The organism is Streptosporangium sp. NPDC049376, from assembly GCF_044466505.1.
Lineage (GTDB): Bacteria > Actinomycetota > Actinomycetes > Streptosporangiales > Streptosporangiaceae > Streptosporangium.
This window is the reverse complement of the sequence record NZ_JBITMT010000004.1, coordinates 57,672-114,036: the sequence shown is the minus strand read 5'-3', so window position 1 is coordinate 114,036 and position 56,365 is coordinate 57,672. Positions and strand designations below refer to the sequence as shown.

54 protein-coding genes (2 of these 54 only partly in view) are annotated in these 56,365 nt (G+C 70.6%); 25 read left to right on the top strand and 29 right to left on the bottom strand.

Annotation, left to right across the window (positions count from 1 at the left end; translation table 11 throughout):
- Positions 1–314 carry the beginning of a LysR family transcriptional regulator gene (locus ACIBVQ_RS13450; RefSeq protein ID WP_362917646.1) on the bottom strand. It extends 586 nt beyond the left edge of the window, so only the first 314 of its 900 coding nucleotides appear in the window; its start codon is at positions 312–314; its stop codon lies off the left edge, out of view.
- A gap of 95 nt (positions 315–409) precedes the next feature.
- Between ACIBVQ_RS13450 and ACIBVQ_RS13445 the strand changes: the two genes are divergently transcribed.
- Positions 410–1,753, top strand: coding sequence for an MFS transporter (locus tag ACIBVQ_RS13445; protein WP_399177582.1), 1,344 nt, complete (start codon positions 410–412; stop codon positions 1,751–1,753).
- Here ACIBVQ_RS13445 and ACIBVQ_RS13440 read toward each other — a convergent pair.
- Positions 1,730–2,092: a VOC family protein gene (locus ACIBVQ_RS13440; protein WP_362917642.1), complete on the bottom strand. Its 363-nt coding sequence runs from the start codon at positions 2,090–2,092 to the stop codon at positions 1,730–1,732. The two genes, ACIBVQ_RS13445 and ACIBVQ_RS13440, sit on opposite strands and share 24 nt — an antisense overlap.
- Before the next feature lie 140 nt (positions 2,093–2,232).
- On the opposite strand from ACIBVQ_RS13440, the gene ACIBVQ_RS13435 reads away from it, so the two are divergent.
- The 3 genes from ACIBVQ_RS13435 to fahA are packed head-to-tail and all read left to right on the top strand — an operon-like array spanning position 2,233 to position 5,287.
- Positions 2,233–3,402 (top strand): homogentisate 1,2-dioxygenase, encoded by a 1,170-nt coding sequence (locus tag ACIBVQ_RS13435; protein ID WP_352014251.1) that lies wholly within the window; start codon positions 2,233–2,235, stop codon positions 3,400–3,402.
- Entirely contained in the window at positions 3,399–4,151 is a 753-nt protein-coding gene (locus ACIBVQ_RS13430; protein WP_352014252.1) for a hypothetical protein, read from the top strand. The genes ACIBVQ_RS13435 and ACIBVQ_RS13430 overlap by 4 nt, the downstream gene beginning before the upstream one ends.
- The gene (gene fahA / locus ACIBVQ_RS13425; protein WP_399177579.1) at positions 4,151–5,287 is read left to right on the top strand and encodes a fumarylacetoacetase; all 1,137 of its coding nucleotides are present in this window, start codon (positions 4,151–4,153) and stop codon (positions 5,285–5,287) included. The genes ACIBVQ_RS13430 and fahA overlap by 1 nt, the downstream gene beginning before the upstream one ends.
- 86 nt (positions 5,288–5,373) lie before the next feature.
- On the opposite strand, the gene ACIBVQ_RS13420 is transcribed toward fahA, so the two are convergent.
- Both ACIBVQ_RS13420 and ACIBVQ_RS13415 read right to left on the bottom strand, forming a co-directional pair.
- Positions 5,374–5,682: a hypothetical protein gene (locus ACIBVQ_RS13420; protein ID WP_352014254.1), complete on the bottom strand. Its 309-nt coding sequence runs from the start codon at positions 5,680–5,682 to the stop codon at positions 5,374–5,376.
- A 109-nt stretch (positions 5,683–5,791) separates the two neighbouring features.
- Positions 5,792–7,408, bottom strand: a complete 1,617-nt coding sequence (locus tag ACIBVQ_RS13415) for an ABC-F family ATP-binding cassette domain-containing protein (RefSeq protein WP_399177576.1) — start codon at positions 7,406–7,408, stop codon at positions 5,792–5,794.
- Between the two features lie 83 nt (positions 7,409–7,491).
- Here ACIBVQ_RS13415 and ACIBVQ_RS13410 point away from each other — a divergent pair, with 83 nt between their 5' ends.
- From ACIBVQ_RS13410 to ACIBVQ_RS13385, 6 genes are all read left to right on the top strand, one after another.
- Complete coding sequence (locus ACIBVQ_RS13410) at positions 7,492–8,214, top strand: TetR/AcrR family transcriptional regulator C-terminal domain-containing protein (protein WP_399177574.1); 723 nt, start codon at positions 7,492–7,494, stop codon at positions 8,212–8,214.
- An 83-nt stretch (positions 8,215–8,297) separates the two neighbouring features.
- A complete protein-coding gene (locus ACIBVQ_RS13405) occupies positions 8,298–8,732 on the top strand; it encodes an NfeD family protein (RefSeq protein WP_352014258.1) in 435 nt (144 codons plus the stop codon).
- A 177-nt stretch (positions 8,733–8,909) separates the two neighbouring features.
- Positions 8,910–9,989, top strand: a complete 1,080-nt coding sequence (locus tag ACIBVQ_RS13400; RefSeq protein ID WP_352014259.1) for an SPFH domain-containing protein — start codon at positions 8,910–8,912, stop codon at positions 9,987–9,989.
- A 152-nt stretch (positions 9,990–10,141) separates the two neighbouring features.
- Entirely contained in the window at positions 10,142–11,170 is a 1,029-nt protein-coding gene (gene tdh / locus ACIBVQ_RS13395; RefSeq protein WP_399177572.1) for an L-threonine 3-dehydrogenase, read from the top strand.
- The gene (locus ACIBVQ_RS13390; protein ID WP_399177570.1) at positions 11,170–12,342 is read left to right on the top strand and encodes a glycine C-acetyltransferase; all 1,173 of its coding nucleotides are present in this window, start codon (positions 11,170–11,172) and stop codon (positions 12,340–12,342) included. Before tdh ends, ACIBVQ_RS13390 begins: the two co-directional genes overlap by 1 nt.
- Before the next feature lie 153 nt (positions 12,343–12,495).
- Positions 12,496–13,149: a phosphatase PAP2 family protein gene (locus ACIBVQ_RS13385; RefSeq protein ID WP_399177568.1), complete on the top strand. Its 654-nt coding sequence runs from the start codon at positions 12,496–12,498 to the stop codon at positions 13,147–13,149.
- 114 nt (positions 13,150–13,263) lie between these two features.
- On the opposite strand, the gene ACIBVQ_RS13380 is transcribed toward ACIBVQ_RS13385, so the two are convergent.
- Both ACIBVQ_RS13380 and ACIBVQ_RS13375 read right to left on the bottom strand, forming a co-directional pair.
- Positions 13,264–13,920 carry a response regulator transcription factor gene (locus ACIBVQ_RS13380; protein WP_352014263.1) on the bottom strand — a complete coding sequence of 219 codons (657 nt, stop codon included), beginning with the start codon at positions 13,918–13,920 and terminating at the stop codon, positions 13,264–13,266.
- 158 nt (positions 13,921–14,078) lie between these two features.
- Positions 14,079–15,830 carry a sensor histidine kinase gene (locus ACIBVQ_RS13375; RefSeq protein ID WP_399177566.1) on the bottom strand — a complete coding sequence of 584 codons (1,752 nt, stop codon included), beginning with the start codon at positions 15,828–15,830 and terminating at the stop codon, positions 14,079–14,081.
- A 128-nt stretch (positions 15,831–15,958) separates the two neighbouring features.
- Between ACIBVQ_RS13375 and ACIBVQ_RS13370 the strand changes: the two genes are divergently transcribed.
- Positions 15,959–16,876 carry a LysR family transcriptional regulator gene (locus ACIBVQ_RS13370; protein WP_399177564.1) on the top strand — a complete coding sequence of 306 codons (918 nt, stop codon included), beginning with the start codon at positions 15,959–15,961 and terminating at the stop codon, positions 16,874–16,876.
- Here the strand turns inward: ACIBVQ_RS13370 and ACIBVQ_RS13365 are convergent.
- From ACIBVQ_RS13365 to ACIBVQ_RS13355, 3 genes are all read right to left on the bottom strand, one after another.
- A complete protein-coding gene (locus tag ACIBVQ_RS13365; protein ID WP_399177562.1) occupies positions 16,863–17,516 on the bottom strand; it encodes a hypothetical protein in 654 nt (217 codons plus the stop codon). The genes ACIBVQ_RS13370 and ACIBVQ_RS13365 overlap by 14 nt on opposite strands.
- 238 nt (positions 17,517–17,754) lie before the next feature.
- Entirely contained in the window at positions 17,755–18,732 is a 978-nt protein-coding gene (locus ACIBVQ_RS13360) for a helix-turn-helix domain-containing protein (protein WP_399177560.1), read from the bottom strand.
- A 442-nt stretch (positions 18,733–19,174) separates the two neighbouring features.
- On the bottom strand, positions 19,175–19,654 hold the full coding sequence (locus ACIBVQ_RS13355) for an ATP-binding protein (protein WP_399177558.1): 480 nt from the start codon (positions 19,652–19,654) through the stop codon (positions 19,175–19,177).
- A 227-nt stretch (positions 19,655–19,881) separates the two neighbouring features.
- Here ACIBVQ_RS13355 and ACIBVQ_RS13350 point away from each other — a divergent pair, with 227 nt between their 5' ends.
- Both ACIBVQ_RS13350 and ACIBVQ_RS13345 read left to right on the top strand, forming a co-directional pair.
- Complete coding sequence (locus ACIBVQ_RS13350) at positions 19,882–20,760, top strand: helix-turn-helix transcriptional regulator (RefSeq protein ID WP_352014269.1); 879 nt, start codon at positions 19,882–19,884, stop codon at positions 20,758–20,760.
- Positions 20,748–20,960 carry a DUF397 domain-containing protein gene (locus ACIBVQ_RS13345; RefSeq protein WP_399177556.1) on the top strand — a complete coding sequence of 71 codons (213 nt, stop codon included), beginning with the start codon at positions 20,748–20,750 and terminating at the stop codon, positions 20,958–20,960. The genes ACIBVQ_RS13350 and ACIBVQ_RS13345 overlap by 13 nt, the downstream gene beginning before the upstream one ends.
- Positions 20,961–20,979: 19 nt before the next feature.
- On the opposite strand, the gene ACIBVQ_RS13340 is transcribed toward ACIBVQ_RS13345, so the two are convergent.
- Positions 20,980–21,267, bottom strand: coding sequence for a helix-turn-helix transcriptional regulator (locus ACIBVQ_RS13340; RefSeq protein ID WP_352014271.1), 288 nt, complete (start codon positions 21,265–21,267; stop codon positions 20,980–20,982).
- A gap of 113 nt (positions 21,268–21,380) precedes the next feature.
- Between ACIBVQ_RS13340 and ACIBVQ_RS13335 the strand changes: the two genes are divergently transcribed.
- The 3 genes from ACIBVQ_RS13335 to ACIBVQ_RS13325 are packed head-to-tail and all read left to right on the top strand — an operon-like array spanning position 21,381 to position 22,259.
- On the top strand, positions 21,381–21,566 hold the full coding sequence (locus ACIBVQ_RS13335) for a DUF397 domain-containing protein (protein WP_399177554.1): 186 nt from the start codon (positions 21,381–21,383) through the stop codon (positions 21,564–21,566).
- 37 nt (positions 21,567–21,603) lie between these two features.
- Positions 21,604–21,849: a hypothetical protein gene (locus tag ACIBVQ_RS13330; RefSeq protein ID WP_399177552.1), complete on the top strand. Its 246-nt coding sequence runs from the start codon at positions 21,604–21,606 to the stop codon at positions 21,847–21,849.
- On the top strand, positions 21,846–22,259 hold the full coding sequence (locus ACIBVQ_RS13325; protein ID WP_399177550.1) for a type II toxin-antitoxin system VapC family toxin: 414 nt from the start codon (positions 21,846–21,848) through the stop codon (positions 22,257–22,259). Before ACIBVQ_RS13330 ends, ACIBVQ_RS13325 begins: the two co-directional genes overlap by 4 nt.
- Positions 22,260–22,285: 26 nt before the next feature.
- Here ACIBVQ_RS13325 and ACIBVQ_RS13320 read toward each other — a convergent pair whose 3' ends face one another.
- Complete coding sequence (locus ACIBVQ_RS13320; RefSeq protein ID WP_399177548.1) at positions 22,286–22,894, bottom strand: TetR/AcrR family transcriptional regulator; 609 nt, start codon at positions 22,892–22,894, stop codon at positions 22,286–22,288.
- 122 nt (positions 22,895–23,016) lie between these two features.
- On the opposite strand from ACIBVQ_RS13320, the gene ACIBVQ_RS13315 reads away from it, so the two are divergent.
- The gene (locus ACIBVQ_RS13315) at positions 23,017–23,865 is read left to right on the top strand and encodes an SDR family oxidoreductase (protein ID WP_399177546.1); all 849 of its coding nucleotides are present in this window, start codon (positions 23,017–23,019) and stop codon (positions 23,863–23,865) included.
- A gap of 155 nt (positions 23,866–24,020) precedes the next feature.
- On the opposite strand, the gene ACIBVQ_RS13310 is transcribed toward ACIBVQ_RS13315, so the two are convergent.
- Complete coding sequence (locus ACIBVQ_RS13310; protein WP_399177544.1) at positions 24,021–24,542, bottom strand: hypothetical protein; 522 nt, start codon at positions 24,540–24,542, stop codon at positions 24,021–24,023.
- Between the two features lie 357 nt (positions 24,543–24,899).
- On the opposite strand from ACIBVQ_RS13310, the gene ACIBVQ_RS13305 reads away from it, so the two are divergent.
- Entirely contained in the window at positions 24,900–25,973 is a 1,074-nt protein-coding gene (locus tag ACIBVQ_RS13305) for a hypothetical protein (protein ID WP_399177542.1), read from the top strand.
- Positions 25,974–26,265: 292 nt separating this feature from the next.
- Entirely contained in the window at positions 26,266–27,390 is a 1,125-nt protein-coding gene (locus tag ACIBVQ_RS13300; RefSeq protein WP_399177539.1) for a methyltransferase, read from the top strand.
- Here the strand turns inward: ACIBVQ_RS13300 and ACIBVQ_RS13295 are convergent.
- Positions 27,374–28,282, bottom strand: coding sequence for a hypothetical protein (locus ACIBVQ_RS13295; RefSeq protein ID WP_399177536.1), 909 nt, complete (start codon positions 28,280–28,282; stop codon positions 27,374–27,376). The genes ACIBVQ_RS13300 and ACIBVQ_RS13295 overlap by 17 nt on opposite strands.
- Before the next feature lie 57 nt (positions 28,283–28,339).
- On the bottom strand, positions 28,340–28,861 hold the full coding sequence (locus ACIBVQ_RS13290) for a hemerythrin domain-containing protein (RefSeq protein ID WP_386195816.1): 522 nt from the start codon (positions 28,859–28,861) through the stop codon (positions 28,340–28,342).
- Positions 28,862–29,165: 304 nt separating this feature from the next.
- Here ACIBVQ_RS13290 and ACIBVQ_RS13285 point away from each other — a divergent pair, with 304 nt between their 5' ends.
- Complete coding sequence (locus tag ACIBVQ_RS13285; protein ID WP_362917605.1) at positions 29,166–29,432, top strand: hypothetical protein; 267 nt, start codon at positions 29,166–29,168, stop codon at positions 29,430–29,432.
- A 46-nt stretch (positions 29,433–29,478) separates the two neighbouring features.
- Here ACIBVQ_RS13285 and ACIBVQ_RS13280 read toward each other — a convergent pair whose 3' ends face one another.
- The 7 genes from ACIBVQ_RS13280 to ACIBVQ_RS13250 form a co-directional block, all read right to left on the bottom strand.
- On the bottom strand, positions 29,479–31,137 hold the full coding sequence (locus ACIBVQ_RS13280; protein ID WP_399177533.1) for a GTPase: 1,659 nt from the start codon (positions 31,135–31,137) through the stop codon (positions 29,479–29,481).
- On the bottom strand, positions 31,131–32,978 hold the full coding sequence (locus ACIBVQ_RS13275) for an ABC transporter (protein WP_399177531.1): 1,848 nt from the start codon (positions 32,976–32,978) through the stop codon (positions 31,131–31,133). The genes ACIBVQ_RS13280 and ACIBVQ_RS13275 overlap by 7 nt, the downstream gene beginning before the upstream one ends.
- A 262-nt stretch (positions 32,979–33,240) precedes the next feature.
- Positions 33,241–33,957 carry a response regulator transcription factor gene (locus ACIBVQ_RS13270; protein ID WP_352014282.1) on the bottom strand — a complete coding sequence of 239 codons (717 nt, stop codon included), beginning with the start codon at positions 33,955–33,957 and terminating at the stop codon, positions 33,241–33,243.
- A gap of 53 nt (positions 33,958–34,010) precedes the next feature.
- A complete protein-coding gene (locus tag ACIBVQ_RS13265) occupies positions 34,011–34,601 on the bottom strand; it encodes a hypothetical protein (protein ID WP_399177529.1) in 591 nt (196 codons plus the stop codon).
- Between the two features lie 38 nt (positions 34,602–34,639).
- On the bottom strand, positions 34,640–35,899 hold the full coding sequence (locus ACIBVQ_RS13260; RefSeq protein ID WP_399177527.1) for an ABC transporter permease: 1,260 nt from the start codon (positions 35,897–35,899) through the stop codon (positions 34,640–34,642).
- Positions 35,896–36,648: an ABC transporter ATP-binding protein gene (locus ACIBVQ_RS13255; RefSeq protein WP_352014285.1), complete on the bottom strand. Its 753-nt coding sequence runs from the start codon at positions 36,646–36,648 to the stop codon at positions 35,896–35,898. The genes ACIBVQ_RS13260 and ACIBVQ_RS13255 overlap by 4 nt, the downstream gene beginning before the upstream one ends.
- Positions 36,645–37,790, bottom strand: coding sequence for an efflux RND transporter periplasmic adaptor subunit (locus ACIBVQ_RS13250; protein WP_399177525.1), 1,146 nt, complete (start codon positions 37,788–37,790; stop codon positions 36,645–36,647). Before ACIBVQ_RS13250 ends, ACIBVQ_RS13255 begins: the two co-directional genes overlap by 4 nt.
- Before the next feature lie 178 nt (positions 37,791–37,968).
- Here ACIBVQ_RS13250 and ACIBVQ_RS13245 point away from each other — a divergent pair, with 178 nt between their 5' ends.
- The gene (locus tag ACIBVQ_RS13245; protein WP_399177524.1) at positions 37,969–39,849 is read left to right on the top strand and encodes an efflux RND transporter periplasmic adaptor subunit; all 1,881 of its coding nucleotides are present in this window, start codon (positions 37,969–37,971) and stop codon (positions 39,847–39,849) included.
- A 113-nt stretch (positions 39,850–39,962) separates the two neighbouring features.
- Here the strand turns inward: ACIBVQ_RS13245 and ACIBVQ_RS13240 are convergent, their stop codons facing one another.
- From ACIBVQ_RS13240 to lhgO, 3 genes are read right to left on the bottom strand one after another with little or no spacing between them, the layout of a single operon-like run.
- Positions 39,963–41,351, bottom strand: a complete 1,389-nt coding sequence (locus ACIBVQ_RS13240; protein ID WP_362917589.1) for an ATP-binding protein — start codon at positions 41,349–41,351, stop codon at positions 39,963–39,965.
- Between the two features lie 8 nt (positions 41,352–41,359).
- The gene (locus ACIBVQ_RS13235; RefSeq protein ID WP_352014289.1) at positions 41,360–42,067 is read right to left on the bottom strand and encodes a response regulator transcription factor; all 708 of its coding nucleotides are present in this window, start codon (positions 42,065–42,067) and stop codon (positions 41,360–41,362) included.
- A gap of 34 nt (positions 42,068–42,101) precedes the next feature.
- Positions 42,102–43,292: an L-2-hydroxyglutarate oxidase gene (gene lhgO, locus ACIBVQ_RS13230; RefSeq protein WP_362779249.1), complete on the bottom strand. Its 1,191-nt coding sequence runs from the start codon at positions 43,290–43,292 to the stop codon at positions 42,102–42,104.
- A gap of 298 nt (positions 43,293–43,590) precedes the next feature.
- Here lhgO and ACIBVQ_RS13225 point away from each other — a divergent pair, with 298 nt between their 5' ends.
- The gene (locus ACIBVQ_RS13225) at positions 43,591–44,799 is read left to right on the top strand and encodes a hypothetical protein (RefSeq protein ID WP_399177521.1); all 1,209 of its coding nucleotides are present in this window, start codon (positions 43,591–43,593) and stop codon (positions 44,797–44,799) included.
- A gap of 16 nt (positions 44,800–44,815) precedes the next feature.
- Here ACIBVQ_RS13225 and ACIBVQ_RS13220 read toward each other — a convergent pair whose 3' ends face one another.
- Positions 44,816–48,160 carry an SCO7613 C-terminal domain-containing membrane protein gene (locus ACIBVQ_RS13220; RefSeq protein ID WP_399177519.1) on the bottom strand — a complete coding sequence of 1,115 codons (3,345 nt, stop codon included), beginning with the start codon at positions 48,158–48,160 and terminating at the stop codon, positions 44,816–44,818.
- 67 nt (positions 48,161–48,227) lie between these two features.
- Positions 48,228–49,250, bottom strand: coding sequence for a hypothetical protein (locus tag ACIBVQ_RS13215; protein WP_399177517.1), 1,023 nt, complete (start codon positions 49,248–49,250; stop codon positions 48,228–48,230).
- 115 nt (positions 49,251–49,365) lie between these two features.
- On the opposite strand from ACIBVQ_RS13215, the gene ACIBVQ_RS13210 reads away from it, so the two are divergent.
- Positions 49,366–50,334: an aldo/keto reductase gene (locus ACIBVQ_RS13210; RefSeq protein WP_362779241.1), complete on the top strand. Its 969-nt coding sequence runs from the start codon at positions 49,366–49,368 to the stop codon at positions 50,332–50,334.
- A gap of 420 nt (positions 50,335–50,754) precedes the next feature.
- Positions 50,755–51,033, top strand: a complete 279-nt coding sequence (locus tag ACIBVQ_RS13205) for a hypothetical protein (protein ID WP_352014298.1) — start codon at positions 50,755–50,757, stop codon at positions 51,031–51,033.
- Between the two features lie 141 nt (positions 51,034–51,174).
- On the opposite strand, the gene thpR is transcribed toward ACIBVQ_RS13205, so the two are convergent.
- From thpR to ACIBVQ_RS13190, 3 genes are all read right to left on the bottom strand, one after another.
- Complete coding sequence (gene thpR / locus ACIBVQ_RS13200) at positions 51,175–51,750, bottom strand: RNA 2',3'-cyclic phosphodiesterase (protein ID WP_399177515.1); 576 nt, start codon at positions 51,748–51,750, stop codon at positions 51,175–51,177.
- Entirely contained in the window at positions 51,707–53,071 is a 1,365-nt protein-coding gene (locus ACIBVQ_RS13195) for an MFS transporter (RefSeq protein WP_399177513.1), read from the bottom strand. Before ACIBVQ_RS13195 ends, thpR begins: the two co-directional genes overlap by 44 nt.
- A gap of 143 nt (positions 53,072–53,214) precedes the next feature.
- On the bottom strand, positions 53,215–53,676 hold the full coding sequence (locus ACIBVQ_RS13190) for a MarR family transcriptional regulator (RefSeq protein WP_352014301.1): 462 nt from the start codon (positions 53,674–53,676) through the stop codon (positions 53,215–53,217).
- A gap of 1,345 nt (positions 53,677–55,021) precedes the next feature.
- Here ACIBVQ_RS13190 and ACIBVQ_RS13185 point away from each other — a divergent pair.
- A protein-coding gene (locus ACIBVQ_RS13185; protein WP_399177511.1) for an RHS repeat-associated core domain-containing protein crosses the window boundary here: on the top strand, positions 55,022–56,365 show its 5' end (the start). 8,289 nt of this gene lie beyond the right edge of the window; only the first 1,344 of its 9,633 coding nucleotides appear in the window; its start codon is at positions 55,022–55,024; its stop codon lies off the right edge, out of view.

The following is a 56,365-nucleotide window of genomic DNA, read 5'->3' as shown; positions in this document are numbered from 1 at the left end:
ATCGCGGGCACGTGGGTCGCGGCGATGGTCTCCAGCGCGCCCAGACGCAGCTCCCGCCCGCCTCCGGCGACGTCGAGTCTGGCCTGTTCGGCCTGGTCGAGGAGTCGCCGCGCCCACGACCGCATGCGCTCACCGGCCGGGGTCAGGCCCATCCCCCTGGGGCCGCGTTCGAACAGCGCCACTCCCAGGGACCTCTCCAGCACGCGGATCTGCGCCGAGACTGAGGAGGGCGCGTTGCCGAGCGCGTTGGCGGCGTCGGTGACGGTCCCGTGCCTGGCGACCGCCTCGAAGACCTGTAACTGGCGAAGCTCCATGTCGGGCGAACCCCCGGCGAGCGTTCGGATATTCCGAACGGAGCCTGCGTTCTCTCCGGTGGAGCCGTACGGCCCGGCCCACGACAGTGACCCGCATGACCATCGGTTCCACCAGGCGTTCCCTGGCGTTGTTCGGCATCTCCCTCGGCTACTTCACGGTCCTGCTCGACATGACCGTGCTCTCGGTGGCCGAACCTGATCTGGCACGCTCGCTCGGCGGCTCGGTCGCGGGCCTGCAGTGGGCCGTGTCGGGCTACACCGTCGTGTTCGGCGCCCTGTTGCTGTCCGCGGGGGCGATCAGCGACAGGTTCGGCGCGCACCGGGTCTTCCGGGCGGGCGTCGCCTTCTTCGGGGTCGGCTCGCTGCTGAGCGCGCTGTCACCCGACCTGTGGACGCTGGTGGCGGCGCGGGCGCTGCTCGGCGCCGCGGCGGCGGCCTGCGTGCCCGCCTCCATGGCGATGATCAGCACGCTCTACCCGGTTCCCGCAGAACGCGCCAGGGCACTGTCGGTGTGGGCGGCCGTCAGCGGGGCCGCGCTTGCCGCCGGGCCGATCGCCGGAGGGCTGCTGGTCGGCCTGTCCGGCTGGCGGGCCGTGTTCCTGATCAACGTCCCGCTGGCGGCGGCCGTACTGGCGCTGACGGCGGGGCGCGCGGTGCGCTGCCCGCGCGGCGACCGCGGGATCGGCTGGCCCGCCCAACTCGCGGTCTGCGTGGCCCTCGGGCTGGGCACCGACGCGCTCATCGCGCTCGGCTCGGGCGAGCCGGTCCACGCGCTGGGGTCCGGTGCCGCCGCCGTCGCCGCCGGGGTGGCCTTCGTGGCGCTTGAGAGGCGCGGCACCGAGCCGGTCCTGGCGCCCGCCGTACTGCGGGCCCCCGGTATGACGCCCGCGCTGCTGGCCGGTGCTGCGGTCAACTTCACGATGGCCGGGGTGTTGTTCGTGCTGCCGTTGCTCTTCCAGCGGACCCTGGAGCTGTCCCCGCTCGAAACCGGGGTGGCCTTCCTGCCGATGACGCTGCCGTTCGCCGTCAACCCGCTGGTCACCGGCAGGATCGTCGCCAGGTCGGGGCCGCGCGGGCCGGTGACCGCAGGCCTGGCCCTGCTGACCGCAGGCGGTGTGATCTTCGCGGTCGCGGTCACGACCGGGTCGGCCTACCCGCTCCTGGTCGCCGGTCTGCTCTGCACCGGTTTCGGGGTCTCCTTCGCGCTGCCCGCGCTGGTCACCACGGTCGTCGCGGCGGCCCCCACCGGTATGGCAGGCACCGCGGGCGGCCTGCTCAACGCGGCCAGGCAGGTCGGCGCCACCCTCGGTGTCGCCGTGATGGGCGCCCTGCTCACCCCGGCCCCCGCCGGCACGGCCCGCGCCCTCCTGGTGCCCGCCCTGCTCTGCGCGGTCGCCGCGCTCACCCTCGGGCGTTCACGGACGCCCGTCCTCAGGTGAGAGGAACTCCAGGCGGTTGCCGTGCGGGTCGGCGCTGTGGAAGCGGCGCATCCCCGGGAAGTCGTCGGCGAAGTCGACCGGGTAACCGGCCTCGCCCAGGCGCCGGGCCCAGTGGTCGAGGTCCTCGACCATGAGGCCGGGGTGCGCCTTGCGGGCCGGGCGGAAGTCGGCCTCGACGCCCAGGTGGAGTTCGATGCCGTGCCCCCTGAACCAGCATCCGCCACGGGCCGCGAGGAGAGGAGGCTTGGGGATCTCGGTCAGGCCGAGCACCCCCTCGTAGAAGTCGCGGGACAGTTGCTCGCTCCCGGGAGGACAGGCGAGCTGCACGTGGTGAATCATCACAACCCCTAAGTATCTCGATATCAAGATACTTCACCTCGACACGGGAGTCCATGTTTGACATCGGCTCACTCGTTGACGGAAGGTTGTACGTATAAAGGACAACAATGTCCGATAAACGGACGAGCTTGGAGAAGCGGATGCCGTACTACCGCGTCGTGGGTGAGATTCCCCGCAAGCGACACGTGCAGTTCCGGCGGCCCGACGGCGGGCTGTACGCCGAGGAGCTGATGGGTGAGGAGGGCTTCTCCAGCGACTCCTCACTTCTCTACCACCGGTACCTGCCCACGGCGATCATCAAGGCGGAGGCGGTCGAGGCCTCCCCCTCCGCCACGCTCACCCCCAACCTTCCGCTCTCCCCCAGGCACTTCCGCACCCAGGACCTCCCGACCGGCGGTGACCTGGTCTCCGGGCGCGGCCTGCTGGCGGGCAACGCCGACGTCCGCATGTCGTACGCCGCGACCGAGGCCCCCAGCGAGCTGTACCGCAACTCCATGGGCGACGAGTGCGTCTACATCGCCTCAGGACGGGTCACGTTCGAGTCCACCTACGGCGCGCTCGAAGCCGGGGAGGGCGACTACGTCGTCGTGCCGACCGGGACGATCCACCGCTGGGTCCCCCAGGGTCGCGTCACGGCCTTCGTCATCGAGGCCGCCGGGCACATCAGGCCGCCCAAGCGCTACCTGTCGAAGTACGGCCAGTTCCTCGAACACGCCCCCTACTCCGAGCGCGACCTGCGCACCCCGCAGGAGCCGATGCTCGCCGAGGGCGAGGAGGTCCCGGTGCTGGTCCGCACGCGCGGCGGGCTGACCCGGCTCGTCTACCGCAACCACCCCTTCGACGTGGTCGGCTGGGACGGCTGCCTGTACCCCTACGCCTTCAACATCAGCGACTTCGAACCCGTCGTGAAGCGCACCCACGCCCCGCCGCCGGTGCACCAGACCTTCGAGGGACCGAACTTCGTGGTCTGCTCGTTCTGCCCCCGGCCCCTCGACTTCCACCCCGAGGCCATCCCGATCCCCTACAACCACCACAACGTGGACTCCGACGAGCTGATGTTCTACGCGGGCGGCGACTACACCGCGCGCAAGGGCTCGGGCATCGACGTCGGCTCGATCTCGCTGCACCCCGCCGGGTTCACCCACGGCCCCCAGCCCGGCGCCGTCGAGGCCTCCGTCGAGGCCGTACGGCAGGGCCACACGCAGACGAGCGAACTGGCCGTGATGGTGGACACCTTCCGGCCCCTCGACCTCGGCTCGACCGGCCTGTCCGTCGAGGACCCCGCCTACGCCTGGACGTGGGCCCGGTGACGCTCTTCGACGCCCTGGTCGACGACGCCGGGCTCTTCCCGCCGACCGCGCTGCCCATGGCCAGGGCCCTGGCCAGGCACCGGGCGGACCTCGCGGCGGGCAGCCCGGTGCTGACCCACCGTTTCCTGTGCGCGGCCAGCCGGATCGGCGAGCTGCGCGAGCACCTGGACCACCCGATCAGGCTCGGTCTCGTCCTGGACACCCCCGACCTGCCGCCGCTCGACGGTCTCGACGTCGAGCTGGTCGAGGTCCCCGGGAGGGTTGTGGACCTCGGTGACCTCAAGGCCCGGCTGTTCGTCGAGGTCACCCCGGCCCAGCTGCCCTTCGACCCGCCACAGGGGGTGGGGCTCAAGGTCAGGTGTGGCGGGACGGTCGCCACCGCCTTCCCCTCCGCCCAGGATCTGGGCGCGTTCATCTCCCACTGCGTCGAACGCGGCATCCCGTTCAAGGCCACGGCCGGACTGCACAACGCGGTGCGCCACTTCGACCCGGCGCTCGGCGTCGACCGGCACGGCTTCCTCAACCTGGTCCTGGCGGTCTGCGCCGCCGTCGACGGCCGTGACCCGGCCGCCGTGCTGGGCTCGACGGACGTGGGCGAGCTGGTACGGCTGGCCCGCGAGGTCTCCGAGGACGTCGCGACCCGCGCCAGGCAGCTGCTGGTCTCCTACGGTTCGTGCAGCACGAGCACGCCGATCGAGGACCTGCGAGCCTTGGGGCTCATCGAGAACGCAGTAGAGGAGAACGTGTGATGTCCTGGGGTGTCGAACACCTGCCCTACGGGGTCTTCTCCCGGCACGAGGGGGAGACCCCGCGCGTCGGAGTGCGCTACGGCGAGCACGTCGTGGATCTCGCCGGAGTCCTGCACGACGAGGTGTTCGCCACCGGCTCGCTCAACGCCTTCATGGCCAGGGGCTCGGCCGCGTGGCGGGACACCAGGACGGTGCTCCAGAACAAGCTGCGCACCGACCCCGGCGCCGTCGAGACGCACCTGGTCCCGCTCGACCAGGTCAGGCTGCACCTGCCGTTCGAGGTGGCCGACTACGTCGACTTCTACTGCTCCCTCGAACACGCCTCCAACCTGGGCCGGATGTTCCGGCCGAACGAGGAGCCGCTGAAGCCGAACTGGCGCCACCTGCCCGTCGGCTACCACGGCAGGGCGGGAACCGTCGTCGTCTCCGGCACCCCGGTCGTCAGGCCGTCGGGACAGCGTGGCGCGGGGGTGTTCGGGCCGTCGGCGAAGCTGGACATCGAGGCGGAGCTGGGGTTCGTCGTCGGCACGCCGACCGCCCTCGGCGAGCGGTCGGGCCGGTTCGCCGACCACGTCTTCGGGGTGACGCTGGTCAACGACTGGAGCGCCAGGGACATCCAGGCCTGGGAGTACGTCCCGCTCGGCCCCTTCCTCGGCAAGTCCTTCGCCACCTCGATCTCCCCGTGGATCACGCCGCTGGACGCGCTGTCGGAGGCGCGGACCCCCGGTGCCGCGCAGGATCCCGAGCCCCTTGACTACCTGCGCAGGGACGAGCCGTGGGGGCTGGACCTGACGCTGGAGGTCACGCTGAACGGGGAGGTCGTCTCGCGACCGCCGTACCGGGGGATGTACTGGACGCCCGACCAGATGCTCGCCCACATGACGGTCAACGGCGCGAGCCTGCGCACCGGCGACCTGTACGCCAGCGGCACGGTTTCCGGCGCCGACCCCGACCAGCGGGGATCGCTGATCGAGCTGACCTGGAACGGCACGGAACCGCTCAAGCTGCCCGACGGCTCGTCGAAGACCTTCCTTGAGGACGGCGACACGGTCACGATCACCGCGACGGCCCCCGGCCCCGGCGGCACCGTGATCACCCTCGGCGAGGTCTCCGGCACCGTCCTGCCCGCCCGCTGAGTCGCTCCTGGTTCGAGGGACGGGTCAGCGGATCCGTCCCTCGAACCACACCGGCTCCGACGAGCACGGCACGGGCATCAGCCGGGTCAGTGTACGAACTTCACGCTCTCGAACCGGGTGTCCGTCGAGCTTCCCGGGGAGAGTTCCTTGATGACCCTGCCGTGGCAGCTGTTTCCCTCGTACAGCAGCGCGTCACGGTTGGTCTTGTTGGTGGCCCCGGCGGAGTAACCGACGCCGTAGCAGAGGTTGTCCTTCGGCGTGAGCAAGGAGTTCGGGAGTCCGGCGGAGGTGTACTCGAAGGTTCCGGACGCGGCGGAGGCCAGGCCCGGGGTGGCCAGGACGAGTGCGGCACAGGCGGCAAGAGCGCCCAGAGTAGTGGACATTGCACGTCGCAAGCTGATCACTCCTTGTTGTTGACTGGCAACAAAGAGTAATTGAAGGGGGGTCGAGAAACCAGGAGCCTCCACTTCCGGAGGCCCGGCCGAGCCGTCCGAGGGGCCGGGTTCAGCGGACCCGTCCCTCGTCCCACACCGGCTCCGCCGACTCGCGGACCCGCCCGTCCGCGCCGAAGACCAGGTAGCGGTCGAAGTCGTCGGCGAACCAGCGGTCGTGGGTGACGGCCAGCACGGTCCCGTCGAAGGCGTCGAGCCCCTCCTGGAGCGCCTCGGCACTGGCCAGGTCGAGGTTGTCGGTCGGCTCGTCGAGCAGCAGCAGGGTCGCCCCCGACAGTTCGAGCAGCAGGATCTGCAGCCTGGCCTGCTGCCCGCCGGAGAGCGTCTCGAACGGCCTGGCACCCGCCGGGGCCAGTTCGTAGCGGGCGAGGGCGGCCATGGCCTCGTTCAGGGTCAGCGCGTGCCCGGTGGTGATCAGTTCCGCGGGCGTACGGCCGTAGAGGTCGGGACGGACGTCGGTCTGGGTGAAATGCCCGGGAACGACCCGCGCCCCCAGCCGCACCGTCCCCGTGTGGCGCACGGAGGGGGTCGCCCCGTCCGCCGCCTGGGCCAGGAGCCTGAGGAAGTGGGACTTGCCCGAGCCGTTCGAACCCAGGACGGCCACGCGCTCGCCGTACCAGATCTCGGTGTCGAAGGACCGCATCAGGCCGGTCAGTTCGAGGTTCTCGCACAGGACCGCCCGTTTGCCGGTGCGTCCGCCCCGCAGTCTCATCCGGATGTTCTGCGCCCTGGGCGCCGCCTCCGGTGGCCCCGCCTCCTCGAACCTGACGAGCCGCGTGCGGGCGGCCCGGTAGGCGGAGGCGAGCGCGTCGTTGGCGGTCGCGCCCTGCCGCAGGGTGTGCACGGTGTGCCTGAGCCTGGTGTGCTCCTCGTCCCAGCGGCGGCGCAGTTCGTCGAGCCGCTCGACCCGGGCGGAACGCCCCTGGGCGTAGGTGGCGAACCCGCCGCCGTGCACCCAGACCCGGCGCGACTCGACGGTGACGACCCGGTCGGTGACGGTGGCCAGCAGCCGCCGGTCGTGCGAGACGAGCAGGACGGTCTTGGCGGTCTCCAGCAGGCGCCGTTCCAGCCACTGCTTGGCCGGGACGTCCAGGTAGTTGTCCGGCTCGTCGAGCAGCAGGACCTGGTCGGGACCGCGCAGCAGCGCCTCAAGGACGAGCCTTTTCTGCTCGCCGCCCGACAGGGTGTTCACCGGCCGGTCGCGAAGCTCCTCGTACGGCACGCCGACGGCCTCCGTCGCGCAGGTGTCCCAGACGACCTCCATGTCGTAGCCGCCCGCGTCGCCGTAGTCGGCGAGCGCCTGCGCGTAGCCGAGCTGGGCGGACTCGTCGTCCCTCGCGGCCAGCACGGCCTCGGCGTCCCGCAGGGTGGCGACGGCCGTACGGATCGGGTCGGGGGCGACGGACAGCAGGAGGTCGCCCACCGTCCTGTCGTCCCCGACCCCACCGATGAACTGCCGCATCACCCCCAGGCCACCCGAGTGGACCACCCGCCCGGAGTCGGGCCGCAGGTCACCGGCGACCAGCTTCAACAGCGTGGTCTTCCCCGCCCCGTTGGGGCCGACGAGCCCGGCCTTGACGCCCTCACCGACCCGGAAGGACACCTCGTCGAGCAACACCCGCCCATCCGGCAACCGATACCCGACCCGCTCAATCTCGACATGCCCCACGGTCCCTCCCCTCCCCGCTGGACCAACGATCGAGTCACTGGACCATTGATCCAGTGGTCGATCACCATACTAGACTTGGTCGTGTGGACGACGAAGAGGTGAGGGCATCCCGTACGGCTCGGCAGGGGGCCGGGGAGGTGTGGTTCCGGCCGGCGCGGGCCAGGAGGGAGGCTCCTCCGCTCAGCAGGGAGCGCATCGTGGCCGAGGCGGTCGCGCTGCTGGACGAGGAGGGGGCGGAGCGGCTGACCATGCGGCGGCTCGCCGAGCGCCTCGGCACCGGCTCGACCACGCTGTACTGGCACGTCAAGACCAAGGACGACGTGCTCGACCTCGCCCTCGACGCGATCTTCGGCGACGTCGGGCTGCCCTCGGGCGGCGGGGCGGACCGGTGGCGCGCGGACGTCACGGCCCTGATCGGCGGGTGGCGTGCCGCGCTGCTACGCCATCCCTGGTCGGCGGCCCTGCTCGGCCGCCCCCTCATGGGGCCGAACGTCCTGGACCGCGCCGAGTTCCTGCACGCCACACTGGTCGCCGCGGGCTTCACCGAACCCCACCTGTCCGCCGCGGCGTACGGCCTGTCCAACTACGTCATCGGCTCGGCGCTGATGCAGGCCACCTGGCTCGCGCGGGACGAGAGGGCGGCGCGGGAGGCGGCCGAGGAGCACCTGCGGACGCGTCGTGAGCGTTACCCCACCCTCGCCGAGTACGGCCCGCCGATCGGCAAGGACTGGGACACGGCCTTCACCATCGGACTTGACTTTCTGCTCGACGGCATCGAGACGCGGCGAAACACCCCCGCAGAATGACTACCGGGTTTCAAATATCGGCATACCGTAGGGAAGGGAACCTCCTGGACATCCGAGCCGTTCATTATTAAGGAGGGCCGGAGATGGATTACTGGGTCATCTGGTTGATTCTCGCGGTGGCGCTCGGCGTCGCTGAGATCTTCACGCTGACCACCGCCCTCGGGCTGCTCGGCGGCGCCGCGCTGATCACCTCCGTCACCGCCGCCCTCGGCCTGCCGCTTCCCCTTCAGTTCCTGGTGTTCGCGGTCACCACGGTGGCGGGAATGGTCGTGGTACGGCCCATCGCCAGACGCCACCTCAAACCGCCGCCCGCCGACAGACGGTTCGGCGTCCAGGCCCTGGTCGGCAAGTCCGCCTACGCCCTGAGCGAGGTGACCGGCAGGGACGGCCGGGTCAGGATCGGCGGCGAGGAATGGTCCGCCAGAGCGTACGACGAGACGCTGGTGATCCCGGCGGGAGCCGTCGTCGACGTCATCGAGATCGAGGGCGCCACAGCGCTCGTCTATCCCCGGGATTGACATCCTCCCCGCCACGAAGCGGGGGACTCCACGAAAAGGAGGTCACATTGAGGTTCACGGTTCTCAGGCCCGCCCGACGGCGAGCCTCCCCGCGCGACAACGGCATGCCCTGCCGTTCCAGCCTCCCTTCCCGCCCCGAAGGACGAGACCTCCAACTCGTAGACGACAGGTGACCACATGGACCCACTGCTGATCGCCGGACTGCTCGTCGTGCTGTTCGCCGTGTTCACGGTGTTGCGCGCGGTGCGCATCGTCCCCCAGTCCCGGGCACGCAACGTGGAGCGGCTCGGCCGCTACCAGACCACGCTCAAGCCCGGCCTGAACTTCGTGATCCCCTACATCGACCGCGTCTACCCGATGATCGACCTGCGTGAGCAGGTGGTCTCCTTCCGCCCGCAGCCGGTGATCACCGAGGACAACCTCGTCGTCGAGATCGACACCGTGCTGTACTTCCAGGTGACCGACCCGAGGGCGGCCGCCTACGAGATCGCCGACTACATCCAGGCCGTCGAGCAGCTCACGGTCACCACCCTGCGCAACGTCGTCGGCTCACTCGACCTGGAGATGACGCTCACCTCCCGCGACACGATCAACAGCCAGTTGCGCGGCGTGCTGGACGAGGCGACCGGCAAGTGGGGCATCCGGGTGAACCGGGTCGAGATCAAGGCGATCGACCCGCCCAAGACCATCAAGGAGGCGATGGAGAAGCAGATGCGCGCCGAACGGGACAAGCGCGCCGCGATCCTCACCGCCGAGGGCCAGCGCCAGTCCCAGATCCTCACCGCCGAGGGTGACAAGCAGAGCGCGATCCTGCGCGCCGAGGGTGAGCGCAGCGCCGCGATCCTCAAGGCCCAGGGCCAGTCCCAGGCGATCGACGAGGTCTTCCAGGCCGTCCACCGCAACGACCCCGACCCCAAGCTGCTGGCCTACCAGTACCTCCAGGTGCTGCCCGAGCTGGCCAAGGGCCAGGGCAACACGTTCTGGGTGATTCCCAGCGAGGTCACCTCCGCGCTCCAGGGTGTGTCGAAGGCCTTCACCGAGTCGCTGCCCCGGTCGAGCGCGACCAGGGAGACCCCCGCGATCGACGAGGCCGCCAAGGAGGCGACCGAGAGGGAGACCGCCCAGGCCGAGCAGGCCGCCGCGGAGGCGGTCGCCGAGGCCGCGGAGAGCGACATCGGCCCCCGCCAGATCGGCCCCGGCGCGCCTGCGATGCCCGACCCCCTGGAGACGAGGAACCGGGACAGAGCCGAACGCTAGATCTCTGGAAGATCCCCTCGGCCGCGGAGGAAAAGCCCAGCTCGGCACAAGCATGAAGCAATGCTGTGGGACGGGTTAAGAAAACCGCGATGGACACCTCAAGAACCGGCCCGGCACAGTGCGTAGGGTCGGAAGCTGAGGGGGGATCTTCTATGAAAGCGCTGGTCAAGGAGAGGGCGGAGCCCGGACTTCGGCTGGCCGATGTGCCCGAGCCGGTCATGGGCGCGGGTGAGGTGCTGATCAGGGTGCTGCGCACCGGCATCTGCGGCACCGACCTGCACATCCGTGATTTCGACGCCTGGGCAAGGCACACCCTGCGGCCCCCGCTGATCGTCGGGCACGAGTTCTGCGGCGAGGTCGTCGAGGTGGCGCCCGGCGTCGAGGACGTCGCGGTCGGCGACCTGGTCAGCGGGGAGGGGCACCTGGTCTGCGGCAAGTGCCGTAACTGCATGGCCGGGCGGCGGCACCTGTGCCGCAACACGGTCGGCCTCGGGGTCAACCGTGACGGCGCCTTCGCCGAGTACCTGACGCTTCCCGCGTCCAACGTCTGGGTGCACAGGACCCCGGTCGACCCGGATGTGGCGGCGATCTTCGATCCGTTCGGCAACGCCGTACACACCGCGTTGACCTTCCCGATGGTCGGCGAGGACGTGCTGATCACCGGGGCCGGGCCGATCGGGCTGATGGCCGCCGCGGTCGCCACGCACATCGGGGCCCGCAACGTGGTCGTCACCGACGTCAGCCCCGAACGGCTGGAGCTGGCGGGCAAGCTGGGGGTGAACCTGGCGCTGAACGTGGCGGAACGTTCCATCGCGGACGGCATGCACGAACTGGGCCTGCGCGAGGGCTTCGACGTCGGCATGGAGATGTCCGGGAACCCGAGGGCGCTCCGTGACATGATCGCCAACATGACGCACGGCGGCAGGATCGCCATGCTCGGCCTGCCCGCCGAGGAGTTCGCGGTCGACTTCTCGACCGTCGTCACCTCGATGCTCACCATCAAGGGCATCTACGGCAGAGAGATGTACGAGACGTGGTACTCCATGTCGGTTCTCCTGGAGAAGGGGCTTGACCTGTCCCCCGTCATCACCGACCGCTTCTCCCACCGCGACTTCGACGCGGCCTTCGACACCGCGGCGAGTGGCAAGACCGGAAAAGTCATCATGGATTGGACCGCCTGATGTTCGACAACGTCCGCGCCGACCTGCGTGACACCCTCGACGAGATCGCCGCCGCCGGGCTGCTCAAGCCCGAGCGGGTCATCACCACCCCCCAGCGGGCGGACATCGCCGTCGCCGGAGGCGGCGAGGTGCTGAACTTCTGCGCCAACAACTACCTCGGCCTGGCCGACCACCCCGAAGTGGTCAACGCGGCCAGGGAGGCACTCGACCGCTGGGGCTTCGGCATGGCCTCGGTGCGTTTCATCTGCGGCACCCAGGAGGTGCACAAGCAGCTTGAGGCACGGCTGGCCGACTTTCTCGGCCAGGAGGACACGGTCCTGTACAGCTCCTGTTTCGACGCCAACGGCGGGGTCTTCGAGACGCTGCTCGACGAACGGGACGCGGTGATCTCCGACGCGCTCAACCACGCGAGCATCATCGACGGCATCCGGCTGAGCAAGGCCCGCCGCCTGCGCTACGCCAACCGTGACATGGCCGACCTCGAAGCCAGGCTCAAGGAGGCCTCGGACTCCCGGCGCAGGCTGGTCGTCACCGACGGTGTGTTCTCCATGGACGGCTACGTCGCGCCGCTGCGTGAGATCTGTGAGCTGGCCGAGCGGTACGAGGCCATGGTGATGGTCGACGACTCGCACGCGGTCGGCTTCGTCGGCGTCGGCGGCCGGGGCACCCCCGAGCTGCACGGCGTCATGGACCGCGTGGACATCATCACCGGCACCCTCGGCAAGGCGCTCGGCGGCGCCAGCGGCGGCTACGTCTCGGCGCGCAGGGAGATCTGCGAGCTGCTGCGCCAGCGGTCCCGCCCCTACCTGTTCTCCAACTCGCTCGCCCCGGCCATCGCCGCCGCCTCGTTGCGCGTCCTCGACCTGATCAGCACCTCCGACGACGCCCGGGTACGGCTGCGCGCCAACACCGAGCGGTTCCGTACCCGGATGACCGAGGCCGGGTTCGACCTGCTGCCCGGCGACCACCCCATCGTCCCGGTCATGATCGGCGACGCGGCCGAGGCGGGCGCCATGGCCGAGCGGCTGCTCGAACAGGGCGTCTACGTGATCGGCTTCTCCTACCCCGTCGTACCGCACGGCAAGGCCCGCATCCGGGTCCAGTTGTCCGCGGCCCACTCGCTCGACGAAGTGGACCGTGCCGTGGAGGCGTTCGTCGCGGCCAGGAGGTGACCTCTCCCGGCCCTGACGGTTGACCGACGGTTGCCGCAAGTTCCTGACGGTTGACGAAAGTCAACGCACACCGGCGACGATCGGCGGCTGTGTGCCATATCCCCTGATTCCTACCTTCGTAAGGTCGTTGACCAGGGGATATGCGGAGGGGCCATGGATGACGGACTGTATCGGGACGTCGTGGAACTCGCGGCGAGAACGCCGGAGTGGTTTCGGGGGCTGGCGGAGACGGGCACCGACGGGATGCTCGTGGTGTTCGCCGTGCTGTACCTGTGGGCGTGGTGGCGGGCCAGGAGAGGCTCCGCCGGGATGATGGCGCTGGCGTTGCTCGGCCCGGTGGGTACGGTGGCCGCCTACGTGGTCAGCGAGGTCGTCAAGGTGGTGCTGCGGGAGGATCGGCCGTGCCGGGCGCTGCGTGGGGTGTCCACGATCGTGCCGTGCCCGCCGTACGGGGACTGGTCCCTGCCGAGCAACCACGCGACGCTCGCGGCCGGAGCGGCGGCCGGGCTGGTGCTCGCCTGGCGGGCGCTGGCGCCGTACGTGGTGGTGCTGGCGCTGCTGGGCGGGGCGTCACGGGTTTTCGTCGGCGCGCACCATCCGCATGACGTGGTGGTGGGGCTGCTGCTCGGCGGGGTGCTGGCGCCGGTCGTGGTGCTCGCGCTCAGCGGTCCCGCGACCGCGCTGGTCGAACGGCTGCGCGGACTGGCGGCGCTGCGCCCGCTGCTGCTCGCCCCCGGCGGTCTCACACCTGAGGCTCACTCCGGCCCGGGTCGCTCTCACTCGCGGGCCGCCCGCCGTACCGGATGACCACACCCGAGGCCCACTTCCCGCTGGGGTCGCCATCACCCAGCCGGTGGTCACGCTTCCGGCCCGGGTCGCCCACACCCGGCCGGATGATCACGCTTCTGACCTGGGTCGCTCTCACTCGCGGCGCACCAGCCGGGCGTCGTGGGCGACGACCGCGGCCTGGACTCGGTTGCGCACGCCCAGGCGGCCCAGGATCGTGCTGGTGTAGGTCTTGACGCTGCCCTCGGCCAGGTGGAGACGGCGGGCGATCTCCGCGTTGGACAGCCCGGCGCCGATCAGCGCGAGCACCTCCCGTTCACGGTTGGTCAGCACCGCGACCCGGTCACGGGCCTGCGCCGTCCTGGACAGGTCGTCACCGGTCAGCTCCCTGATGACCCGGGCCGCCACGCTGGGTGAGAGGTAGGCGCCGCCCCCGGCCACCGCCCGGACCCCAAGCAGGAACTCCCTCGGGTCTCCGGTCTTGAGCAGGAATCCGGTGGCGCCGTCGGCGAGGGCGCGGGAGACGTAGGAGTCCTTGCTGAACGTGGTCATGATCAGCACCGCCGTCGCGGGTGCCACGGCACGCAGTTCGGCGGTGGCGGCCAGGCCGTCCAGGCGCGGCATGCGGATGTCGACCAGCGCCACGTCCGGCCGGTGGGCACGCACCGCCTCGACCAGCTCCCGCCCGTCGGCGGCCTCGGCGACCACCTCGATCTCCGGATCGGCCGACAGGATCATTCGCACCCCGGCGCGGACCACCGCCTCGTCGTCGGCCAGCACCACTCGCACCACCGTCGTCCCCCTCTCATCCGGCCCTGCCGAACTCCCGTACGAGAACCTGTGGGCCTCTTCACCTCACATGGCCCCGCGGAACCCCCGTTCGAGCCCACGGACATCACACGTGTCCCCGCAGGACCCTCACGCGGCCCTGCGGAACCCTCGCGCGGCTTCTACGGGCTCCGGTTCGCGGGCAGGAAATCCTTGCTCGCCAGGCGCCCGCCCGCGAAACACAGCCGGAACAGCTCACGGTGCGAAGCGTCGAAGGGGTTGGCGTGGGTGCCGTAGTAACGGCAGTCCGTCCCCCGTGGCCTGGCCGGTTCGCCGGGCACCGGCCCGTCGATGCGGGAACGACCGGGCAGCACCCGCGCCACGGTCGTCTGGTCCTGGCCGGGACGCAGTCGCTGGAAATCTTCGGGGGTCAGCACCGAGGACGCGGCGTCGTAGATCATGAAGGCCACCACCACCAGGGTGACCACCGTGACGGCGGTGACGGCGGTGGCGACCGCGGTGACGCGCGTGCGGCGTGCCCTGAGCCGTGCCCTGGCCAGATGGGTCGCCGAGACCGAGACCGGCCCCGGCTCGGCGATCTGTCCCGGTGCGTGGGGCAGGCGCGCGCTCAGCTCGAACCCCTCGCCGGGTTCCCCGGCCGGTTCGATGCCCGCTCCCTCTCCGGGCTCCCGGCCGGCCCCTCTCCCGAGCCCCGCGCCCCTTGCCGGCTCCCCGAACCTCCCGAACCCTTCGCTCTTCGGCCCCGCCCGCAGGGAGCCGCCGCACAGCCGGACCCGCTCCCTGAGCCCTTCGAGCCCGTGTCCACCGGACGCGCGGTCCTGGGGGCGGCGTGCCGGACCCGTGGTCACCGTGACCACGGTCTCCGTGGCCAGGTGCTCGACCGTCACGATGACCGGGGCACCGGGGGCGTGCTTGGCGGAGTTGGTCAGGCCCTCCTGCACCACCCGCCGCAACGCCCGCTCGGCCATGGCCGACGGGAGAGAGCCGCCGGAGAGAGGGCCGTCTGAAGGAGGGCCGTCTGGAGGAGGGCCGTCTGGAGGAGGGCCGTCTGGAGGAGGGCCGTCCGGGCGGGAGCCGTTGGGGAGGGGGCCGTCACCCACGGTCCTCAGCTCGACCCGCATGCCCGCGGCCCGAGCCCGCTCGACCAGCTCGGGGACGCCCTCCTCCTGGGCGGTCCCGGTGTCGTGGTGCAGCATGTCCACGATCTCCTGCAGCCGCTCCGAGGCGGCCGTGACCGCCCTGCGCGCTTCGCCCGCCGCCAGCCGGTAGCGCTCGTCGAGGCCGGGAGCCACCTCAAGCCCACCGATCCGCAGCGCGACCAGCCCGAGTTCGTGCCCGAGCAGGTCGTGCATGTCACCGGCGATGCGGGTGCGCTCGCGGGCCCTGGCCTGCTCGGCGATGAGCCGCTGGGCGCGTTCGAGCTCCTCGGCCCGTTCCCAGCCCTCCCTCGCCAACAGTAGGTACTGCCTGCGGGCGCGTCCCGCCAGCCACGGCACGACCGCGCCCAGCACGGCGCCCGAGACCGCGACGAACCCGGCTCCCGCGTCGCTGACCAGCGGTGTCACCGTCCCCGCCAGGACCAGCAGCCCGCCGAGCGCGGCCACCGCCTGACCGGCCCTGTCCATCCGGACCCCGGCGAGGTAGGCGAACACCGCCATCGCCGCCAGCACCGTGAACGGGTTGCCGCGTGTCGCCTCGACCAGCCACAGCCCCGACCCCAGCAGCATCGCCGCCAGCGGCCGGGCACGGCCGAGCGCCGCCCCGGCGCCGATCACCGCCAGGCAGGTGAACGCCCCCCACCACGCGAGGGGATGGGCCGTCCTTGAGGTGAACCCGGCCAGCAGCACCGGCACGGCCAACGACGCCCACAGCAGCACCGCCGTGAGCGTCTTTCCCCCTGTCCCCGTAGCCATCCCGGCAACGTTATCCACCCCCGGAGGGTGCTCCCATCGCCGAAAGTCAACCTGTGGATAACCTCCATCGGGCCGGAAACAACCCCTGTTTGTACCCGTCTGTAAATAATTCCGGCGAAAATGGGCAGGTGATAGACACGCGACGGCTCAGGACCCTGCGTGCGGTGGCCGACCACCGGACGGTCACCGCCGCTGCCGCCGCGCTGCACCTCACCCCCTCGGCCGTCTCCCAGCAGCTCATCGCCCTCGAACACGAGGTCGGCCACCGGCTGCTGGAACGCGACGGCCGGGGCGTACGACTGACCGCCGTCGGCCGCATCCTGCTGGGTCACGCCAACGAGGTGCTCGCCCAGCTGGAGCGGGCGGACGCCGACATCGCCGCCTACACCGCGGGCACGGCCGGGGAGGTGACGGTGGCCTCCTTCGCCACCGCCATCGGCCTGCTCGTCGCCCCGGCCGTCGGCAGGCTCAAGGACAAGGAGCCCGGCATCCGGGTGCGCGTCTTGGACGCGGAGGGGGACCAGAGCCTCACCATGGTCCTGGACGGCGCGGTCGATCTCGCGGTCGCGGTCGAGTACCGGGGTGCCCCGGCGGAGACCGACCGCAGGCTCTCACGCATCCCGCTCTACTCGGAGCCGTTCGACGTGGTCCTGCCCCGCGAGCACCCGCTGGCGGGGCGGGAGGTGACGGTGGCCGACCTGCACGGCGAGACCTGGATCGGCCCCTACCCCGGCAACCCCTGCCACGACGTGATCGCGCTGGCCTGTGAGCACGCGGGTTTCACCCCCGAGTTCGCGCACTCCTCGGACGATTTCAGCGCCGTCGTGGCGCTGGCCGCCGCCGGGGCGGGGGTGGCGATGGTGCCACGCCTGGCGCTGCGCGGCCCCGACCTGTCGGGGGTGGCGGTCCGCCCGGTCTCGGGCCCCGAACGCCGTGTCTTCGCCGCCGTACGGCGAGGCGCGGAGCACCACCCCCTGCTCGTCCCCCTTCTGGACGCCCTACGGGACGTCGCGACTGAGCCGGGTCACCCCGCTAGCAGTTCCTGACGCTGTGCACAGGGGTCCAGTCGCCGCTGCTGTCCCTGCTGTGGGCCGGCGGGGTGGTGTAGATGAGCTTGCCGCTCTTGTTGTACATCCGCGCTCTCGTGCCCTTCGTCTGGTTGTTGTCCCAGGACCCGTTGCCGACGAGGGAGATGGGGTATCTGCCGCAGCTGTACATGTCGATCGTGGTGCCCCTGAAACCGGGCTCCCGCCAGGCGCAGAAGTGCCCGTAGGCCGCCTTGCCGCCGGCGCAACCACTGGCGGAGACGAGCCCGGCCTCGGGGGACAGGTCACGGGGAGCGTCCTCGTCGGGGAGGGCGATGAACACGTCCGCCTTCCCGTCGACGACGACCTTGTTGAGAGCCACCTGCCTGCCTCCCAGCGTGGACAGGTAGAGGTTCGCGCTGTTCTGCAGTGTGGTGATCTGTTCCTCGGTCAGCCCCGCGGCCCTGCCCTGCTCGGCGAAGGCCGCCTGCGCCTCGGGCGGGGTCACACTCTTGGAGTCTCCGGAAGGAGTCACGTTCGCGGGATCGTCGGGCGAGGTCGTGGCCCCTGCCCCCTGGGCGGTGAGGAACAGAGCCAGCGCGGCGCCCGACAGCACGGCCAGGGGCCGCGCCGTACGCCTTGCCGATGTGATGGCACGCATGGACAGTCGTCCTTTCGTTGGTGGAGAGGTTGCGACGCCTTCCGCGGAAGGTCCCCGGCCGTCTTCCTAGGCGCTCTTCACGACCGCGTTCGGGGATCTCACCGATGCGGGTGTGGCGTGACACGGGAGGCAGAAGACCGTTGGGCCGGTCGTCCGTGGTGCCCGCCGCAGGACAAGAGTGAACCGCGCGTGCTTCTGACGGCATTGCGTCTACGCGCCAGGTCGTTATCCGTAAGTGTCAGGCCCGTGCGCGACCGGAGATGTGCAGGCGCCGGTACGCCTGGGGGGTGATGCCGTAGGCGGTGCGGAAGGCGCGGGTGAAATGAGCGGCGTCGGTGAGTCCCCACCGGGCCGCGACCGCGTGGGCCGGTCTGCCTTCGAGCTGGGGGTTGGCCAGGTCACGGCGGCAGTGGTCCAGCCGTAGAGCGCGGATCCAGGCGGCGACCGTGCGTTCCTCGGTCAGGAAGAGCCGGTGCAGGGCCCGGACGGAGATGTTGTGCGCCGCGGCGATGGTCTCCGGCGAGAGCGCGGGATCGGCCAGCCTCCGATGGATGAAGGCGTGTATCCGCGCCAGCAGCACGCGTTGCCTGGTGTCGGGAGGGGGCGTCGTGCCCTTCTCCCCGGCGAGCAGCATCGTCAGCAGATCGAGCGCGGTCACACCGAGACGGGTGACCTCCCCGGGCTGGAACCGGTCGGCGTCGGTGACGAGACGGCCGAGGAATCCCAGGAGTAACGCGCCAACTCCCTCCCTGCTGGAGAAGACCCAGGGGGTGCACCGTTCGGACATGGTTTCGGGCAGGTGAAGCATCGTGCGGGGGACCATGGCGAAGATGCCCTGGATCGTGCCCTCGTCGTCGCCCGTCGTCAGTACGGAGTACGGGTTCCAACTGTTGTAGACCACGATGTTCGACGGGCCCATGGCGACGTGCTCACGGCCCTGCACCACCGCGCCGTGGCCACGGAGGGGAATCGCTACCTGGAGCAGTTCCGGTTCGGACTGCCGGATGTGCTTCATAGTGCGATGCGTCCATATATCCGAGCAACTGACCTTGGAGATGTGGACGGCACCGAAATCCATGCTGCGCATCTCCCCGTGGAAGTCGGCGGGAGACTCGCTGACGACCTCCAGCGGCAGCAGCGTCTGGGAGACCAGATGCCGCCAGTATTCGAACCGCTCGGCGGGCGCGACACCATCAGTGTGAATCACAGTGCGCACTGTCGTCCTCCTTATGAGGTCACTGATTTTCCTACCGTTCGTGTCCGTGCTGACCGGAACCGGAGGCCGCTCACCGCGGCCCTACAACCCCCTTTTTTCAGGATATTTCGTCATTCGTGAATTAACGCGAGGCTTGCACAAAACGTCATTATCATTCCGACCGAAACACCCTCTCGGCCGACCGGGACCGTACGGGCGATCGAACCAATTCTCCATTCACACCCATTCACCGCGTCCCGGCTCTCCGGCCCTCGGCACACGCCCGTTTCCTTTCCACAGGCGGTTCGCCGTCCGGTTTCGGAAGGCGAACACCGGACGACGGGTACGGCGAAGGCGGCGCGTGTGAAGGCGGTCGGAGAACGGGGGAACCGCCAAGCCGGAATTCCGTTCCGGCCGGGAATGCCGTCGCACTCCAGGAGATACCGCGACCGCCGCACTCGGGCTAGGAGGGAAAGACGGGCCCGCCCACCTCGGGAAGGCCGAGGGATTTCGGCGGGTCGAAAAAGTCCCCAAGCCCGGGAAAAGGGCCCCGTGGGATCGCGGGGATCTCGCACCAGACCGTACGGCCCCGCTCAAGGGAGCGGCAGCCCCAGGTCCCGCCGGAGAGCAGTCCGACGAGGACCAGGCCGCGTCCCCTCTCCGACAGGAGGGAGCTCTCCGGCGACGCCATGGGACAGCCCTGGTCCACGACCTCGATCCGCAGCAGGTCACCCAGCGCGAGCAGTCGCAGCGTCAGCGAGCCGTCCCCCGGCGCGCCGCCCGCGTGCAGCACGGCGTCGGTGACCAGTTCCGACACGGCGAGCCGGACGTTCTCGTAGGCGGGATGGTCCGTCCCCAGCCATTCACGGACTTCGTCGCGCGCCCGTGAAGCGGACTCTGGGTGATCGGGAAAACTGGTTTCGCTGTTTTTCTCCGGTCTCATGGGACGCCTTCCCCAGCCGAATTGGGCTGGATTTCCGTTTCACTCGGTTCGTTGACCAAGGCGCCGTCCTGCTCCAGGGCGGCACTCATACGGTCGCAAAGCCATGAGCCGAGGGGGTCATAAAGCCGTGCGCATTGCCTTCACAGTTCCGCGAACGCCTGCCGAACCTTCTAAATCCACCTACACAATGGCCTGGTACCGATCCGCGAAGCCGAGAGGAGCTGCAGATGGTCGTCCCCCCGGAACAGGAGCAGGAACAGGAGTCGGCAGCAGAACCGACAGACCCCATCGATCCCCACATTTCCCCGCGAATTAGATTCGGGACAGAACTTCGCAAATTCCGCCTCGCCGCGGGGTTCAGCCAGCGAGAACTCGGCAACGTCATCCATCTGTCGGTCAGCCAGCTCAGCATGATCGAGAACGGCCACCGCGCACCGACCCTGGCCCTGGCCAGGAGGGTGGACAAGGCCCTCAACATCGGCACGACCCTCGCCGGCCTGCTCGACCGGCTGAACCGGGCCGAGGCCCAGCTCCCCCGCTGGTTCCGGCCCTGGCTGGAGTTCGAGCGCGAAGCCGAGACCCTGCGCATCTGGGAGGCCCTGATCGTACCCGGCCTGCTGCAGACCGAGGACTACGCGCGGGCCATCCTGAGCCGCAAGCCCGGCGCCACCACCGAGCAGGTCGAGGACAAGGTGACGGCCAGGATGGAGCGGCAGGAGATCCTGAAGCGACGGATGCCGCCGATGCTGTGGATCGTGTTGGACGAGGGCGTGCTGTACCGCCCCATCGCCGACCCCGAGGTGATGCGGGGGCAGTGCGAGCGACTGCTTGAGGCCGGGGAGCAACTGCGCGTATCCCTACAGATCCTTCCCTACACCGCGCGGAACGTGCTTGGCTTGCTGGGAAGCTTCACCCTGGCGGACCTGCCGAGGGAGACCTGTCCAGTGGCCTACATCGACTCGCAGAGCCTGGACGACCGTGTCACCGACCGGGCGACCGACATGAAGAACCTGGCGTTCCGCTACGAGGCGATCCGCGCCGACGCCCTCCCCCGGCGCGAGTCCCTCAACCTGATCAAGGAGACGATGCGCAGATGGACGACCTGACCAGGCACCTCTCCACCGCCCGTTGGCACAAGTCCAGCCTGTCCGGTGACGACGGGAGCAACTGCGTGGAGGTCGCCGCCCTGCCCGGTGGGCACCACGCCCTCCGCGACACCAAGAACCGCACCGGCCCCGCTCTCATCCTCACCCCGGCCGCATGGACCAACCTCGTCGACGTCCTCAAGGCCGACGCCCTCGGCTGAACCGGCTTTCACTGGCCCCTCAGGCGGCGGGTGCCCGAGGGGCCAGACGAATCTCAAGCTCGGCGTCCAGCGCGCGGGCCAGCCGGTCCAGGATCGGCAGCGTGGGGATGCTCACTCCCGCCTCGAAGCGGGCCACCGCCGTCCGGGTCATCCTGGCCGCGCGGGCCAGGTCGTCCTGACTCCAGCCCCGCTCCTCACGCATCGCGCGGACGACCTTGCCCAGCTCGTAGGCGAGACGCGCCGCCTCGTAGACCTCGGCTGCGTCCGGCTCGTTCATCCGGCGCCCCCTGAGCTCCCGTCGGCTCACGTCGCCTCCCTCTCTCACGGTTCGTTATGACTCCTCGCGTTTACCCAAACACAAAAAGTAAGACTCTTCCATCGATATCGAGGCCCTGCCCATGTCGAGGAGACGACGCGACGATGACCACCTGGCGCATGTCCGGCCCGTCCGGTGACGACGGGAGCGACTGCGTGGAGGCCGCCGCCCTGCCCGGCGGACACCACACCCTCCGCGACACCAAGAACCGCACCGGCCCTATCCTGACTCTCACCCCGGTGGCCTGGACCGATCTCGTCAACGCCGTCAAAACCGGCACTCTCCGCTGAGCCCGTGCGAGAGAGGTCAGGGACGTACACTCGGCTTGTGAGCGCGGCACATGACTACGAAGATCTGCACGCCTTGGTCGACAGGCTCAAGCCTCATCAGGCGCGGCAGTTGCGTGCCGTGGCTCTGCGGCTCGTGGAGTCAGGTGAGACCACGGAGTCAGTTGAGCACGGACCCCCATTGAGACGCCGCCTGTCGTTCGCCGGAACCATGAACTCAGGTGTCGGAGATCTCGCCGAACGCCATGAAGAGATCCTGGCTGAAGGGTTAGATCGTCCGATGTGACGACGCTTCTCGACACCGGCCCGCTGGTAGCCGCCCTCGACGCCGACGACAAGGACCACGTCCGCTGTACCAGGTTCCTCGAAAAGGCGCCTGGACCTCTTCTGGTTCCGATTCCTGTGATCGTCGAAGTCTGCTGGCTGGTCGAGAAGTATCGCGGCTCCCTGGCGGAGGCCGCCTTCCTCGAATCGTTCGGCACCGGCGAACTGAAAGCGCTCCCTCTCGAAAACGAAGATCTCGTCCGTACGGCCCAGCTGGTTCGCACCTACCGGAACCTGCCGCTCGGCGCGGTCGACGCCTCAGTGATCGCTCTAACCGAGCGTTTACGTCTACCGGAGGTCGTCACGCTAGACCGCCGCCACTTCAGCGTCGTACGCCCTCGGCATGTTGATGCTCTACGCCTGTTGCCCTGAGCGATTTTCTGCCGAGCAAGGCCCACTCAGCCCCGGGGGCGTAGGCCGTTCAGGGCGGTTTCCACGAGGTTGTCGGCGTATTCGGGGGTCAGTGGGCCCGTGCGCTGGAGCCAGCGGTTGAGCAGGGGGCCCCAGAGCACGTCCACGGCCAGGTCGAGGTCGAGGTCCCCGGCCAGTTGCCCGGCTCGCTGGGCGATCGCGAGCCTTCGCTTCTTGATCTCCCTCATCGGCTCGTCGAGTCGTTCGCGGTAGACGGCGGCCAGGCCGGGATCGTGCGCGATCTCGGTGGTGAGCGCGCGCATCGGCTCGTCGTAGCGCGGATCGCTCAGCTCCACGACCGTGGCGCGCATGACCGTCTTGAGGTCGGTCTCCAGGTCACCGGTGTCGGGCAGCGCGGCCTCGCCTTCCTCCCCCTCGCTGAGCGCGAGGAAGGCGTCGAAGAGCACCGCCCCCTTCGACGGCCACCAGCGGTAGATCGTCTGCTTGCCGACCCCGGCCCGCGCGGCGATGCCCTCGATGCTCAGCTTGGCGTATCCGACCTCGCCGACCAGGTCGAAGGCCGCGGTGAGGATGGCCCGGCGGGAGGCGTCGCTGCGCCGGGAGGAGTTGGGCGTGCTCTGACGTCGCGTGGTCACGCGCCCAACCTAGCAAAACACAAGACGAGACGGACCGTCTTGACATACCCACACGATCCCCCTATGGTTGCCGACATCAAGCGAGACGAACCGTCTCGGTTCACTTAAAGAGGAGTTCCCGTATGCGCACCTCCCCACGTACCTGGTTCATCACCGGCGCGAGCCGGGGCCTGGGCCGCGCCTTCGCCCTGGCCGCCCTGGAACGCGGCGACCGGGTCGCCGCCGTCTCCCGCACCGTCACCCCGCACGACTTCGGCGACCGGTACGGCGACCGCCTGCTGACGTTGTCCCTGGACGTGACCGACCGGGAGGCCGTGTTCGCCGCCGTGGCCGGCGCCGTCGAGCACTTCGGCCACCTCGACATCGTCGTCAACAACGCCGGCACCCTGTCCATGGGCATGGTCGAGGAGTTCACCGAGGCCGAGGCCCGCGCCCAGTTGGAGGTCAACCTCTTCGGGGCGATGTGGGTCTGCCAGGCCGTACTGCCCCATCTCCGGGAGCGGGGGGCCGGGCACATCCTGCAGGTCTCCAGCATCGCCGCCCTCGGCGGCTTCCCGAGCACCGGGATGTACAGCGCGAGCAAGTTCGCGCTCGAAGGCATGAGTGAGGCGCTGGCCATGGAGGTCACGGGCTTCGGCGTCAACGTCACCATCGTCGAACCCGGCGGTTACTGGACCGACCTGTACACCAACCCGGCCATGACCACCCCCGCGGAGCCGTACGGCCCGCTCCGCGCCGAGCTGGAGAAGCAGTGGGCGGAGGGTTCGATCGACAGCGAGCCGCAGTTGGCCGCGGAGGCGGTGCTGAAGCTGGTCGACAGCGCGGAACCGCCGCTGCGGTTGCTGCTCGGGAGCATGGTCTACGACCTGGCCTTCGACGTCTGCCGACGGCGGATGGAGACGTGGGAGAGCTGGGAGGAGGTCAGCCGGGCGGCCGAGCACGCCGTACCGGCGCCGGGACTCTCCGGGTGACCGGGGCCGGGAAACCGGAATCCGGCGGGCGGATAATCTCTCACTCAGCGTTGTGCTTTTCAGGGATTATCCGTCCGGACAGACCGCGGCGAGCGGACGGCGGCAGCAAGGAGAAACGCCGGCGCGACCATTCCGAGCGGCCGGAAAGAGGAGCGTCAGAACGCCAGGTCCCAGACGCTCCATCCGGGCGCGCATTCCATTTCCCGGTACGTCGACCTGCCCACGTCCGGGGGCGTCAGGGTGTAGGCGAAGCAGTACCGCAGGTGGCCGCCATGGTCCACCTGCGTGTCGTAGTACTTGTGAATGCGGACCGAGACCTCGGTGCGACCGGCACGGACGTCGAACGCCGTGATCTCGGCGGCGTGTTCCTTCATGACGTCCTGGAAGGCGCTTTCCGGGGCCGTCGCCGGCAAGGCGGTGAAACCCCGGAAAAACTCGGCCGCCGCTTCCCGCACCTGGCGTTGGGCCATGTGGAGATTCTCCATCGCCTGATGCGTGTTGCCGGAGACGATCCAGCCGTACCCGGCCAGGAGGACCAGGGCGACCACGCCGATGACGGCCATGCCGACGTAGTCGTCGAGTGAGTGACGTTCCTCATCAGGTTTCACGGCGGCTCGACCCCCCGCCTCCAATATGACGGACGGGCCGCGGCGGCACCATCGCGCCGCCGTGACCATGCACGGCCCTCACGTGACGGTATATGTCGCCAGGCGGGACAATCCCCCGGATATGGGGCGAATTATCGGAAAAGGCCCATCGCCTGCATCTGGAGCACCCGACCGAGGCCCCCGGAAAACCACGCCACGACCCTGGCAAGACAGGCCATCAGAGGAGGAAAAGCGCTCACTGTTCTGCGAGGCTTGCCGGTGTTACGCTGCGAGAGTCCCGGTCATCCATAATTAGCGGGTCCGTATTCGCCTCTTCGGTCCGCTTTCGCCAGCGTGGATTTCCCTGGGGTCCGGGGCCGACCCCATCCTTCCCGTCTGGACCATTCGGATTCCCGGCAACGGGTCACCCCCACTTTGGAGCGTTACATGCCGAGCGGCTGCATCTTCATGACCCCAGGGGTTCTGCGCGACCTCAAGACCGAGGCGACCTACGACATCCCGGCCGACCTCAGGAACCACCCCGTGGGGAGTCTGGTGACCTACACCCTCGCCGGCCCCAGGACCGTCGGCTCCATCGCCCAGGGCCTGGTCGGCATGACCATCGCCGGGAACGCCGTCGACGACGAGGCCGGAAGGCTCATCCCGCTGAGCCCCGCGTTACGGGACGCCTACCCCGAGCGCACCCGCGTCCGGTTCTACGGCACCCCCGACGAGGTGAACAGGGTGACCGCCCTCGGACTCGTCATCGGCACCCCGGCACGCCGGACCGACCTCGTGGACCTGACGGAGAGCGCCCCCGCCGACCTGTCCGACCTGGGCATCTCGATCGAGCAGGACGCCGAGGACAAGTCCGACTTCCCGGCCAGGCAGCTCTACTACTACGTCGGCCCCGAGCGGGCGTGGACCACGCGCATCCACACCTGCACCGCGCTGGCCATGTGGAGCCGTACGGCGGGCATCTCCTACCTGTCCCACGCCGATTCGAGCACGCCCCCGGAGCGGATCGCCGAGCGCGTCACGGAGTTCTTCACGGACGTGATCAAGGCTGGGGCCGTTCTCAGCACGCCCGGCGAGCTGAGCGTCGTCCTGTTCACCGCCGAGGACACGCTGACCGGCAGGGGCAGCTCGGTCCAGAGCGTCCTGGGCGCGCTCGACCACCTCGGCGCGGCGCACACCAGGGTCTTCTACGAGCACGCCAGGTGCCACATCGCCGGCCCCAGCGACACCGTCGTGGTCTCGGCGGGCGCCGCCCCCCGGGTGCTCCTCAGCTACGCCGACCACGTGGAGCACCTGCTGACCCGCTACACCATCAAGGGTGAGCGCAACGTCCGGGACATCCTCGTCGAGGTGCTGAAGACCGCCCAGGCGAACCACGAGTTCGAGCCCAAGGCCTATCTCGCGGCGAAGAAGGCGAGGTCACAGGGCGACGACCAGCTCCACCGGCTCCTCGTCGCCCTGGCCGGCCTCACCGAGGAGGACGCCGCCAAGCGCTGGGGGTGACCTGCTCGCGTGTGGAGGTGGGGGCCGGAACCGCCTGGCTCCGGCCCCATGCTCCCCGGCGGAGTGCCCACAGGCCGGTCTGTCATACCTTGTTGTTCCCGTCCCCACGAGGAGGTCGATCGTGTCCTTCCCACCGCCCGGCATGGTGCTCGGTGACGTCCCGTCGCGCGCTTCCTCGCGGGAGGCCGTCACCCGCTGAGCCGAGAACCCGCCGTCACCAGGCGGGAGACCGTCCACACCGCGACGAGGCGCTCTTCATGACCATCACTGGTTCGATCATGAGGAGCCCCGAGTGCTCACGATTCACTGGACCGAGGGCGGCGCGCCCCGGTCCGCTCTCTGGCGTTCCGAGAACGGCTCGCCACCGCCCGCCCGCGTGCTGGTCGCCGACGACCGGCTCACCGCCGACGCCGCGTACCGGCTGGCCCGCCAGGGCGTAGGACTGCTGTGGCGCGGCGACTTCCACAACGCCCGACAGCTCATGCGCGCCATGGCGCGACGTGTGGAACGGGCGCCGTCCGAGGCGGCTGTCTCCCCGGCGTCCCCGGCGCGGGCCTTCCACCTGCACCGTCAGGCCCGTTCCCGGCGTGCCGTCGTCCTGGGCAGGCTGCTGGTGCCACTCGACCACGAGCACGCCGTACCCCTGCGGCGTGCCCCGGACGTACGGCGGGCCTGCACTCAGGTGTACGGCCCCGCGCGAGGGCCCTCGGTGGTCTCGCTGCCCGAGTTGCTCGGCGTCGTCGGCGCCTGCGAGTGGCGCGGCAGGGGGGTCGAGGTGCCCGCGCTCGGCGGGCGGATCCACCCGCACTACGGCGTCTTCTCCCCGGTCAGAGGGGAGTACGCCGACCTGGTCGCCCGCGCGCCGCTCCCGTCGCGGTCACTGGCGTTCGACGTCGGCACCGGGACCGGCGTGCTCGCCGCGATCCTCGCCCGCCGGGGTGTCGAACGGCTGGTGGCGACCGACCAGGACCCGCGTGCCGTGGCGTGCGCCCGCGACAACGTCGAACGACTGGGACTGACCGGCCGGATCGACGTCGTGCGCGCCGACCTCTTCCCCCCGGGGCGCGCGCCGCTCGTCGTCTGCAACCCGCCGTGGCTGCCCGCCGAGCCGTGCTCCCCGCTCGACCACGCGGTCTACGATCCGGGCGGTCGTGTGCTCCGGGGTTTCCTGAACGGGCTCGCCGAGCGTCTCGAACCGGAGGGTGAGGGCTGGCTGATCCTGTCCGACCTGGCCGAACACCTGGCCCTGCGGACCCGTGCCGAGCTGCTGGCCGCCTTCGGGTCGGCGGGGCTGCGGGTGGCGGACAGGCTGGAGGTACGGCCCCGGCACCCGAGGGCGACCGACCCGAAGAACCCGCTGCACGCGGCCCGCGCCGCCGAGGTCACCTCACTGTGGCGGCTCAGGCCGGTTCGCTGAGGGCCAGGGTTCCGTTGCGGCGCAGAAGTTCGACGGCGTGGACGGTGGCGTGTCCACGCCAGTCGAGCACACCGGCCGGGGAGATCCTGGCGTACTCGACGGTCCATCCGCCGTCGTCCCGCTGCTCCCCGGCCAGGCGCTCCAGGTCGGCGGCGATCACCTCCGGCGTGAAGAGGGCACGTGCGGGACGGCCTGGCAGGGGCGCGAAGTCCAGCGGGCGCAGCACCTCGTTCTCGGTGCCGCCCTCGACGGCCACCACACCGTCCGCGGGGACGTGCTCCCCCAGCCGCCGCAGGAGCCCGGCCGCCTCGGGGTGGGTGTCGTGCACGGCGTCGAGGAACAGTACGGCGAAGAGCAGCACGTAGGCGGTGGGCCGTTCCTCGATCGCCCCGATCACGTCCAGGCAGTGGCGGGTGGCACGGGCCAGCCACGGGTGCCCGGCCACCCCCCGGTCGTGTACGGCGACGCGGTGCGCGGCGGCCGCCGTCACGGCGGTGATCTGCAACGACGAGCCCGGGGTCGCGGCCCCGGCCGCCCACCAGGGGGCGGTTCCCTCCCGGACGGTCAACGGCAGGGCGAAGGGCAGCCCGCCGTCCGGCAGCGTGACCGTCCCAAGCCAGTCGCACAGCTCGACGGCCCGCCCGGTGGTGACCGGGGCGACGTCCCCGAACACCTCGAAGGCGTGCAACGCGGCGCCCGGCTGGCTCTCCGGCGAGCGCAGGTCGGCCTCAAGGCCCCAGCCGTAACCGCCGTCGGCGTTGCGGTAGCCGTCGAGCGCGGCCAGCACGGCACCGGGGTCGGCCCGGCCCGTCAACAGTTCGAAACGACGGCGGTCGAGGACACGCGCGTGGGTGGCCATGAAGGACGTCGCCGTGGCGAGATCAATGCTCATGGCCCCCATCGTCGCCGGGCCGTACGGCACGCGTCTTGCAGGAAACGGTCTTCCTGACTAGTCGTTCCCGAGGGATTCGAGCCAGGCGGGCGGCCTGAAGTCGGGGTCGCCGGGGGAACCGAGCGCGTCGAGGGCTGCGACGATCTTCCTCTCCTCGTAGGTGAAGTGCGACTCAAGGATGGCGGTCAGGCCGTCGAGGGTGTCGCGCACCCGCCGTGCCTCCTCGGGGCCGGGAGGCCGGTCGCCGAGTCCCTCGACCAGGTTCTCCAGGTCACGCAGGATGCCGGCGACGAGCTGGTGGTCGTGTTCGAGCCGCTCGATGACGGGGCGCAGTTCGGGGAATCGCCCGGCGAGGGCGGGGAAGGCTCCGGCGTCCTCGCCGGTGTGGTGCAGGGTCAGCGCGGAGCAGAAGGCCAGGCAGTGCGCCCGCAGCCGCCGTGGCCGTTCCATGCGGCCTTCGAGGTAGGTGTCGACGTCGTCGCCGAGCCTGGTCAGCTCCTCGCGGAGCCAGTCGTGCACCTCGATCAGCTGGTTGCCGAACGCCGCGAGGCGATCGCCCGGGTTGGTGGGGGTTTCCATGGTCGTCCCATGTTTCGGCGCCTCCATGCCCTCGGCGATCTCCTTGCCGGGTGCACTGCGACGCTGAGGCGGGATTCCATCACCTCCGGCCGCCGCCGTCAATCCGTCTGGCGTGCCCAACCCCCGTGAACGGCAATCTTTCCGAGGCCCGGGTTCGGGGCTTCCGCGCTGCCGGATATGGGCCGGAAAAGGCCTTCCAAATAAATCCATAAATCCGACTTAACGGATAAATCACTTCGTATTCTGGGCTTGTCGATCGTGTCCTCCGGCGAATGTTCCGGGGGCCTGGTCAGAGGAGGATTCCATGGACCGCAGGCATCGTCCCAGCCCGGCGCTTCTCGCCGCTCTCGCCCTCTCCGGCGTCGCGTTCCTCCCCGCCACCACCGCGTCGGCGCAGGTGACGCCCCCCGGTGACAAGCCACCGGCCTACCAGCAGGCCTACGAGAAGGGGTACGCCGACTCGGCCCACATGTGCGACAAGGCCGCGAGCTTCTCCTACGAGGAATCGGACAGCTGGGACAGGAAAGGCTGGGTGGACGGCTACAACGCCGGCCATGCCGCCCAATGCTGACGTGGGGGAACCTTCCGCGACGGACGCCTCCCCATAATTTCCCGCTTCAGCGTTTCTCGTTCCTGTTCTCGGAACGGGCGCAGACGACGGCCTCGGTGAAGTCCCGGTAGCGGATGACCTCGTCGCCGATCGGATCCAGCACGAGGTCCCTGGCCACCTGGTCCACGTTCGCCCGCAGCGCCCGTTCCGCCCTGCGCGCCCTGCGACGGCCGCCCGCCCAGGCCGCCAGCCGTGAGAGTCCGGCGATCAGCAGCCCCAGCAGGGCGCCGCCGACCAGCAGCGCCGTCGGCCAGGGCACCTCCCCCACCGTCGGCAGGTCCGGCCGGGGCAGCCTGAGGTAGTCCAGGCCCGCCAGGCCGAGCAACCACAGGCCACCCGCCAGCGTGACCGCGAACACCAGCCACTGCGCCGCCCCGACCACCCGCCACCACACGGGCCGCCGGGCCGAGCCGAGCGACGTGGCGGCGATCGCCCGGTCGAGGCCGTCCTCAAGCTCGTCCCCGTGCGCCCTGGCCGCCCGCCGTACGGCCGTCGCCCACGGCTCGGGCAGCCCCTCGGCGGCGGCGTCGGCGGTCCTGCGGATCGCGATGTCCATCCTGGAGCGCTGCACGGTGGACGCGACGGGCATCGACGTACGGCCGACCAGCCCTCCGGCCTGGGCGGTCCCGGTCCGGGCGGTTTCCGCCCGGACGGCGAGACGCAGGCGGCGCAGCGGGTCGGGGCGGAGGCGGCGCAGCCAGCGGGTCGGCGGCCAGCCGGTCGCGACGATCGAACGGTGCCGGTGCGAGGTGGCCACCGCCCTGACGACGACCGGTACCCCGGCCGCCTCGGACAACGCGGCGGTCAACGGCCCGGCCAGGCCTTCGACGTTCTCCTTGGGGCCGGAGCCGGTTCCCGAGGCGGTGTCGAGGCGGGCGGCGGCCGTACCGACGTCGGCGGCGAGGCGGGCGGCCCACGAGCGCCGGTCGGTGACCCGGGCGGCCAGCAGGGCGCCGAGTTCGCGCATGCCCTCCCCGGTGCGCGCGGAGACCCCGAGCAGCGGCACCCCGCCGAGGCCGTCCTCACCGAGCAGCCGCCGCAGGTCGTCGAGACAGCGCCGGGCGGCGTCCCGGCTGAGCCGGTCGACCTGGTTGAGCACGACGACCGTCACGTCCCGGTGCCCGGAGAGCGGGCGCAGGTAGCGGTCGTGGACGGCCGCGTCGGCGTACTTCTGCGGGTCGAGCACCCACACCAGCAGGTCGACCATCTCGACCAGCCGATCGACCTCGACGCGGTGCGACGGCTCGATCGAGTCGTGGTCGGGCAGGTCGAGCAGGATCAGCCCGGCCGCCTCGCTTTCGACGTGCGGCACCTCGTGGCGGCGGGGCACCCGGAGCCAGTCGAGCAGCGGCGCCGCCCCCTCGCCCTCCCAGAGCGCGGCCTGCGCGGTCGAGGTGGTCGGCCTGGTCACCCCGACCGTGGCCAGGCCGGTACCGGACAGCGCGTTGAACAGCGACGACTTGCCGCTTCCCGTGGCCCCGGCCAGCGCGACCACGGTGTGCCCGACCGACAGGCCACGCCGTACACCCGCGCGGGTGACCACGGAACGCGCCCCGGCGACCGCGTCCTCGTCCAGTCGCCCGTCGGCCAGGTCCGCCGCCCTGGCCAGCGCGTCGAGCCGGTCGTCGAGGGAGGCGGACTCCTTACGGCGCAGCAGCTTCACCACCCCTCCACCTCCCCAGGTCCACCCCCGGGAACCTCCCTCGGCCCGCCCCCGGAAACCTCACGCGGCGGCCCGTCTCCGGGGCCACCCCCGGAACGCGATCCGTCTCCGAGTCCGTCCCCGGTCGCGGGAAGCTCCCCTCGGCGGTCCTGTACGGCCCGCGCCACCTCCCGTAGTGCGGGGCCGGCCTCCCCCGGTGGTTCGACGGCGTCCAGGAGGCCGGTGAACCGGTCGGCCTCCTCGTTGAGCAGGATGGCCACCCTGGCACGCAGGTCGGTGCGGGCCTTGACGGTGAGGGTGCGCACGGCCTGGTCCCCGAAGACCGCCTCAAGGAGCTTCTGGCTGAGCACGCTGGTGCCTCCGGCGATGCCGACCTCGATTCCGGTCAGGCCCCCTGTCGAGGCGAACACCGCGAGCATCAGCAGCAGCCCGGCGCCGTTGACGCCGTAGGAGGTGAACCTCGCCACGCTCCGCCGGTCGGCGCCCTCCTCACGGACCAGGTCGAGCACGTACCCCTGCCAGCCCCTGACCGCCGTCTCGGCCCTGGCGGGCAGGTCGGCCGAGGCCCTGCCGAGGCGTCCCGCCGTCACGACCCCCGCCTCCTCAAGCAGGGCACGGCCCGTGGGACGCGCGGTCCAGGCGTCGAGCGCGCGTTCCGCCGCGCCGTCGGCCGAGGCCCTGATCAGTGCCTCGACCCCGCTCTCCAACGCGATCCGCAGGTCGTTCTCCGGAGCCGGACGGCCGGTGACCAGTGCGACCAGGCGGTCCCTGAACCGGCCGACCCTGCTCTCCAGGGAGCGCATCAGGTCTCCGGTGCCGATGAAGTCCTGCCAGCGGGCCAGCACCTCACCGCGCAGCAGCGACCCGTCGAGCATGCCCTCGTCGAAGGCGGCCAGGCCGAAGGTGTAGGCGTCGGCCGTCAGCGAGCGCAGTTCCCCGGCGGCGGCGTGCTGGTGGTCGACGGCCTCGGCCAGGGCGGGCACCCGTACGGCGAGGCTCTCCAGCGCCCCGGACAGGGTCTGGCGCACCACCTCGGCGCGGGCCCGCGAGTCGGCGGCGATGCCGGTCAGCCAGTCGGCGACCTCCCGTACGGCGGGGCGCGGCAGGCGGCCGTTCTCCTCGGGCAGGGTCAGCTCGGGCACCTCGAACAGCCGGGTCCCGCCGAGGCCGTTCTCTTCGAGGAGCCTGGCCAGGTCCTTCCTGACGACGCCCATGGCCTCGGGGGGCACCCGTGACAGCACGACCGCGAGCGCGGTGCTGCGTTCCCTGGCAGCGCGCAGGAAGCCCCACGGCACCTCGTCCGCGTAGCGGGCGGCGGTGGTCGTGAACAGCCACAGGTCGGCCGCGGCGAGCAGCTGGGCGGCGAGTTCGCGGTTGGCGGCCACGACCGAGTCGATGTCCGGCGCGTCGAGCAGGGCCAGGCCCGCGGGCAGGGAGGGCGCGGTGACCACGCGCAGTGTGCCCGGCTGCCCTCGGGCTCCGGTCACCCGTGGCAGGCCCGGCAGGACGTGCTGGGCGGTGAACCACGCCTCGTCGGCGGGGCTGGTCACCAGGGTGGGCGCGAGTGTGGTCGGCCGCAGCACGCCGGGTTCGGTGACGTCGGCGCCGACGACGGAGTTGACCAGGGTGGACTTGCCCGCCCCGGTCGAGCCGCCGACGACGGCCAGCAGCGGGGCGTCGAGCGCGGTGAGCCGGGGGATCAGGTAGTCGTCGAGCTGACCGGCCAGTTCCTTCTGGGCGGCGCGCCCGGCCCGCGCGTCTCCGGCCGCCAGGGGGAACAGGTCGCGGTCGAGATGGCGCCGCAGCTCGCGCAGCGCCGCGGGCAACCCGTCGCTCCGGCTCATAGGAGCGGTTTTCCCCGGTAAATGCCCCCTAGACATGATTTTGCCCCACCGCTCGACCGGATCACGGGGGCGAACCCGGTAGAGCGGTGGGGCCTTAACCCCGAAGTCCGCGTGAGGGCTACGTCCGAGCTCGTCTCCCCCGCAGCTGGAGGCGAGCCCGACCCTTCCGCACGACCGCGGGGTGATCGGGGGTCACTCGCTGTTCATTGGAACACCCGAAGCTCAGCGTCACTTGAGCCGAAGCTGAATGTCCGCTGAATATTCAACCACTCTGAGGCGGCCGAAGGACATACCCAACCCCCCGCAAGGTGTGTATGAGCCTCGGTTCGGCCATATCCACCTTTCGACGGAGATAGGAGACATAGGACTCGACAACCCCGGCGTCTCCCCCGAAGTCGTAGTTCCAGACGTGGTCGAGGATCTGCGCCTTGGACAGCACCCTGCCCGTGTTGACCATGAAGTAGTGCAGCAGCTTGAACTCCGTCGGCGAGAGCCGTACGGCCTTGCCCGCGCGCCAGACCTGGTGCGCCTCCTCGTCCAGCTCAAGGTCGGCGACCTTCAACCGGACAGGAAGGTCCAGATCCCCCCTCGTACGGCGCAGCACGGCCCGGATGCGGGCCAGGACCTCCTCAAGGCTGAACGGCTTGGTCACGTAGTCGTCGGCGACCCGCAGGCCGGTGACCTTGTCGTCGGTCGCGTCCCTGGCGGTCAAGAAGAGGACGGGGATCTGCCCGCCCATCGCCCGCAGCCGCCCGGCGACCGTGAACCCGTCCATGTCCGGCAGCATCACGTCCAGCACGACCAGGTCGGGGCGGATCCGCTCGGCGAAGTGCACGGCCTCCCTGCCGTCCGCCGCCGTCACCACCTCGAAGCCGGATCTGCGCAGGCTGACGGAGAGCAGCTCGCGGATGTTCGGTTCGTCGTCGACGATCAGCAACCTGGCTTCGACCTTGTCCAGCACATCACGAGGCTTGCTCACCCCCCTGGAACGCAGCTCAGGTCCGGCTGAACGTTTCCTGAGAGAGGAGATCGTCATCGTCGGACCCCGCCCTCGTTGATCGCGGTCGCGGTCACGGAGCCGTCCGCGCCCTTGGCGCCCTGCACGACGACCGTGCCGCCCGTGGTCAGGTCGCCTACCTTGCCCTGCTTGGAGATCCGCACGTTCGTCTGGTCGGTGGTGTTCACGGTGACGACGGTCCCGTCCTGCTGCTGAAGGTAGACCTTGCCGCCCTCGACCTTCTGCACGGTGCCGACGGTCACGCCCCCCTGACCGCCCCGCTGTCCGTTGCCGAACCCGCCCTGGCCACTTCCCTGGCCACTGCCTTGGCCGCTGCCTTGGCCGCCGAACCCACCGCGTCCGCCGTAACCGCCGGGAACCCCGTAACCACCGGGGCCCTGCCGCATCGCGGCGGTCCGGTCGCCGGTCGGCCCGCCGAACGCCTTCTGCGCCTGGATGCCCACGATCACCCCGACGACGAGCGCGAGGGCCGCGCCGAGCACCAGCGTGAGTCTGGAGATCCCGCGCTTACGCCCGGCCGCGAGCTCGCCGTCCAGGTCGCCCTTGAACGGGGAGGTCTCAAGCAACTCCCGCGCCGGGGTCCTGTCGTCCGCGCCGTCGCCCATCTCTTCTCCTCGCGTAGGTCGTACAGGTCGTCTGTGGCTCACTCGTGGCGCAGTGCCTCGATGGGCCTGAGCTTGGCCGCCCGGTTCGCCGGATAACCGCCGAAGAACAGCCCGATGCCCACGGAGACACCCAGGGCCAGCACGATCGACGACGGCACGAGCACCGGTTCGATGCCGGCGATCGTGAAGCGGGTGCCGACGAAGGCGATCGCGACACCCGTCAGCCCGCCGAGCAGGCTCAGCACCGTCGCCTCAAGCAGGAACTGGCCGAGGATGGCGCTCCTGGGCGCGCCGATCGCCTTCCTGATGCCGATCTCCCTGGTCCGCTCGGTCACGGTGACCAGCATGATGTTCGTGATGCCGATGCCGCCGACGAGCAGCGAGATCGCGGCGACCGCGCCGAGCAGGCTGGTGAAGATCCCCACGGTCGAACTGACCGTCTCCTGCAGGGTCGCCTGGTTCAGGATGCGGTAGTCCGCGCTACCCGTCGGGGTGACGCCGTGGCGCTGGTTGAGCACCGCGGTCACCTCGTTCTGCGCCGAGGTGGTCGTGTCGGACCCGGTCGCCTGCACCACGATCGAGCTGAGCGCGCCGAAGCCCGTCAGGCTCTGCTGTACGGCGGGCAGCGGCACGATGGCCACGTCGTCGGCGTCCTGGAAGCCGAAGCCGGAGGAACCCGACGTCTTCAGCACCCCGATCACCGTGAACGGCACCCCGGAGACGCTGACCTGCTCGCCGACCGGGCTGGCCGTGCCGAACAGCTCGTCGGCGACCGTCTTGCCGATCACCATGACCTTCCGCGCCGCGAGCACGTCGTCGTTGACGAAGTAGGAACCGGTCTCGACGGGCTTGTTCATCGCCTCGAAGTAGCTGGGGTAGGTGCCGACGAGCTGGGAGATCGTGTGACTGGCCCCGTCCCGTACGGCGGTCGCCGAACCGGTGCTCACCACCGGGGAGACGCTCCTGGCCGAGGGCACCTGCTCGGGGTCGGCCAGCGCCTTGGCGTCGTCGAGGGTGAGCTGCCTGGCCTGGGTACGGGGGCCGTTGCCCTGCCGGGAGGACCCGACTCCGACGGGGCCGCCGATCCCGCCCCCGGCGAAGGAGGCGGAGACGGTCAGGGTGTTGGCCCCGAGCCGCTGGATGCTCTTCTGGATGCTCTGCGAGGCGCCCTCGCCGAAGGCGACCAGCAGGATCACCGCGGCGACCCCGATCAGGATGCCCAGGGTGGTCAGGAAGCTGCGCAGCTTGTTGGCGGCGAGGCCGCGCAGCGCGAAGCGCAGGATCTCCAGCCTGCTCACGAGGCGCCTCCCGGCGTGGACTGGAGCCTGACGGCCGAACGGGGCGGGGGGCCGCCGACCGGCGCCTGGCGGCGGTCGTCCACGATCAGCCCGTCCACCAGGCGGATGACCCGCTTGGCGTGTGCGGCGACGTCGTCCTCGTGGGTGATGAGCACGATCGTACGGCCGGACTCGCTCAGCCCGTCGAGGATCTCCAGCACGTCCCCGGTCGCCTTGGTGTCGAGGTTGCCGGTCGGCTCGTCGGCGAGCAGCAGGGCCGGGGAGGTGACCAGCGCCCTGGCCACGGCGACGCGCTGCTGCTGGCCGCCGGACAGTTCGTTGGGCTCGTGCCGTACCCGGTCGGACAGGCCGACCTGCTCCAGGGCGGCCAGCGCGCGGGCCCGGCGCTCCTGGGCGGTGACCCCGCCGTAGGCCATGGGCAGTTCGACGTTGGCCAGCGCGCTCATCCTCGGGATGAGGTTGAACGACTGGAAGACGAACCCGATCTTGCGGTTGCGCAGGATGGCGAGCCTGCGTTCGTCCAGGCTCCCGACGTCCACGCCGTCGATGAGGTAGCTGCCGGAGGAGGGGACGTCCAGGCAGCCCAGGATGTTCATGAGCGTGGACTTGCCCGAGCCCGAGGCGCCCATGACGGCCACGTAGTCACCCCGCTCGACGGTGAGCGAGACCCCGCGCAGGGCCCTGACCTCGGCGTCGCCCCTGCCGTACACCTTGGTGATGTCGGTGAGGGCCAGGACGGGGGCGGTCATCTGACGCCCCCGAGCCCGCCGCCACGGTTGCCGCCGCCTCCACCGCCGCCGAGGCCGGGGAAGCCGCCCTGCTGGTTGGTCCCGGTCGCGGCCGGGCGGACGACCTGGTCGCCCTCGGCGAGTCCGGAGGTGATCTCGGTGAGCGTGTCGCCCCTGACCCCGACCTCGACCTGTACGGGGGTCTGGGCGCCGTTGCGCAGGACGGTCACGGTGCTGCGCCCGCCCGTCGTGGTGACCACGGTCGAGGGGACGGCCAGCACGTTCTCCGCCTGTCCCACGGCGACCTTGACCGTGGCCGTCTGGCCGAGCCTGATCTCGGTGGGCACCTGGACGAAGGAGATCGTCACCGGATACTGGACGACGTTGTTGCTGGTCGCGGCGGTCGGCTGGATCTGGGTGACCTTGCCGGTCGCGGTGACGCCGGGCAGCGCGTCGAACGTGACGGCGGCGCTCTGACCGATCTTGAGCTTGGTGATGTCCGACTCGGTGAAGGTGCCGACGAGCTGGAGTTTTCGGGTGTCGGCCAGTTCGACGAACCCGGTCGAACTCGTTCCGGTCGAGCCGCTCGCCGTCCTCGACGAACCTCCCGAGGAGCCCGTCGAGGAGCCCGAGGAGCCGGAGGAACCCGAGGAGCTCGCGGAGCCGCCGCTCGCGGGGCCGCCGACCGTGCCGTTGACGGCGGTGACCGTACCGGCGAACGGCGCCTTGATGACGGTCGCCGCCACCGTGCGTCCGGCCGCCCGGTAGGTGTTCCTGGCGTTGACGTACTGGGCGTAGAGGGCGGCGGTCGAGGTGTCGTCGTCCGCGGAGTCGAGTGCCGCCGCGGCGGCGTCCAGGCTCTCCCGCGCCGCGCTGTCGTCCAGCCTGGCCAGGATCTGCCCCTTCCTGACCTTGTCCCCCACCTCGACGTAGATCTTCTTGACGGTGCCGTTCGTCCCGAAGCCCAGCGAGCGGGCCTGGGCGCTCTCCACGGCGCCCGACGCGGAGACCGAGGCGGTCACCGTACTCCGGGTCACCGTGACGGCCCGTGCCGCACCGCCCGCGGCCGAGGTGGCGTCCGCGGAGGAGGAGGTGGATCCCCCAAGAGAGGAGAAGGCGATTCCCACGCCGCCCAGCAACAGGACCGCCAGGGTCCCGTTCACGAGCAGCGTCCTACGCCTGGTCGACAGCTTCACAGCGCTCGACCCTGGCGTATCAGTCTTGGGCTAAACCCAACTCTTGCTGAGTGTTTCCTGCAAGCCTTCCACCGATATGGACATACAGGAAATATTCAGGTTTTTGTGAGCAGGTAGTGAATCGGGCACGCCAAGATGGTCCGCCATGAGACCGACCAACCTCCCGAAACCCGCGCGCGTAGGAGGACTCGCCCTGGCCGCCCTCGTCCTCGTGGGCGCGGGCGTGTTCTACGCCCTCGACGACGGCGCCGAGCGGGCACCCCGGGTCGAACTCGTCGCCACCCGGCGCGGAACCGTGACCGCCGCGGTCTCGGCGGCGGGCAACACCGTGGACGAACGGACCAGGGAACTGGCCTTCGGCGGTTCGGGAACGGTCAGGAAGGTCTACGTCAAGGCCGGGGACAAGGTGCGCAGGGGCGAGGTGCTCGCCGCCATCGGCTCGGCACCGGCCCGCGAACGGTACAGCGCGGCCAAGGCACAGCTCGCGGCGGCCCAGGAGGCCCTGGACGCCGCCGAGGATAGAGCCGCCTCCCCAGCCCCGGCCCAGCCCCAGAGCCAGTCCCAGGGCCAGGGCCAGGGCCAGGGCCAGTCCCAAGGGCAGTCCCAGGGCCAAAGTCAGGATCAGGGCCAGGCCGGTTCCGGCACGGCCGGTGGGGCGCAGTGTCCACCGGCCTCCCCAGCCCCGTCCCCGACCGGTACGGCCACGCCGAACCCCTCACCCGGGCGCAGCCGTACGGCCGAGCCCGGCCGGACGCTGGTGCCGGGCGGCACCCCCTCCCCCACTGTGCCCTCCACCGTGACCCCCACTGTGCCCCCCACTGTGCCCCCCACCGAGGCCCCTGCCGTCACCCCGACCGCCCTGCCCAGTGACGGAGCGGGCCGGGCCGGGGCGGGTGCGGTCGTGCCCGCCGGATACCTCGTCAAGACCGGGCCCACCACCGTACCGACACCGACGCCGACCACCAGGGCGAGGCGGCACGGCGGGGGGTCGGGCCACCCCGCGCCCGCCCCCACCGTCACCGTCACCGTCACCGCGACGGTCACGGTCACCGCGATCCCCGAGGTCACCCCGACCCGCTCCGGCCCCTCGAACCCGGCCCCCACGGCCCCGGAGGCGACCCCCACCGCGAAACCCACCCCGAGGCCCACCACCAAGCCCGGTGAGAAGCCCGGTGGAAAGCCCACCGAGAGGCCCACAGGAAAGCCCGCCCCCGGCCCCACCACGTGCGCCGGCACAGGAAACGGCAACGGAAACGGCCAGGGCACCGGGCAGGGCGCCAAGCGCGGCACCGGTCAGAACGCCCAGGGCCAGGACGCCTCCCGCCTTCGGAACGGCGGCGCAAAAGGCACGGACGGCATCGGCGGCGGGCAGGGGGCGCTCAGCGTCGACCAGGCACAGGCCCAGGTCAAGCGGGCGCAGGCCGAGCTGACCGACGCCCGCGAGGAGCTGAACGGGGTCCGGATCACCGCCCCCGCCGCCGGAACCGTGATGTCCGTCGCGGGCGCCGTCGGGGACGAGGCGGGCACCGGCGCCTTCGTCACCCTCGGCGACCTCGACGAACTCCAGATCGAGGCACTGTTCACCGAGTCGGACATCGGCAGCCTCAAGCTGGGGCAGCGCGCCACGATCACCCTGGCCACCCGGGACGGCAAGAAGTACGACGGCACGGTCACCCACATCGCGCCGACCGCGACGACCACCGGCCAGCTCGTGAGGTACGGCGTCACGATCGCCTTCGACGAGGCCCCCGCCGACCTCCTGGTGGGCCAGACCGCCACGGTCACCGTCACCGTCGCCCAGTCCCAGGCCGCCCTCTACCTGCCCGCGCAGGCCGTACGGACCAAGGACGGCGTCTCGCGGGTCACCGTGCAGGGCGGCGGCGAGCGTGTGGTGACGACGGGCGTGCGGAGCGACCAGTACGTCGAGATCACCTCGGGCCTCGCGGAGAACGACCGGGTGGTCCTGCCCACCGGAGCCACCGCCGACGGCTTCCCCGACGGCACCTGGCCCGGCGGCCTCTCGTAGCCCGCCCCGGCCGGGCGGAGGGACCGTGCTGTCTCACCGTCCGGCCGCCGGCTCATCCCGTACCGCCCCGTCCAGCCCGACGTGTCCGGCTTTCCGTCCGGCCGTCGGGGTGCTCAGGCGGAGTCGGGGGCGAGGGGGAGGGTCACCCGGAAGGTCGAGCCCTTGCCGAGGTCGGAGTCCACGGCGACGGCGCCACCGTGGGCGTCCACGATGGCGGCCACGATGGCCAGGCCGAGGCCGCTGCCGCCGTCCTCCGGGGCGCGACGACCCCGGGAGGAGTCGACCCGGTAGAACCGTTCGAAGACCCGCTCGCACTGCTCCGCGCTGAGCCCGGGCCCCTCGTCGGTCACCTCGACGACCGCCATGGAACCCTGCGCCGACAGCGTCATGCGGACCGGGGTGCCGTCCGGGGTGTGGGTCAGGGCGTTGTTCATCAGGTTGCCGACGACCTGGCGCAGCCGTACCTCGTCGCCGGAGACGATGAGGGCGGCGCCGTCCACGGTGAGCGTGACCTCACGGGAGGGCGCGAGGATGCGGGCGTCGTGGGTGGCGTCGGCGGCGATGGCGAGCAGGTCGACGGGGCGCATGGCCATGGGCCGCTGCTGGTCGAGTCTGGCCAGCATCAACAGGTCGTCCACGAGCAGGCCCATCCTGACCGCCTCCGACTCGACCCGGCGCATCAGCGGCGCGGGATCGACCTCGGGGGCCTGCCGGTAGAACTCGGCGAACCCCCTGATCGACGTCAGCGGCGTGCGGAGCTCGTGGGAGGCGTCGGCGACGAACCTGCGCATGCGTTCCTCCGAGCGGCGGGCCGACAGCTCCGACTCCGACCTGGCCTCGAAGGCGGACTCGATCTGGGCGAGCATGCTGTTCAGTGACTGGCCGAGCCTGCCGACCTCGGTCGCCGGGTTGGCCGCGGGGACACGACGGCTCAGGTCACCGGCCGCGATGGCCTGGGCGGTGCGCTCGATCTCCTCAAGCGGGCGCATGCTCCGCCTGATGATCACCACGCCGACCCCGGCGAGCATCAGCATGAGGCCGCCCCCGCCGAGCAGTTCGACCAGGGCGAGCTGGCCGACGATCTGCCTGACCTCGGACATGTCCACGGCCACCACGACGCTTCCGCCGTCGTCGAGGGGGAAGCGGTGGACCCGCCACTCGTCGATCTCGAACGGGTAGCTCCTCACGAAGGCCGGCAGGCGGGGGCCCCGTTTGTTCTCCACGTCGGTGCCCTGGAGCAGCAGGTCGATCTCACCGTGCGGGTCGCGGATCTCCACCCGGGTGTCGGACGGCACCGGCCTGCCGACCAGTGTGGAGGGGCCGTTGCGGTGCAGACGGCGTATCACGCTGTCCGCGTTCAGCTGCGCCTGGCTGTCCACCCGGTCGATGAGATAGCCCCGCATGATCGAGACACTGCCGAAGCCGATCAACGCCAGCGCGATGGTGAGCAGGACGAGGACGACGGCGATCAGTTTGACCCTGAGCGGAGCGGCTCCGATCATCGGCCTCATCAGTGTCCCGGGGGCAGGCGGAGCACGTACCCGACGCCGCGCAGGGTGTGGATCAGCCGGGGATCGGCGTTGTCGATCTTCCTGCGGAGCACCGAGACGTAGGACTCGACGATCCCGACGTCCCCCCGGAAGTCGTAGTCCCACACGTGGTCCAGGATCTGCGCCTTCGACAGCACCCGTCCCGCGTTGACCATGAAGTAGCGCAGCAGTTTGAACTCCGTCGGCGACAGCGAGACCGGCTTGCCTCCGCGCCACACCTCGTGGCTCTCCTCGTCGAGCTCGATGTCGGCGAAGGTGAGCCGGGGCGGCCTGGCGAACAGGTCCCCCGCCCCCGTACGGCGCAGCACCGCCCTGATGCGCGCCACGACCTCCTCAAGGCTGAACGGCTTGGTCACGTAGTCGTCCCCGCCCGCCGTCAGCCCACGGATCTTGTCCTCGGTGGCGTCGCGAGCGGTCAGGAAGAGCACGGGCGTGTCGCTGCCGCCGCCGCGCAACCGCCGTACGACGTCGAAGCCGTCCATGTCGGGAAGCATGACGTCGAGCACGATGAGGTCGGGACGATAACGCTGAACCGCGGCGACGGCCTCGGTGCCGCTGCCCGCCGTGTTCACCCCGAATCCGGCGAACCGCAGGCTGGCGGCCAGCAGTTCGAGGATGTTGGGCTCGTCCTCGACGATCAGGAGGCGAGCCTCGGGAGAATCGGTCACGGGTTTATCTTCACTCGCCCACATGAAAAAGGAGTTAATTGGTCAATACTGAGGTTAACCCCACGATGTGCCTGGCGATCGCAAGACTGGAGGTCGCGGCCGGTGAGGGGGCGTTTCTCACCAGCGCCACCCGGCCATGCACGTCGACGGCGAAGTCGTCCAGCATGCTCCCGTCCCCTGCCACGGCCTGGGCCCGTACGCCGCCGGTCGTCCTGACCAGGTCGGAACCGGTCAGTTCGGGGACGTAGCGGCGCGCCGCCGTCAGGAACGAGCCCTTGAGCATCGAGCCGGTCACCTCCCGGACCCCGGTGCGCCAGTGGCGGGCGGCCAGTTTCCTGGTGCCCTTCCAGGTCAGGATCCTGCGCAGGTCGGTGAGATCGATGTCACGCCAGGAGTAACCCTCAAGCGCCAGCGCCATGACCGCGTTGGGGCCGACCAGCACCTCACCGTCGATCCTGCGGGTCAGGTGCACGCCCAGGAAGGGGTAGCGGGGGTCGGGAACCGGATAGATCAGGCCCCTGACCAGGTCCTTCGAGGCCCCGGCCAGCGCGTAGTACTCACCGCGGAAGGGCACGATCCGCACGTTCCCCGTCGCCTTCGCCATCCTGGCGACGTTGTCGGTGCCGAGCCCGGCGCAGACGACCAGGCGGTCGAAGGCGAGCCTGCGCCGTCCCGCGATCACCTCGACGCCCCGGGCGGTCTCCCGCAACGCGCGCACCGGGTGGGACAGCAGCACCGAGCCGCCCGTCTCCTCCACGTCCTTGGCCAGACGGCGGGCGACCGCGGGGAAGTCGGCGATGGCGGTGCGCGGGGAGTGCACCGCGGCCACCCCGACGGCGTGCGGCTCGATCTCGCGCAGCCCGAGCGCGTCCAGCTCGGCGATTCCGGGGACCCCGTTCTCGCGGGCCCGTTCGGCGATGGCGTTCAGCCCGGCGCGTTCCGAGGGGGTCGAGGCGATCACGAGCTTGCCGACCTCGTCGTAGGCGATGGCGTGCTCGGCGCAGTACTCCCTGAGCAGGGCCATCCCGTCCCGGCAGAGTTCGGCCTTGAGCGAGCCCGGCTTGTAGTAGATGCCCGCGTGGACCACTCCGCTGTTGTGGCCGGTCTGGTGCGCCCCGACGCGGTCCTCCTTTTCGAGGACGGTCACCGTGGCCCCGTGCGTCAGCGCCAGCTCCCTGGCGACGGCCAGGCCAACGATCCCCGCACCGACGACCCCGACCTTCACGTCCCTACCTCCCTGATCGCCGCCGGAACGCCCATGTGCGAAAGCTAGCGCCATCCTTCTCCTGACGTGAAGGACTTACCGCGCCTTATTGGGCCTTGCTGGGGATCGTAACCATACGTTCGCGGCGCTCCACTCGGGGCACCGCGACCCGCGCGTCCCTCAGTGGGAGGCCGCGGTGATCGCTGTAGCATTTTCCCCGCTCAGCGCCTGATCCCCCCGGCCAGGTGTCCTTCGGATCGGGGGAGAACAGATGGAGAGACCGCGTTCCCGGGCGTGCCTGAGTGCCGCCCTCCTCTGCGTGACCACATGGACCTGTGCGACCGCCTGGGCCGCCGTCGACGTCCCCCCGGCCTCGGCGTCCCCGGCGCCCGTCCCGACTCCGGCCTCGGTCCCCGCCTCGGATCCGGCCTCAGGGTCGGTCTCGGGCTCGGCGGTCTCGACTCCGGCCCCGGAACCGGGGCCCGCTCCCGCGTGCAAGCTGGTCAACGGCGGGTTCGAGGAGCCCGGCAGTCTGCACGGACAGGGCAACCTGCGCTCCGGTCTGCCCGGGTGGAGCACCTCGGCCGATGACGGTCTCATCGAGATCTGGGGCCCGGACGTGCCCTCCGTACGGCCCGACACGGGCAGGCAGTTCGCCGAGGTCAACGGTACGGCGACCGCCACCCTCTCCCAGGACGTCAGGACCGTGCCCGGCGCGACGCTGACCTGGCACCTCGCGCACCGGGGGCGTTCCGCGGGCGAGGACGTCCTCCAGCTCAGGATCGGCGGGGTCACCCAGGTCCCCATGGGCCAGAACACCTCGGACATAGCCGACGACAACGCGGGGTGGGGTCACTACACGGGCAAGTACTCGGTCCCGCCGGGCCAGACCGTCACCCGGTTCGAGTTCGTCTCCATCTCCACGGCCGACGACCAGCCGGACCAGGGCAATCTTCTCGACTCGGTGGAGATCTCGTGCGAGCCCCCGTGCGTGCGAAACGTGCCGCCGACCTCGCCCTACCTCTTGCTGACCGGCCCGGCGAACAGCGAACTGACCGGCGGCCTCTCCTCCTCCGACCCGGAGGGCGGCGAGATCACCTACCTCCTGGACGGCGCCGCGAGCCCCCAGGTGTCGATCACCTCGGAGGGCCGGGTGACGCTCAGGCCGATGGCCCCAGCGATCTGGGAGGTCCCGGTCAAAGCCTGTGACCGGGACGGTTCGTGCACGAAGGGCCGGATCGTCGCGGTCATCTCCGCCCCGGCCACCCCCGCCGTCTCCGCTCCGGCCGTCTCCACCCCGACCGGCCCGGCCGTCTCCACTCCCTCCTCCACGACCTCGACCACTCCGGCCACCACTGGCACCGCCACGACTCCGGCCTCCACGGCCCCGGCCGCTTCGGCCCCCGAGACCACCGGCGATCCAGCCGAGCGCGCTGAGACCACCGAGACCACCGGAATCACCCAGGCCGCCACCGCTGACACCGTCACGACCCCGGCCACGCTCGCCGTACCCCCCGCCGGAGGGTGATCGACGGTCGGCCGGGTCAACGCATCCGGCCGACCATCGCCCGCAGCCTGCGCACGTCCCGTAGCCGTGCCTCGTAGGTCGCGCCGACCACCACGAGCAGCAGCCCGCCCAGTGCCATCGGCACCCAGCGCGGCACGGTCACCATGGCCCGCGCGATCCACGGCGAGAGTTCGTGCAGGACGACGACGGCCAGGGTGAGGCCGCCGAGCAGAGCGGGAGCCTGCAGCCGTGCCCGCGCCCCGACCAGCAGAACGACCAGGCAGACCGTGCCGAGCAGCAACGGCCTGACCCATCCCGTCCCGTTGAGCGTCGCGACCGCGCTGGGCAGCAGGCTTGAGCCGAGGGCCGGGCCGTACGAGAGCCAGGAGGAACGGGCCCTCCCACGCGCCCGCCACCAGCCGAACCCCAGCAGGACCAGCGAGAACGGCACCGTGTAGGCCTCGACCACCGTGATGTCCGAGGCCAGCAGCCGCAGCCAGGAGGCCGTGAGCAGCAGGGCCGTCCCCACGTATCCCGCCCGGCGCCGGTCGGGACGCAACGCCGTACCGGTCATCATCACCCCGGCGATGGCGCAGGCCAGCGAGGCCGTCACGAGGCCGTCGGCAGCGAGCGCCAGACCGGCCAGGGCCAGGGCGTATCCGGCCGCCTCCGTCCCGGCCGCGAACGTCTCCTTTCTGAAGCGGCCCGCGACGGCCGCCGCGACGCAGGCCACGGCGAGCACGCCGAACGCCGCCGTCCGCGCGGGCCAGTCGAGCGCCAGGCCCACGGCCAGCGCCTGCGCCCCGGCGAGCAGCGTCGCCGTACAGGCGCCCCCGGCCCGCACCCACCGCTCCCGCCCGAGGAACGCGGTCGCCGCCGCGACCAGTGCCACGACCGGCAGTGTGACCAGCGTGGCGGTCTGGGCGACGAGCGACCAGGAGAGCGCCAGCGACGCCGTCCACAGTCCGGTCACCGCGCCGAACCTCCACCCGGTACGGCCACGCGCCGCCGCCCACGCCGCGGGCCCCAGCCCCACGACGAACAGCCCGACCTCCACCGGGTACGGCAGGCCGACCGAGAGCGGCAGCGTCGCCAGGAGCACCGGCAGTGCGACCAGGGCCGCCTTGGACGCCGTCCCGCGCCCCGCAACCTGCCAGGAGACCGTGACCGCCGTGACCGTGAGCAGGGCCGCGACCACCACGAGGATCGGAAGGTGAGCCGGCAGGAACCGCTGCCCCGTCCACGGGAAGAACAACGGGCGGTAGAAGCCGACGATCCCGGCGAGAGGAACGGCGATCGACGACACCGCGCACGCGCCGAGTGTCGCCCCCAGCCCCAGCCCGGCCCCCCACCTGGGGTCACGCCGGACCACCGGACTCCCGCCCTTGGGCTCCTCCTTGGCGCCGTCCTCCTCGGAGTCGGAAGGCGCCTCCTCGACGGCTTCCGAAGTGGCGGCCTCCGGGATGACAGCCTCCGGAGTGACGGCGGCGCCGTACACCAGGCAGGCGGCCACCGCGAGCACGGAGCCGGTCGCCAGGGCGAGCGCGAGGCCCTCGGCCGCCGGCTGCAGGCCCGTCCCCACCGCGACCGCCCAGATCAGGCCGGTCGCCGAGAGCACCGCCATGACCAGCGCGACAGCCCGCACCCCCGGCTCCCGGCCCGCGACCGTCGCCACGGCCCACGCCACCAGCGCCACGGCCAGCGCGGCGTACGTCTCGGTCCGCCCGGCGAGCGCGGTGACGACACCGATCAGCGTCACCGGTACGGCTGTCGCCGCGAGGGCCCGCGCCCACCACACCCCGCCCGTCAGGGTCATGCGGGCCACGAGCGCCACGGCCAGGACCGACGGGACGACGAGGGCGGCCGAACGGCCGAGCGCGAAGGCACCGGGAACGGCGAGCACCGCGACCGCACCCGTCACCACGGCGGACAGGCCCAGCGACCGCCGGGTGCTCTCCCCGCGAGGACCGGTGACCGGCCACCGCACGGCCGCGACCGCCAGGGCCGTGGCCAGCAGGGCGGGAACGACCGCGGCAGAGGCGAGCGGTCCGGCCCACCCGTCGTCGAGGACGGCGGGCCACGCCCACACCCGCTCCAGCAGCCCGAACGGCATGAGCACCTCGGCGGCGACCCAGGGCACGACGGGCAGCGCCGTGAGCCCTGCCACGGCCCCCGCCGAGACGGCTCCGGCCCGGCGGATCCGCGCGTTCAGGCCCGGCAGGTACAGCGCGACCGCGACGGCCACGAGCGCCCCCAGGGTGTACGGCACACCCCGCCACCCGGAGGGCAGCGACGGCCAGACCGGGGCGGCCAGGCCCATGGTCAGCGCGAGCGCCGACCCGGCGGTGAGGAACCCGAGCGCGACCCGCCCGGCCCGTCCGGCGACGACGAGCCCGAGGGCGGCCAGGCCGACGAGCAACACGCCCCTGACCAGGGCGACGGCCGGTCCCCCACCGGTGAACTCCAGCACCGAGTCCAGGAGTCCGTAGAGCACGCCCAGCGTCCACGTCACTCCGAAGCAGACCCTGGCCGTCGCCCACCCGTTCTTCGTCTTCCCCTCCGATGTCCTGAGCAGCAGCAGGAGGGCGGCGTCGAGTGCGGCGTCCGCCGCCAGGGAGGCGGTGAACCACGGCGCCGTCGTGTCGAACGCGAGCAACGGCAGCGGGATCTGGGCGAACACGACGGCCACGGGGAGCGGCAGCCGCAACGGCAGCAGCCGGGAGTATCCCGCCATGGACAACGCGACCAGTCCGACCAGCGCGGCGGCGTAGTGGCGCGCTTGCGGGCCGTCCGCGCCGAACAACCCTGCCTGCCGGGCCGCGTAGCCGTCCAGCAGGAGCAGCGCGACGCCGAACATCGCGATCGTCTCCGCGGTCGCGTCCAGTTTCCTGCTCGTGAGGAACCTCGGCGCGGCGAGGGTGAGGGCGGTGACCCCGGCCAGGATGGCGGCTCGTCCGCCGATGCCGATGTGCCCCCAGCTGACCACGGTGAACACCACGGCCGCGACGATCAGCAGCAGCCCGCCGAGGGTGAGCAGCAGGTTCTGCACCGCCTTGGGGGAGAAGTCCCTGCGGGGAGCGGCCTCCCCCGCGAGCCCCACGGGAGCCGCGGGCCCCACAGGAGCGGCGGGACCCGCCGGGGCCCCGGGTCCCACCGGAGCCGCGGGGCGGGCGCTCTCCGCGCGCAGCAGGGTGAGCAGGTGGTTCCTGCGGGCCAGCAGGGTCGTCTGCCTGGCCCGCAGCCCGGCCAGCTCCACATCGAGCCGCCACAGTTCGGCCGCCGCGGGCCCTTTCAGCGTCAGCGCGCAGCGGGGGCAGCGCTCGAAGGCTCCCGTGACGGGCAGGCCGCACCCGGGGCAGCCGGGCCTTGTCTGGTCGTGCATGACACGAAGGATGCCCAGCCCAGGTTGCGAACCGCTTGCGGAGCCGTACTCAATCTCGTTTAGGTACTTATCGGACGCGGCGCGCGATGAAGGTGATCAGACCGGTCGCACCGGCCGCCGCCGCCAGCCAGAGCGCCACGGCCGTGCCCGGCACCCCCGCCTCACGGTCGTCGGCCTCCCGCGCGTCGGCGACGAGCGTGGGCTTCACAGCCTGGGCGGCCTGACCGGTCGGGGTCGGCGCCGGGGAGGGTGCCGTCTCCCGCAGGACACGTTCGGGCAGCGGCACCCGGTAGACAGGGCTGTTCCTGCCCTCGCTGCCGGTCAGCACCGCCTTGCCGTCCGGCGTGTAGGTGATCGACTCGGCCTGTTCGAGCTGCGGCATCGACAACCGGGCGATCTGGTCCCCCGACGGGCGGTACACGGTCGCCGAGAAGTAGGTGCGGATCACGTAGCTCGACCCGTCGGGCGCGTAGGCGGCGTCGGTGGCCATGATGGGGGCGGAGCCGACCTTGCGCAGCACGTTGGTCCTGTCGGTGCGCAGCCGTTTCGGCGCCGCGTAGACCGCCCCGACGAACGCCTTGCTCACCACGTACAGGCGGCCGGTGGTCGGATTGACCATGATCCCTTCCGCGTTGTGGCCGCCGTCCTCGTACTTGAACCGGTAGCGCGTCGCGGGGATCACCGCGTCGCGCATCGTGGCCGGCTCGGGGACCCGGTACACCGAGACGTCGGGCCACGCCCCGTCGAAGTTGTCGCCGATGTCGGCGAACCAGAGCACCCCCCGCCCGGTCTTCGGGTCCTTGGAGGCCGCCATCGCCTCCCAGTCACGGGCCGACCCGCCCTGGAGGGTGAACTTCGCCCTGGTGCGCCCGTCCGGGCCGACCGCGAAGAAGATCGGCCCGTCGGAGCTGTCGTTGTGGGTGTAGTAGATGTCCGGGTGCGTCGGCGAGACGGCCAGCCCGCTCGACTCGGTGATCCGGCTGTCCTTGAAGGTGAACAGCCGGTGCCCCTCCTCGTCCGTGTCCGCCGCCGCGAGTCCCGGCGCCAGCGTCGCCCCGGCCAGGACGGCGGCGGTCAGCACGCGAATCACGACATACCCCGGTCTACTCCCCATCCCGCCATCATGCCCTGTGGGGCACCGGATCGGGGGGAGACACGGATCAAGGTCTCGCCTGGAGCGCACTCCAGGTGCCTAGGGTGGACATATGGAATACACGCAGCTTGGCCGTACCGGCCTGAAGGTCAGCCGCCTCTGCCTGGGCACCATGAACTTCGGTCCCCTGACCTCGGAGGAAGACTCCTTCGCGATCATGGATCACGCCCACGAGCTGGGTGTCAACTTCTTCGACACAGCCAACGTCTACGGCTGGAAGCAGGGCGAGGGCATCACCGAGAACATCATCGGCCGGTGGTTCGCCCAGGGAGGTGGCCGTCGTGAGAAGACGGTCATCGCCACCAAGCTCTACGGCGCGATGGGCGACTGGCCCAACGAGAACCTGCTCTCCGCGCTGAACATCCGCCGCGCGGCCGAGGCGTCGCTGAAGCGGCTCCAGACCGACTACATCGACGTCTACCAGGCCCACCACATCGACAGGAACACCCCCTTCGAGGAGTTCTGGGAGGCGATGGACGTCCTGAAGCAGCAGGGCAAGATCCTGTATGTCGGGTCGTCCAACTTCGCGGGCTGGCACATCGCCAAGGCTCAGGAGGCCGCCGCCCGCCGTAACACGCTCGGCCTCGTCTCCGAGCAGTCGCACTACAACCTGATCGTCCGCGCCCCCGAGCTTGAGGTCATCCCCGCGTGTGAGGACTACGGCCTGGGCCTGATCCCGTGGAGCCCGCTGGCGGGCGGCCTGCTCGGCGGCATCCTCAAGAAGATCGACAAGGGCCGTTCCGCGTCGGAGCGCATGGTCGAGGAGCTGAACAAGCACCGCGCCAAGATCGAGCGCTACGAGGCGTTCTGCGAGGAACTCGGCGAGGACCCGGCCAACGTCGGCCTGGCCTGGCTGCTCCACCAGAAGGTCGTCACCGCCCCGATCATCGGCCCGCGCACCCACGAGCAGCTCGACGGCACCACGAGGGCCCTGGAGATCAACCTCGACGACAAGGCCCTGGCCACCCTCAACGAGATCTTCCCCGGCCACAAGACGGCCCCGGAGGACTACGCCTGGTAGAAACCCCTGACCCCGGGCGAGGGGTTTCTCACCCCTCCCCGGCGGCCGGCCTGCCGCCTGCGAGCCGATCACGGCATCAGGTGACGAGGGCGCCGATCACCACGAGGAGTACGAGCAGGGTGAGCACCACGGGCAGGAGCCAGCGACGGGGACGGTCCACGCTCTGGAGCTTAGCTCCGCCCACCGGGTGCCGACGCCGCCAGGGCGTACCTCACGCGTCTCGTAGCGGACCACGGGCCCGGGATTCCGGTGGAGAAGGCGGCGAAGCGCGGCGGGAGGTCGACGCCCGGAGTGCCGGAAGGATCACCGGTCCGGGATCCCTTGACGTGCGCGACTGGTCAGGTATGTTCCAGACAGGAAAGTTTCCTAAATAAAAGCCCTGGCCAGGCTCTCTTTTTCGGAACCCCGGAGGCTCTCACCTTGCGCACCGCGATGATCTCCACCCCGAAGCGGATCGCCCTCACTCTCGCGGCCGCCGTCGCCGCGGCCACCCTGGTCGGCGTCACGCCGGCGCACGCGCAGATGCTCTGCCACGTGCAGCAGGACACGTGGGTCTACTCAGCCCCCGGACGAACGGCCCTCTACCTGGTCCCCGCGGGCGGAGGCTTCTACCTGGACTACTGGTGGAACGCCGGCGGCTGGGCCGCCGGTCACGGCGTCGGCCAGGCGGACGGCTTCATTCAGGGCCTGAGCTGTTAGTCATGGCGGGCGGAGCACCCCTTTCCCAGGGGTGCTGAGCCGGGCACGCGGGGACCTCAGAAGACCGGGGTCCCGAGAAGCACGAGCACCGCGAGCACCACGGGCAGGAGCCGGCGACGGGAACGAGCCAGGCTCCGGCGCTCAGCTCCGCTCACCGGGTGCCGGGGATGCCAGGGCGTACTCCGCGAGCGTCTCGTAGCGGACCGAGGATCCCAGGTGGCTTCTCACCAGGTGCACGGTGCCCACCTCCCACGGGGTTCCGGCGAAGGGTCCGAGTGCCTCGACCAGGTCGCTCACGTCGGTCTCCGCACGTGTCCTGGCCAGGGTCAGGTGCGCTCTGAAGCGCTTGCGGTCGTCGACCCGTACGGCTCCCGCCCGCCGCGCCCCCGCCGCCACGGAGTCGGCCAGGCGGGTGAGCGGGAGGTGGGCGCCGGACAGTCCGGACCAGAGGATCCTGGCCCGGCGGACGGAGGGAAAGGCGCCCGCGCCGGTCAGCGCCAGCGTCATCGACGTGTGGCGCGAGGCGGCGCGGGCGAGCCTCGTCTCCAGCTCCGGCAGCGCCTCCGGCGGCACCTCGCCCAGGAACGCCAGGGTCAGGTGCCAGTTGGCGGGGTCGACCCAGCGCAGCTCGGGCCACGCCCCCCTGAGGGGACGCAGCGCGCGGGCCAGTTCGTCACACGCCCGCCGGGGCGGCAGCACCCCCACGAACAACCGCACGGGACCTCCTGCCGATCGCCTTGGTCAGCATTATCGCCGCGCCGACACCGAGCATCGTGAGGACCCCGCCGACCGCGACGCCCGTGCGGGGGCCGCCCAGTTCGGCGATCCAGCCGAGCACGGGGGCGCCGATCGGGGCGCCTCCGGTGAACACCAGTACGTAGATGCCCATCACCCGGCCGCGCATCTCGGGAGAGGCCGCGAGCTGCACGCTGGTGTTCGCGGTCGTGTTGACCGAGATCAGCGCGACGCCCGCGGGGACGAGCAGGAGCAGGTAGAGCGGGTACCACGGGGCCAGTCCGGTGACGACCTGGAACAGGCCGAACGACAGCGCGCCGCCGATCAGCAGTTTCCTGCTCGGCCGTACGCGCCGGGCCGCCATGAGGGCGCCGACGAGCGCGCCGACGGCGAACATGCTGGAGGCCAGCCCGAAGGACGAGGCACCGGCGCCGAAGACCTCGCGGGCCATCAGCGCTATCGACATCGAGAACGACTGTGCGCACAGCGAGACGAACCCGACGAGCAAGACGGGCAACAGCAGGTCAGGGCGTTCCATGACGTAGCGCAGCCCCTCACGGAGCTGTCCCTTGGCCCTGGCCACCGGTTCCGGCGTGGTCAGCTCCGAGGTCCGCATCAGCGCCAGCCCGCCGAGCACGGCGAGGAAGGACAGGGCGTTGAGCACGAAGATCGGGCCGGTGCCGCCGAGCGCGTAGATCAGCACACCCGCGAGGGCGGGGCCGACCACGCGGGCCAGGTTGAAGCTGGAGGCGTTCAGCGCGATGGCGTTCGGCAGGTCCTTGCGGCCGACCATCTCGACCACGAACGACTGCCTGGTCGGCACCTCGACGCACAGCACGAGACCGAGCGCGAAGGCCATCACGTAGACGTGCCAGACCTGCGCGTTCCCCGTCAGGGTCAGCACGCCCAGCGTGAGCGCGAGCAGACCCATGATCGACTGGGCGGCGATCAGCACCGGCCGCTTCGGGTAGCGGTCGGCGATCATCCCGCCCCACAGCCCGAACAGCAGCTGCGGCAGGAACTGCAGCGCGGTGGTCACGCCGAGCGCGGTGGCGCTGCCCTTCGTCAGGTCGAGCACCAGCCAGTCCTGCGCGGTGCGCTGCATCCAGCCGCCGACGTTGGAGACCACGCCGCCCATGGCGAAGAGCCGGTAGTTGTAGACGCGCAGCGAGCGGAACATCCCGCCCCGCGTCTCGGGGACCTCCTGCGCGGACCCGGTCTCGACGGCCTGCACCTCGCTGGCCGCCGCCGCCCGCGCGATCCGCCCGCGGCGGGCCCGCGTGCTGAGCTTCCGCACGGGCACGGCGAGCACCCCGACGAGGCGCCTGCGAGAAGAGGGCCTGGAGACCGTCCCGGCGGCCTCTTCCTGAGTGGTCTCAGCGGCGACCTCGGGGGCTGCCTCGGCGTCCTGCCGGACGGCCGAGGCCCTGGGTTCCTCGGGGTCGCCTAGTTCCGGCTGAGCTTCTCCAGAATCGGAGCCGCCTGCCTGAGCACGGCCCTCTCCTCCGGTGACAGCTCCTTCAGCCGCTGCGTCAGCCACGCCTCCTTGCGGCGGCGTTCCTCCCTCAGCAGGGCCGAGCCCCGCTCGGTCACGCTCACGCTCACCTGCCGCCGGTCGGACGGGTGCGGTGTGCGTGACACCAGCCCCCGCTCTTCCAGCGCGGCGATCACGCGCGTCATCGAGGGCGGTTGCACCTTCTCGTGCTCGGCCAACTCGCCGGGGGTTATCCCGGAATGCCGTTCCACCGCGACGAGCGTCGCGACCTGGGTGGGGGTCAACGAGTGTCCCCCTGCCTGCCTGCGAAGGCGTCTGTTCAAGCGTGCCAGCGACACGCGCAGTGCCGAAGCCAGACCGGCGTCGCTGCGCAGGCTCGCGACGGGGTCCTTCCTGGGAGGGTTCGTTAGCATAAGTCATTACCTTTGCTAACTATATACCCGCTCATGTGATTCCCTCCGCGCGAACTTTTCTCGATGTGAGCCGTACAGAGCCTGCCAGAGCCCCTCGGTCGCGACACCGACCGACCGGTCACGGATGATCACCCCGACTCCGCAACGCGACCCCGATAACACGCTCTGTAGCAAGGAAAAGTATGACTTGCATCACATAGGCCAATGAAAGCCTCAAACATACCAACTTAACCAGACGGAATACCAGATTATGACAAACCTGCCAATCCCATCAGAAAAGTCGCCCCACAGGCGATCTATCCAATTGATCACTCGCCGAGTTAGATGGCGAAGGATATTTATTTCCTCCTTATATCCATAACCAGGGCAAGCTGGTCTCCCCCGCATGCCCTTAACCGGGCGGGAGTGGTCAGGCATGGCGATGCGGGCTGCACGGATTCGCAAGGCCGGCGTAATACGTAGCAGCAGATTCGGCATGGGAGCATCCGGGCCAGGTCGCTGGATGGTTCGCATGGCACTGGTCTTCCTGATCGCGGCGATCCCAGGACTCATCCAGTTGCAGGGACGGCCCGTGGCAGCGGACCCCGTTCCGCACCATCTGAACGTTCCCGCCCCACCAGGCTCAGGCGCAGCTGACAAACTTCCCGTTCAGTCCTCGGGAACCGCCAAAGGACTCCCCCATCTTGTCGGCCCGGAGGCGACGCGCCCGCTCAAGGCCGCCCGTGGCCCCGCCACGAGCAAATGGAAGCGCCCCAAGGGTGCGCTACCGGTGCAGAAGCCTTATCAAATGACGGACGAACCGGCCACCGGTGGGCTGAAATCCCCACCGCCCTTGCCGTGGGCGTCAAAAGCACCCGAGCAGAAAAGCAGGAAAACCGAAGGTAAGAAACGGTCGGAAACTCATGCCCAGAGTGCCGGCTTCAAGAAGCAAGCGCCCTCGAAAGGACACGCTCCAGCCGCTGGATCCCCCGTACGCGCGCTGACCGCCGGTGCGAGGAAAACGCGAATTCCGACGACGTCCGCGACGGCGTCGGTACCGACCGTTTCAGCCCTGAGAGCCGGACCTGGTACGCAGAGTTCGGGAGTATGGATCCTCTCCTCACCGACGCCGTGGTTCGAGGCCAAGGTCACCGACCCCGACGGCCGCAAAGTCGGGCTGGACGTCCAGGTGGAGCACGACCCCTCCGTACCCGCACAAGGCACGGGATACATCTGGAGCTACGGCACCGGATGGACAGGCACCTCAGGCACCACCGTACAAACAGCACAGTCAGACCCACTCACCGACGGCTGGCTCATCCGCTGGCGCGTCAGAGGCACCACCTACACCGGTAGCGCCACCGCCGTGAACGGACCATGGTCGGAATGGCAGACAGCGAAGGTCGACGTCAGCAAACCCTCGGTGTCGTCCCTGGACGCGGGCCCGGGGACCGAGGGCGACGGCCTGTGGACGCTCTCGTCGCTGGAGCCGTGGTTCGAGGCCAAGGTGACCGACCCCGACGGCCGTAACGTCGGGCTGAGCGTCGAGGTGGAACACGACCCCTCGGCAGCAGGCCAGGGAACGGGGCGGATCTGGAGTTACGGAACCGGGGTGTCGGATCCTTCTGGCTCCTACGTCTGGGCGGAAATGCCCTCGGACGAGTTGAAGGACGGCTGGCTGATCCGCTGGCGTGTCCGGGGATCGGTCATGACAGCCGACCATGGAAGTCTGTACGGCGCATGGTCACTGTGGCAGACGGCGAAAGTGGACATCAGCAAACCCACGGTGACCTTTCCGAACGCCGGACCCGGGACCAACCAAGGGGCGGGTCTGTGGACGCTCTCCTCGCCCAGGCCGTGGTTCGAGGCGAAGGTGACCGACCCCGAAGGCCGTAACGTCGGGCTGGACGTCCAGGTGGAGCATGACCCCTCGGTACCCGCACAAGGCACGGGACGCATCTGGAGCTACGGCACCGGATGGACAGGCACCTCAGGCACCACCGTACAAACAGCACAGTCAGACCCACTCACCGACGGCTGGCTCATCCGCTGGCGCGTCAGAGGCACCACCTACACCACCGGCAGCGCCACCGTGAACGGCCCATGGTCAGGATGGCAGACGGCAAGGGTCGACATCAGCAAACCCTCGGTGACCTCGCTGCGCGCCACCCCCGGGACGTACCAGGGCGGTGGACTGACCGTGATCTCATCACCGACACCGGCGTTCGAGGCCAAGGTCACCGACCCCGACGGCCGCAAAGTCGGACTGAGCGTCGAAGTGGAGCACGACCCCTCGGTACCCGCACAAGGCACAGGACGCATCTGGAGCTACGGCACCGGATGGACAGGCACCTCAGGCACCACAGTACAAACAGCACAGTCAGACCCACTCACCGACGGCTGGCTCATCCGCTGGCGCGTCAGAGGCACCACCTACACCGGTAGCAGCACCGCCGTGAACGGCCCATGGTCGGAATGGCAGACGGCAAGGATAGAAGTCAGCAGGCCTGCGGTGACCTCGCTGCGCGCCACCCCCGGGACGTACCAGGGCGGTGGACTGACCGTGATCTCATCACCGACACCGGCGTTCGAGGCCAAGGTCACCGACCCCGACGGCCGCAAAGTCGGACTGAGCGTCCAGGTGGAGCATGACCCCTCGGTGCCCGCACAAGGCACGGGATACATCTGGAGCTACGGCACCGGATGGACA

Bases quoted from the DNA above. Each gene is read 5' to 3' on its own strand.
- ACIBVQ_RS13445 (WP_399177582.1), top strand. From the start codon at position 410: ATGACCATCGGTTCCACCAGGCGTTCCCTGGCGTTGTTCGGCATCTCC.
- ACIBVQ_RS13440 (WP_362917642.1), bottom strand. From the start codon at position 2,092: ATGATTCACCACGTGCAGCTCGCCTGTCCTCCCGGGAGCGAGCAACTG.
- ACIBVQ_RS13435 (WP_352014251.1), top strand. From the start codon at position 2,233: ATGCCGTACTACCGCGTCGTGGGTGAGATTCCCCGCAAGCGACACGTG.
- fahA (WP_399177579.1), top strand. From the start codon at position 4,151: ATGTCCTGGGGTGTCGAACACCTGCCCTACGGGGTCTTCTCCCGGCAC.
- ACIBVQ_RS13405 (WP_352014258.1), top strand. From the start codon at position 8,298: ATGGATTACTGGGTCATCTGGTTGATTCTCGCGGTGGCGCTCGGCGTC.
- ACIBVQ_RS13400 (WP_352014259.1), top strand. From the start codon at position 8,910: ATGGACCCACTGCTGATCGCCGGACTGCTCGTCGTGCTGTTCGCCGTG.
- tdh (WP_399177572.1), top strand. From the start codon at position 10,142: ATGAAAGCGCTGGTCAAGGAGAGGGCGGAGCCCGGACTTCGGCTGGCC.
- ACIBVQ_RS13390 (WP_399177570.1), top strand. From the start codon at position 11,170: ATGTTCGACAACGTCCGCGCCGACCTGCGTGACACCCTCGACGAGATC.
- ACIBVQ_RS13385 (WP_399177568.1), top strand. From the start codon at position 12,496: ATGGATGACGGACTGTATCGGGACGTCGTGGAACTCGCGGCGAGAACG.
- ACIBVQ_RS13375 (WP_399177566.1), bottom strand. From the start codon at position 15,830: ATGGCTACGGGGACAGGGGGAAAGACGCTCACGGCGGTGCTGCTGTGG.
- ACIBVQ_RS13365 (WP_399177562.1), bottom strand. From the start codon at position 17,516: ATGCGTGCCATCACATCGGCAAGGCGTACGGCGCGGCCCCTGGCCGTG.
- ACIBVQ_RS13355 (WP_399177558.1), bottom strand. From the start codon at position 19,654: ATGAGACCGGAGAAAAACAGCGAAACCAGTTTTCCCGATCACCCAGAG.
- ACIBVQ_RS13350 (WP_352014269.1), top strand. From the start codon at position 19,882: ATGGTCGTCCCCCCGGAACAGGAGCAGGAACAGGAGTCGGCAGCAGAA.
- ACIBVQ_RS13345 (WP_399177556.1), top strand. From the start codon at position 20,748: ATGGACGACCTGACCAGGCACCTCTCCACCGCCCGTTGGCACAAGTCC.
- ACIBVQ_RS13335 (WP_399177554.1), top strand. From the start codon at position 21,381: ATGACCACCTGGCGCATGTCCGGCCCGTCCGGTGACGACGGGAGCGAC.
- ACIBVQ_RS13315 (WP_399177546.1), top strand. From the start codon at position 23,017: ATGCGCACCTCCCCACGTACCTGGTTCATCACCGGCGCGAGCCGGGGC.
- ACIBVQ_RS13310 (WP_399177544.1), bottom strand. From the start codon at position 24,542: ATGGTCACGGCGGCGCGATGGTGCCGCCGCGGCCCGTCCGTCATATTG.
- ACIBVQ_RS13305 (WP_399177542.1), top strand. From the start codon at position 24,900: ATGCCGAGCGGCTGCATCTTCATGACCCCAGGGGTTCTGCGCGACCTC.
- ACIBVQ_RS13295 (WP_399177536.1), bottom strand. From the start codon at position 28,282: ATGAGCATTGATCTCGCCACGGCGACGTCCTTCATGGCCACCCACGCG.
- ACIBVQ_RS13290 (WP_386195816.1), bottom strand. From the start codon at position 28,861: ATGGAAACCCCCACCAACCCGGGCGATCGCCTCGCGGCGTTCGGCAAC.
- ACIBVQ_RS13285 (WP_362917605.1), top strand. From the start codon at position 29,166: ATGGACCGCAGGCATCGTCCCAGCCCGGCGCTTCTCGCCGCTCTCGCC.
- ACIBVQ_RS13275 (WP_399177531.1), bottom strand. From the start codon at position 32,978: ATGAGCCGGAGCGACGGGTTGCCCGCGGCGCTGCGCGAGCTGCGGCGC.
- ACIBVQ_RS13265 (WP_399177529.1), bottom strand. From the start codon at position 34,601: ATGGGCGACGGCGCGGACGACAGGACCCCGGCGCGGGAGTTGCTTGAG.
- ACIBVQ_RS13255 (WP_352014285.1), bottom strand. From the start codon at position 36,648: ATGACCGCCCCCGTCCTGGCCCTCACCGACATCACCAAGGTGTACGGC.
- ACIBVQ_RS13245 (WP_399177524.1), top strand. From the start codon at position 37,969: ATGAGACCGACCAACCTCCCGAAACCCGCGCGCGTAGGAGGACTCGCC.
- ACIBVQ_RS13240 (WP_362917589.1), bottom strand. From the start codon at position 41,351: ATGATCGGAGCCGCTCCGCTCAGGGTCAAACTGATCGCCGTCGTCCTC.
- ACIBVQ_RS13220 (WP_399177519.1), bottom strand. From the start codon at position 48,160: ATGCACGACCAGACAAGGCCCGGCTGCCCCGGGTGCGGCCTGCCCGTC.
- ACIBVQ_RS13210 (WP_362779241.1), top strand. From the start codon at position 49,366: ATGGAATACACGCAGCTTGGCCGTACCGGCCTGAAGGTCAGCCGCCTC.
- ACIBVQ_RS13190 (WP_352014301.1), bottom strand. From the start codon at position 53,676: ATGCTAACGAACCCTCCCAGGAAGGACCCCGTCGCGAGCCTGCGCAGC.